The sequence below is a fragment of the Streptomyces sp. NPDC037100 genome, from assembly GCF_055606225.1.
This window is the reverse complement of record NZ_JBVJSX010000012.1, coordinates 57,672-112,619: the sequence shown is the minus strand read 5'-3', so window position 1 is coordinate 112,619 and position 54,948 is coordinate 57,672. Positions and strand designations below refer to the sequence as shown.

Here is a 54,948-nt window from a genome sequence, read left to right as displayed (position 1 = left end):
AAGCTGGACGAGCGGCTGGCCCGGGCGCGGGAGCGGGCCAAGGCGGGCGGCGAGCGCGTGAAGAACGCGGCCATGGCCACGTTCGAGGCCTCGCGCCCGGCGGTCGGCGCCATGGCCGTCGGTACGGCCCGCGCCGCCTACGAGGTCGCCCTCGACTACGCGAAGACGCGCGAGCAGTTCGGCCGGCCGATCATCGACAACCAGGGCGTCGCCTTCCAGCTCGCCGACATGCGGACGTCCATCGACGCGGCCCGGCTGCTGGTGTGGCGCGCGTCCTGGATGGCGATCAACGGCAAGCCGTTCACGGCGGCCGAGGGTTCGATGTCCAAGCTCTTCGCGAGCGAGACGGCCAAGAAGGTGACGGCCCAGGCGATCCAGATCCTCGGTGGCAACGGCTACACCCGGGAGTACCCCGTGGAGCGGATGCACCGGGACGCGGCCATCTACACCATCTTCGAGGGCACGAGCGAGATCCAGCGGCTGGTCATCGCCCGGACCCTCGCCGGTGTGCCCATCCGCTAGCGGTGCCGCAGCGGCGTCAGCTGCTCGATGTCGTAGCGCGCCCGTAGCTCCTCGATCGCCGCCTGGTCCGGCGGGCCCCCGCCGCCGAGGATGTCCAGCAGTTCCTCGAAGTACCGCTCGTGGTCGGGCGGCGGGCTCGCCTGGAAGAACACCTTCGCCGGTGTGTCGGTCGGGTTGGCGAACGCGTGCGGGCATCCGGGGGGCACGGCGATCAGCGTCCCGGGTGTCGCCCGCACCACCCGGTTTCCCGAAGCGGACTCCCACGTCCGCCAGTTGTCGGGGGTGCGAATCCGCGGCTCGAAGGCGAGGACGTCCAGCTCGCCCTCGAGCACGTAGAACAACTCCTCGCTGCGGGTGTGCACGTGGGCGCCGACGTCGAAGCCCGGTGGTACGACCACCTCGAAGGTGGAGGCCATGCGGGAGTGTGTGCCGGTCACCTTGAAGGTGACGCGCTGGGCGGGGGTCTCCATGATCCGGCCGTGGCCGGGTGGGACGAGCAGCCCTTCCGTCGCCGTCATCGCCGGATCACCAGGTCACGGGCAGGGCCTCGGGCCCGCGCAGTCGCGTGCCCGTCCTGAAGGGCGGCTCGTCGGCGGGAACGGAGAGCCGAAGGCCCGGTACGCCGTCGAGGAGCGCGTCGACCAGGAGCTCCGACACCATCCGGGCCGGCAGGCCGCCGGGCCAGTGATGCGGGCCGCAGCCGAAGGAGACATGCGGGTCCGTGCCGCGGCCGAGGTCGCCGGTCTTGGGGTCGGGGAAGACATCCGCGTCGCGGTGGGGGAGCCGGCGCAGCAGTGCGTCGACGGCCCGGGGACGGATGTCCGGTTCGGTGCGCAGCCGTGCGGCGAGGCCGGGCCGGGTCAGCAGGACGCAGAACAACCGGACACTCAGGTCGGTGACCGCCTCGCCCCTGATCTGGAGGAGGACCGCGAGACCGACCGCCTCGTCCAGGGGCACCTCCTTCCGGCCCACGGCGGCCCCGAGCAGGGAGGTGACGTCCTCGCCGGTGCTGCCCTCGCGCAGGCCGATGAGATCGCAGAAGCAGGCGCCCATCTCCCTGCGGGCCTTCTCGCCGGCCTCGGCGCCGTGCGAGGAGGACAGGATCAGCCGGGTCCAGGCGTGCATGCCCTGCCGGTCGGCGGGCGGGATGCCCATCAGCTCGCAGATCACCGCGCTGGGGAAGGGGCTGAGCACGGCCTCGGTCAGATCGGCGGGCGGGCCGTCCTGCAGCAACTCGTCGACCAGCTCCGCCAGCATGCGCCGGCACCGTTCGCGCACTCGCTCCACCCCCTGCGCCGTGAACGCGGCGGCGACGGCGTGTCGCGACCGGGTACGGGCCGACGGGTCCGGGAGACGGGCGGCGTCGCCGCCCGGGTCGAAGCCGGCGCCGGCCGGGCCGGGTGCGGGCCGGTCCAGAACCGGGGTCAGGTCCCCGGTGATCGTCTCTTCGCTCATGTCACCTCGTCCCGTCCGCGCTGTGCCAGCGGCCCAGGGACATCTCGGCGGTGATGCCGGGCCCGAATCCGGCGAGCAGCCCGGGCGCCCGGTGCTCGGCGCCACCCTCCTCGAACAGCCGGCGCAGCGCGTCCAGGACGACGGCGCTGGCGATGTTGCCGTACTCGGTGAGCGTGGCCCGGCTGAACCGGAAGGCGTGCGGGTCGACGTGCAGGAAGGTGCTGAGGTCGTCGAGGATGCGGGGGCCGCCCGCGTGGACGATGTAGAAGTCCAGGTCGGAGGCGTCCCAGCCGTGATCAGCGGCCAGGTCCTTCAGCACGGGGGCGAGCGGTTCCATCGTCGCCGGTACCCGCTTGTCCAGCAGGAAATGGAAGCCGGTCGCCTTCACGTCGTACGTGATCCAGTCCTCGGTCTTGGGGATCAGATACGAGCCGTTGCGCTCCAGCCGGACGCCCTCGCCGCCCCGGCCGCGGACCGCGGCGGCGGCGATGCCGTCACCGAACAGGCCGTTCGACAGCAGCGAGCCGACCCCGATGTCGGTGGGCTGGTAGCACAGCGAGCAGAACTCGCACGCCACGATCAGCGCGTTGGCCTCCGGGTAGGCCGTGCAGAAGTCGTGAGCCCGGTTGATGGCCGCGCCGCCGCCCGCACAGCCGAGCTGGGCTATCGGCAGCTGCCGGGCCGTCGGCTCGAAGCCCATCTCGTTGATCAGCCAGGCCGTGAGCGAGGGCATCATGAATCCCGTGCACGAGACGTAGACGATCAGGTCCACTTCCGTGGTGAGCAGCTCGGCGTCGTCGAGCGCCCGCTGGACGACCGCGGGCACCCGGGCCTTCGCCTCGGCCTCGTAGAGCTTGTTGCGGTCCTCGAACCCGGGGTGCTTCAGCGTCTCCTCGACGGGCTGCACGATGTGCCGGGTGCGCACCCCGGTGTTCTCGATCAGCCGGAGGGCCAGCGGCAGTTGAGGGTGCCCGGCGTGGCGCTCACGCGCCAGCTCGAGGGTCTCCTCCATCGTGATCACGTGCTCTGGTACGGACACCGAGGGTCTGCACAAAGTCGCCATGAGCCGCGCCTGCTTTCGCCGCCCGGAAGGCCCTGAGCCCCCCGGTCAGAAGTGGGTCACCTCAAGGGGTGGTCCACTCACGATCACCCGCCGGTACGCCGACTTCGCGCGGAGCTACTCCGTATCGGGGACGCCGTGTTCCCCACCCGGTCGAGTCGGGTGCCGTGAAAGCGCGGGGAACCGCACGAGCACCCCCACGCACCCGCACCACTCAGGTCGCGGTCCCACTGCTGTGCGCGATACAGGCCACATCGATCCGGTCGGCCAGCTTCGCCAGCTCGATGGCCAACTCGGCGACCGTGTCCTCGTCCAGCCCCGACTCCCCGCCTTCCACGAGCCGCACCCACCGACCCCCCACCGTCCGCAAGAGCTTGCTGACATCCGCGGCAGCCACCTGCAAGGTCCCGCGGTCGTCGACGATCAGAGGCAGAGTCACTTCGCGGTTCACAGACGGGATCGTAGCCCCGCAACACTCACGCACCATGCCAAACAGTGGTGATGTTGCAGAACTCGCGGATTCCGTGCCCGGACAGCTCACGCCCGTACCCGGACCGCTTCACACCGCCGAACGGGAACGCCGGATGGGACGCCGTCATGCCGTTGAAGAACACCCCGCCGGCCTCCAGGTCGCGTACGAACCGGTCGACCTCACCCTCGTCCCGCGTCCATACGTTGGAACTCAATCCGAACGGCGAGTCGTTCGCGATCAGCACGGCCTCGTCGAGATCGGCCGCCCGGTACAGCGTGGCGACCGGCCCGAACGCCTCCTCCCGGTGAATCCGCATCTCGCGGGTGATACCGGCCAGGATCGTCGGCGTGTAGTACCAGCCCGGTCCGTCCGGCCGTTCGCCACCGCACAGCACCTGGGCCCCGCTGCGCACCGCGTCGTCGACCAGCTCTTCCAGATCGCGCAGTCCCTGCTCGCTGGAGAGCGGCCCCACCTGGGTGTCGTCGACCATCGGGTCGCCGACCTTCAGCGCCTTCATGCCCTCGGCGAACCGCTCGGCGAAGGCGTCGTAGACGTCCGTGTGCACGATGAACCGCTTCGCGGCGATGCACGACTGCCCGGTGTTCTGCACCCGCGCGGTCACCGCCACCTCGGCGGCCCGGTCGACGTCGGCGGAGGGCATGACGACGAACGGATCGCTGCCGCCCAGCTCCAGCACCGTCTTCTTGATCATTTCTCCGGCGGTGGAGGCGACCGCGCGACCCGCGGGCTCGCTGCCGGTGAGCGTCGCGGCCCTGACCCGCTCGTCGCGCAGGATCTCGTCCACCGCGGCGGACCCGATCAGCAGGGTCTGGAAGGTGCCCTCCGTGAAGCCCGCACGGTGGAAGAGGTCCTCCAGGTAGAGGGCGGTCTGCGGGACGTTCGACGCGTGCTTGAGCAGTCCCACGTTGCCCGCCATCAGCGCGGGCGCGGCGAACCGGACCACCTGCCACAGCGGGAAGTTCCACGGCATCACCGCCAGCACCGGGCCGAGCGGCCGGTAGCGCACCCGTACGCGTGAGGCGCCGGAGTCCTTCACGTCGGACTCGGCGGGTTCCTCGTCGGCGAGCAGTTCCTCGGCGTGGTCGGCGTACCAGCGCATCGCCTTGGCGCACTTCGCCGCCTCGGCGCGCGCCTGCTGGATCGGCTTGCCCATCTCGGTGGTCATCACGCGGGCGATGTCCTGCTGGTCCTCTTCGAGGAGGTCGGCGGCCCGGTGCAGCAGCCGGGCGCGCTCGTCGAAGGTCGTCGTCCGGTACGTGCGGAACGTGGCCTCCGCGAGCTGGAGCCGGCGCTCGATCTCCTGCTCGCCCATGGCCTCGTACGTCTTGAGCGTCTCGCCGTTCGCCGGGTTCACCGTTGCGATGGGCATGACCGACCTCCCTCGGAGCGGGCTGTGTCTCGACCTTCCCGCGCGGCGGAGGGGACCGCAACGCGGGAGTGTCTCCTCAGGGCGAGTGCTCCGCCAGCCGGTCGAGAAACGCCACCTGCGCCGTGACGATCACGGCGCGGGCCCGGTCGAGGCCGAACCAGGCCACCCGGTCCAGTTCGGGGAACTCCTGGAGCCGTCCGGACTTCGGCGGCCACTCCATCCGGAACGTGCCGGGCGTGATCGTCGCCGGGTCGAGGTCCGCCTCGACCGCCCAGGCCGTGACGATCTTGCCGCCTGTCTGCCGGACCTCGCCGAGGTCGAGGGCGTGCCCGTCGGGCGGGGGCAGCCCCAGTTCCTCCTGGAACTCGCGGCGGGCGGCCTCCCAGGCGGGTTCGTCCGGCTCGTACTCGCCCTTGATCACGGTCCATGCCCCCGCGTCCCGCCGGGCGAAGAACGGGCCGCCCATGTGGCCGAGCAGCACCTCGATGCCGTCCTCGGTGGGGTGGAAGAGCAGCAGGCCCGCACTGCGCTTCACGGCTTCACCTCCGGGTGCGCGGCGAGCAGCGTCTCGACCGTGTCGGCGTCCTCGGGGCGCTTGTCCTCCCGGTAGCGGGTCACGCGGGCGAAGCGGAGGGTGACACCGGCCGGGTAGCGGGTGGAGCGCTGCAGCCCGTCGTAGGCGATCTCGACGACGAGTTCGGGGCGGACCCTCACCACATGGTCGTCGGTCTCGACGGCGAGCTGTTGGAGGCGTTCGGTCTGCCAGGTGAGCATCGCGTCGGTCATGCCCTTGAAGGTCTTGCCGAGCATGGCGAGGCCGCCGTCGGCGGTGCGGGCGCCCAGGTGGAGGTTGGAGAGCTTGCCGGTGCGGCGGCCGTGCCCCCACTCGGCGGCCAGGACGACCAGGTCGAGGGTGTGGACGGGCTTGACCTTCAGCCAGGACGCGCCGCGTCGCCCCGCGCTGTAGGAGGCGTCGAGGGCCTTGGCCACGACGCCCTCGTGGCCGCGCTTCAGTGTCTCGGCGAGGAACTCCTCCGCCGCGGGCGTGTCGCCGGGCCCGGACACCAGTGTGCGCCGTACCCGCATCGGCTCGGGCACCAGCCGGGCCAGCTCGGCGTGCCGCTCGGTGAAGGGCAGGTCCAGCAGGTCATGGCCGTCGACGGACAGCGCGTCGAAGAAGACGGGGGAGACCGGAAGGGTGCGGGCGGCCGTCGCCACGTCCGTGCGGGAGCCGACGCGGCCGGCGGTCTCCTGGAACGAGCGGGGGCGCCCGTCCTCGTCGAAGGAGATCACCTCGCCGTCCAGGATGAACCGCTCGCCGCGCAACTCCAGCGCGGCGGCCGTCACTTCGGGCAGGCGGTCGGTGATGTCGTCCAGGGTGCGGGTGTAGAGCCGCACGGTGTCGCCGTCCCGGTGCACCTGGACGCGGATGCCGTCCAGCTTCTCCTCCACCGCGCAGGCGCCCAGCTTGTCGACCGCCTCGGCCACCGAGGAGGCGCTGTGCGCCAGCATGGGCAGCACCGGGCGGCCGACGGTGAGACGGAAGCGGTCGAGGGAGGCGGGCCCGTCCGCGAGCAGTGCCTCGGCCACCGCCTGGAGGGAACCCGCGAGCATCACGGCCCGCCGCACGTCCTCGGGCGGCGCCCCGGTCGCCTGCGCCAGCCCCTCCACCGCCACCGCGTCCAGGGCACCCTGCCGGACCTCGCCGGTGAGCAGCCCGAGCAGGAACCGCTGCTCGTCCTCGGTGGCCGCGCCCATCAACTCCCCGACCAGGCGGGTCCGTTCCGCCTGGGAGCCAGGGCCGGACACCTTGGCGAGTTCCGCCAGCCGGGCGTCCACCTCCCGCACGGTCAGGCACGGCTCGGGGGCCGGGGCGACCGGGCGGCTCAGTACCTTCCAGCCGACGCCGATCCGGCCCTGCGGCAACCGTCCCGCCAGGTAAGGGATGACGATCGGCACGTCCTCCGCCTCGGCGCCCCGGAAGAGCTCCGCGAGCAGGGCCGTCTTGCGGGACCGCGCCGAGGTGGCGGCGACCTCCTGGGACACTCGGGCCAGCCGGTGCAGCAGCATGCAGCAATGGTGCACCGGAGGCGGGGCCTCTACACCTGGGCGACGGCGTCGAGGTCGGTCAGGGGGCAGGTGCCCTGGATGGCGTGGCTGGGCCTCTAGGCCTGGGCGACGGCGTCGAGGTCGGTCAGGGGCAGGCTCCGGACGGCGTGGCGGGGCCTCTACGCCTGGGCGACGGCGTCGAGGTCGGTCAGGGGGCAGGCTCCGGGCGGGTGGCGGGGCCGTTACACCTGGGCCACCGCGTCCAAGTCGGTCATCAGCAGATCCCCGACGATCGCCGTCGCCGCCCGGTATCCGCCGCTCGCCGCGTGCACGACCTGCTCGGCGAAGCCGATCGCGTTGCCCGCGGCCCACACGCCCGGAACGGTCGTCAGTCCGGTCGGATCGACCACCGGATACGCGCCGAACGGCGTCTCGTGCAGCTCGGCGCCCAGCCGCTCCAACAGGCCGGTCTGCGGAACGGCCCGTGGGGCGAGGAACAGCACCGAGCGAGGATGCGTCGTGCCGTCCGCGAGCCGGACGCCGGTGAGCCGGTCGTCCTCGACCACCAGCTCCGTGACCTCCCCGGGCACCACCTCCACCCCGGCCGCGGCGAGCCGACGCAGATCGTCGTCGGACAGTTCGTCCTCGACGACGGTGTGCAGGAAGAACCGCACGTCCTTCGACCACTGGGACACCATCAGCGCCTGATGCACACTCGCCGGGCTCGACGCCAGCACCCCGAACGGCTGGTCGCGCACCTCCCAGCCATGACAGAACGGGCAGTGCAGCACGTCCCGGCCGAACCGCTCGGCGACCCCGGCGACGGCGGGCAGCTCGTCCTTCAGCCCGGTCGCGACGACCAGCCGCCGGGCTCGTACGGTCCGGCCGCCGGCCAGCACCACGGTGAAGTCCTCGCCCGGCGCCACGGTGAAGTTCTCGCCCGGCGCCACGGTGAAGCCCTCGTCCTGAGCTTCGGTGATGTCCTTGCCTTGCACCTCGGTGAGATCCTCGCCCCGCGTCACCTCCACCACCCGGTCCCGCACCAGCTCCACGCCGTAGCGCGCGATCTCCTCGCGGCCGATCGCCAGGAACTCGGCGGGCGGCATGCCGTCCCGCGTCAGATAACCCTGCATGTGCGCGGCGGGCGCGTTGCGCGGCTCGCCCGCGTCGACCACCAGCGTGCGGTGCCGGGCCCGCCCCAGCACCAGTGCGGCGGACAGGCCCGCCGCGCCCCCGCCGATGACCACCACTGCGTACTTCTCGGTCATGTGACCACCTCCGCTGCCGAGCGTCGCCCCAGCCCTGCGGGATTGACAAACGACTTTGCCGAACCTGCAATACGACCATGACGACGGACGAGGTACTCGCGGGCGTGGGCCCCCGGCTGCGGCAGATGCGCAAGGAACGGGACGTGACCCTGGCGGCGCTCTCCGAGGCCACGGGCATCTCCGTCAGCACCCTCTCGCGGCTGGAGTCCGGCCTGCGTAAACCCAGTCTGGAGCTGCTGCTGCCGATCGCGCGCGCCCACCAGGTGGCACTGGACGAGCTGGTCGGCGCCCCGCCGGCGGGCGACCCGCGTGTGCGGTCCAAGCCGATCGTGATGGGCGGCCGCACCCACTGGCCGCTCACCCGCCAGCCCGGTGGCCTGCAGGCCTACAAGGTCCTCGAACCGAAGCGCAGGCAGGAACCGGATCCCCGGACGCACGAGGGCTACGAGTGGCTGTACGTGCTGTCCGGGAAGCTGCGCCTGGTGCTGGGCGAGCACGACGTGGTGCTCACGGCGGGTGAGGCCGCCGAGTTCGACACCCGGGTGCCGCACTGGTTCGGGTCGACGGGGGAGGGGCCCGTGGAGTTCCTCAGCCTGTTCGGGCCGCAGGGTGAGCGGATGCATGTGCGGGCCCGGCCCAAGGGCGCGTGACCCACCGTGACCCACGGGTGAGACCTCTGCGCGGGACTTTCCCCGGAGACTGTTCCCTGATGGGCAAGCGACCGCTTAGTATGCGGACAGACCCCGGTCAGACGAAGCAGTCCCCCGTGGAGGCCCCGCATGCAGGCATGGCAAGTGCACGAGAACGGCGAGCCGGGCGAGGTGATGCGGCTCGAGGACGTCGAGCCCCCCACCCCCGGTGACGGCCAGGTCCTGCTGAAGGTGCGCGCGGCCAACATCAACTTCCCGGACGCCCTGCTGTGCCGCGGTCAGTACCAGGTCAGGCCACCGCTGCCGTTCACCCCGGGCGTCGAGATCTGTGGCGAGACCGAGGACGGCCGCCGCGTGATCGCCAACCCGGCGCTGCCCCACGGCGGCTTCGCCGAGTACGCCGTCGCGGACACCGCCGCACTCCTGCCCGCGCCCGACGCCCTCGACGACGCCGAGGCCGCGGCCCTGCACATCGGCTACCAGACCGGCTGGTTCGGTCTGCACCGCCGTGCCGGTCTGGAGGCCGGCGAGACCCTGCTCGTCCACGCTGCCGCCGGAGGGGTCGGCAGCGCGGCCGTGCAGCTCGGGAAGGCCGCCGGCGCCACCGTCATCGGTGTCGTCGGCGGCTCCGGGAAGGCGGCCGTCGCCCGCGAGCTGGGCTGTGACGTCGTGATCGACCGGCGCTCCGAGGACGTCGTCGCCGCCGTCAAGGAGGCCACCGGCGGCCGGGGCGCCGACGTGATCTACGACCCGGTCGGCGGCGAGGCCTACGCGCAGTCCGCCAAGGTCGTCGCCTTCGAGGGGCGGATCGTGGTCGTCGGGTTCGCGAGCGGCACGACCCCCAGCCCGGGTCTGAACCACGCCCTGGTGAAGAACTACTCGATCCTCGGCCTGCACTGGGGCCTGTACAACACCAAGAACCCCAAGCTGGTCCAGCACTGCCACGAACAGCTCACCGAGCTGGCCGCCCGGGGCGCGATCAAGCCGCTGGTGAGCGAACGCGTGCCGCTCGGCGGGGCGGCGGACGCCGTGCAGAAGGTGGCGGACGGTGTGACCACCGGCCGGATCGCGGTCGTCATGGAGGAGGCAGCATGACCGGCACCGAAGAACTACTCAGCCGCACCCGGGAGTTGCTGGCCGCCCACCCGCCCGCCACCACAGACCGGCTGGACTTCCTGCGGGCCCGGTTCGATGCCGGACTCGCCTGGGTCCACTACCCCGAGGGCCTCGGCGGACTCGGCGCGCCCCGCTCCCTGCAGGCCGTCGTGGACGCCGAGCTGACCGCGGCCGGGGCGCCCGACAACGACCCGCGGCGCATCGGTATCGGCCTCGGCATGGCCGCGCCCACGATCCTCCAGTACGGCACCGAGGAGCAGAAGCGGCGCTACCTCCGGCCGCTGTGGACGGGCGAGGAGGTCTGGTGCCAGCTGTTCAGCGAGCCGGGTGCCGGGTCGGACCTCGCCGCGCTGGGCACCCGGGCCGTGCGCGAGAGCGGGGGAGACTGGGTCGTCAACGGGCAGAAGGTCTGGACGTCCAGTGCCCATGTGGCCCGCTGGGCGATCCTCATCGCCCGTACCGACCCGGAGGTGCCCAAGCACCGGGGCATCACCTACTTCGTGTGCGACATGACCGACCCGGGCGTCGAGGTGCGGCCGCTGCGGCAGATCACCGGCGAGGCCGAGTTCAACGAGGTGTTCCTCACCGACGTCCGCATCCCGGACTCGCGGCGCCTCGGCGCGGTCGGCGACGGCTGGAAGGTCGCCCAGACCACGCTCAACAACGAGCGCGTGGCCATCGGCGGCATGCGGCTGCCCCGCGAGGGCGGCATGATCGGCCCGATCTCGAAGACCTGGCGCGAGCGGCCCGAACTGCGCACCCACGACCTGCACCAGCGGCTGCTGAAGCTGTGGGTGGAGGCCGAGGTCTCCCGCCTCACCGCCGAGCGGCTGCGCCAGCAGCTCGTCGCGGGCCAGCCCGGCCCCGAGGGCGCCGGCATGAAGCTGGCCTTCGCCCGCCTCAACCAGGAGATCAGCGGCCTGGAGGTGGAACTCCTCGGCGCGGAGGGCCTGTCGTACGACGACTGGACCATGCGGCGCCCGGAGCTGGTCGACTTCACCGGCCGCGACGCCGGCTACCGCTACCTGCGCTCCAAGGGCAACAGCATCGAGGGCGGGACCAGCGAGGTCCTGCTGAACATCGTCGCCGAGCGGGTTCTCGGCCTGCCCGCCGAGCCGCGCACCGACAAGGACGTCGCCTGGAAGGACCTGGCCCGGTGAAGAACGAGAGCAACCTGTTGTACTCGGAAGAGGAGGAGGCGCTGCGCGCCGCCGTCCGCGACCTGCTCACCGACCACTGCGACGCACCCGGCGTCATCGCCCGCACCGAGTCGGACACCCCGCACCACCTGGCCCTGTGGAAGGCCCTCACCGACGGCATGGGCCTGGCCGGCCTGCTGGTGCCCGAGGAACTCGACGGCCAGGGCGCCACGCACCGCGAAGCCGCCGTGGTGCTGGAGGAGCTGGGACGGGCCGTCGCGCCCGTGCCGTATCTGACGAGCGCGGTCGTCGCCACCGAGGCCCTGCTGGCCTGCGGCACCGACGACCTGCTCCGCGACCTCGCGACCGGGACGACGATCGGCGCCCTCGCTGTCGCCCTCAACGTCGCGCCGGGCGCCGCCTACAAGGTCGTCCGGCACGAGGACGGGCTGCTGCGCGGCGAACTGACCGGCATCGCGGACGCGGCCGTCGCGGACGTGCTGCTCGTGCCGGCCGACGACGGCGGTCTGTACGCGGTCGACGCCACCGCCGCGACGGTCACACCACGGACCTCTCTGGACCTGACCCGGCCGCTCGCGACCGTCACCCTCGACGGAGTGCCGGGCCGGCTGCTGGGCGACGCCGAACCCGCCGTGCGCCGCGCCCTGCGCGCCGGCGCCGGAATGCTCGCCTCCGAGCAGTTCGGCCTGGCCGAGTGGACGCTGACGGAGACCGTCCGCTACCTGAAGGAACGCAAGCAGTTCAACCGGCCCGTCGGGGGCTTCCAGGCGATCAAGCACCGGCTGGCCCAGCTGTGGCTGGAGGTCGTCAACTCCCGTGCGGCCGCCCGCAACGCCGCCGACGCCCTGGCGAACGGCGAGGACGTCGACGTGGCCGTCACCGTCGCCCAGGCCTACGCGGCACCCGTGGCCGTGCGTGCCGCCGAGGAGGCCCTGCAACTGCACGGCGGTATCGGCATGACGTGGGAGCACCCCGTGCACCTGTACCTCAAGCGCGCCAAGGCCGACTCGATCGCCTACGGCACGCCGGGCGCCCACCGGGAGGCCCTGGCCGCACTGGTCGACCTCCAGGCCCCCTGACGTCATTCTTTCCAACTCCGGGAATCCCCGGGGGAGAACCGGACAGGCCCGTCCCACCAGGGGCGGGCCTGCCCGTGCGCGCCGACCCGGTGAAGTGAACCCGTGGCGCAGTCCGGCCAACTCCGGTCACGGGCCTGCTCCTTGAGCTGTGCGGACCCCATACTCGCAGGGTCCCCGCACGGCATCTCCAGGGAGGCACAGCATGGCCTTCACCACCCGTCGCACGGCCCTCACCACCCTCGGCGCAGCCCTCGCAGGCTCGATCGCCCAGCCCGCCGCTCCCGCAGGCTCGATCGCCCTGCCCGCCGCCCCCGCACCGGCGGGCGAACGCCCGCACCGGCCCCGCCCGTTGTGGCGCGCCCACGCCCACAACGACTACGAGCACCCCCGCCCGCTGTTCGACGCCCTCGACCACCGCTTCGGCAGCATCGAGGCCGACATCCACCTCGTGGGTGACCAGCTTCTCGTCGCCCACGACCCGGAGGACCTCGACCCGTCCCGCACCCTCGAGTCCCTCTACCTCGACCCGCTCGCCGCCCGCATCCGGGCCCACCACGGCTCGGTGTACCGGGGACACCGCGGATCGCTGCAACTGCTCATCGACATCAAGACCGAGGGCGCCTCGACGTACCACGCACTCGACCGTCACCTCCGGCGCCACCGGCACCTGTTCACCACGTACGCCCACGGCCGTGTCCACCGCGGTCCGGTCACCGCCGTGGTCTCCGGCGACCGCGCGGCCCGCGCGCCCATGGAGGCCCAGACCGTCCGGCGCGCCTTCTACGACGGCCGCCTCGCCGACCTCGGCGGCCCGGCGCCCGCCTCCTTCCTCCCGCTGGTCAGCGACAACTGGACGCTGAACTTCACCTGGCAGGGCGTAGGTCCCTTCCCCGCCGCCGAGCGGCAGCGGCTGCGGGGCATCACCGAGGCCGCCCACAAGCGCGGGCAGCGGGTACGGTTCTGGGCCACCCCGGACCTGGCCGGGCCCGCCCGCGACGCGGTGTGGGGCGAACTGCTCGCCGCCGGCGTCGACCACCTCAACACCGACGACCTCGCCGGCCTGGAGGCCTTCCTCGACGCCCGGCGGGCGGCTTAGAGCGACAGCGGGACACCACACGTTCGGCGGACAGGTCAGCCGCCCCGACGAACCCTCCGCTACGCCACACTTGCGGCCGAACGCCGTGAACCGGACATGGCGGCGTGGCGGAGGAGTCGACGATGGCCATTTCCATCTCTGTGGTGCTGCTGCTCTTGATCCTTGCGGTGATCTTCCTGCGCAACGGTGGGCTGAAAATCTCCCATGCGCTGGTCTGTCTGCTGCTCGGCTTCTATCTCGCCAGCACCAGCATCGCCCCCACCATCCACAGCGGCATCACGGCGACGGCGGAGATCGTCAGCGGTCTGCGGCCCTGAGCTCAGCCCGAGAACACGCCGATGCCGTTCGGGACAAGGCGCTCGGCGCCGCCGCTGGGGTGGTTGCGCACGGAGACCGTGCCCGCGCCCGGCTTCCGCGCGACCAGCGTCGACGATCCGCCGCCGTCCAGGCTGAAGGCGTCGTGTGCGCCCAGGTTCCGCATGGTGGCGGCGACTTCGGCGATCGTCAGGCCGCTGCGGTAGGCGGCGGCGCCGTCCAGCGCGAGCAGCAGTACACGGCGCCCGTCGTCGGCGATCCCCACGGCCGTGCGGACGGCCGAGGTCGTGTCGTCGAGCCCCGGCAGCGGCTGCCCGCCCGAGAGCACCGGGTAGCCGCCGAGGGCGAGCCGGTACGCGGCGCCGTCCGTCGCCACGAGGCTGTGCTCGACCTCGACCGGTTCACCGGTGGAGAACTTGCGCAGCTGCTGGGCGCCCGCCTCCCGGCCGACCAGCACGGTGGTCCCCGCGGCGATCGGGCCGCTGCCCGGGGTGTCGGCGGCCGAGACGACCGTGCCGTCACGGACCGTCACCTCGTAGGTGTCCGTGCTGCACGGGGCGGCGCGGTCCGTGTCCGTGCCGCAGGTGGCGCGCACCCGGGACACGCTGCCCCACTCGGAGGTGAACGCACCGACCGACCCCACCGGCAGCGCGTACTGATTGAGACCGCCGAGCGGCAGCTGCGCCTCGGCCGTGCGGACCGAACCGGCCAGCGCCAGCCGGTCCAGCCGCGCCCGCCCGTCCGTGCCGACGCCGAAGACATCCTCGGTGGTCGTGCCGGGCGGCAGCTCCGGCCCGAAACGCTGCCCCTTCGGCACGGCCGCCTTGAGCGTCCGCCCGGCCGCTATCGCCGGACCCACACTCGCGCCGGTCGCCTCCACGCCCGGATGCTGCGTCTCGGTGATGTTGAAGAAGTCGCCGTTGACACCGGCGACCGCGCCCTGGGTGTCCGCCATCGCCGAAACCCGCGCGCGGGCGGCCACGGCCCCCGGGTACAGCAGATCGACCCGTACCTGTGGGTGGCCCAGGTCGACCCTCAGCACATGCGCGTGCGTCACCCCCTTCGCCGCCTGGATGTCGAACTCCTCGTACGTCACACCCGGCGCGACCCGTCCGCCCTTCTGGACGGCGCCGGCCGGAGCCGCTCCCGCCAGTCCGGCACCGACCAGTGCGCCGAAGGCCGTGAGAAACGCCAGTACCGCTCTGCCTGCTCCCCGTCGCCTGCGACGACCTGCCACCGTGCCCCCTGATGCCTCGTCAACTGTCGGGACCCTCAGAGGCAGTGCACCAGACGGCGCGGTCCGGCAGGATGGCCGAGCACGCACAACGCGGGAACGGCTGAAAAAACACACCCCTCTGGGTGCTTCAGCAGTCACCCGTTCCGGTGTCGAACGGCGTGACGTGCGCCGGCGTGTGGTCGATCGACAGCCCGGGCCGCCACAGGGTGAGGGCCTGCGCGCTGCACACGAACAGCTGCTCCGGCAGCCGGTCCAGGGCGAACCACCGCCACCGGCCCACGCTCTCCCCGGGCTGGTCCGACGGCTCGCCCCGCCAGGTGGTGACGCGTGCGGCAACGGTCATACGAACGACACCTCCCGCGTCGTCCAGCAGCGTCCCGAGCAAGCGGACGTCCTCGGGCCGCGCCGCGAGCCCCGTCTCCTCGCCGAGCTCGCGCACGACCGTCTCCTGCAACGACTCCCCGGGCTCCACCGTCCCGCCGGGCAGTTCCCACGTCCCGCGCCGGTGCCGGCCCAGAAGAAGCCCGCGCGGCCCGTACAGGACGGCACCCACGCCGAGCGCGGCGTGCGCGGGCGGCGGTTTGTCGACGCGTGGCCGGGAGGACACCCGGACGGGCCGGGTCACCCGGAACAGCCGGTAGGAGGCCCTGTTGCCCTCCTCCGGGGTGTCCAGGACGTCGATCCCCTCCACGCGCAGCCCGTACTCGGTCAGCAGCGCCGTCCAGAGCTCCGGGGTGAGCACCCACATGTGGACGGTGACTTCACCGCCGTCCGCGAGCCGCAGGGCCTCCGGCCGGGCGACGACCCGGTCCGACGGCCCGTCACCCCGGCTGTTGGTGTGCAGCACCGTGAAGCAGTACCTGCCACCCGGCTTGAGCGCTCCGGCGAGGGCGGGCAGCAGCCGGTGCGGATCGATGTACGGGACGGCGTTGATGGAGTAGACGACGTCATACGGCTCGGCCGTGAGCAGATGCTCCACCGCGTCGGCGAGGACCAGCCGCAGCCCGGGCAGTGAGCCGTAGCGGGCGCGGGCCCGCTCGTACTGCCCCGCCGAGGCGTCGACCGCGTCCACCAGCGCCCCGTGGGCCCTGACCAGATGGGCGGCGTGCCGGGCAGGGCCACAGCCGAAATCGAGCACCCGCCGGCCCGTCAGCTCCCCGAGAACCTCGCTCCCGGGTCCGCCGACCGTGAACCCCCAGTCGAACCGGGCCGCCTCGGGCAGCGCCGTGCCCCGTCGCAGATGGTGTGCTCCGTACGCGTCCCATGCCTCGGCGTTGACCGCCTCCGGCTCTCCCCCCAAGGCTCAGCCGCCCGCCACGGCGTCACGCGGCAGCACCGTGACCCGGTGGAAGTTGCACCCGGCGAGCCGCGCTCCGTTGTCCTCGGCCGGAGACGCCTGGTGAGCCTTGAGGGCGATGCTCACCAGACTCAGCAGCAGATCGACGTCCGCCTCGCAGTCGAGGTGGACCGTCACCCAGCCCGATCCGGGCAGCAGGTGGATCGCACTGGAACCGGCGAGGTCGTAGTGGAAGCGCTGTATGGCCCTGCGGGTGAGGTGAAGATCCACGTCCCGCGAGGAGTGGAAGTGGACGATCTCGTCACGGACGGAACGGAGCGCCCGTCCGGTACCGCAACTCGCCGGGCCCGCCTTGAGGTCGGGCCAGGCCTGCAGGCGCTCCATGGCGCGCTGGGCCAGAGTCATGGCCCCATCGTCGCCTGCTTACCGGTCCGCAACCAGAGGTTGAGCGATTTGTAACCGGGACGTGAGGTGGAGGGCCGGGGCAGCTGCCGCCATTTCGGGCGGACTTGACGCGCCTGGATGTCAGGCGGACTCGACGAGTCTGAGGTAGTGCTTCCAGTCCCAGTGCCGGCCCGGGTCGGTGTGGTCGCTGCCCGGAACCTCGTGATGGCCGATGATGTGCGCGCGATTCCTCGGGATGCCGTACCTCCGGCAGATCGCCGCGGTCAGCCGGGCCGAGCGCTCGTACATGACGTCGGTGAAGTATCCGGGCCGGTCCACCCATCCTTCGTGCTCGATGCCGATGCTGCGGGTGTTGTAGTCCCAGTTTCCCGCATGCCAGGCGATGTCGGACTCGCGCACGCACTGGGCGACCCGTCCGTCGGAAGAGCGCACCACGTAGTGCGCGGACACCTTCCTCCCGGGGTTGCGGAAGACGGACAGGGCGCCGGTGTAGGTCGTCTGCGCCACGTGGATGATCACGTAGCGCAGTGGATGGGCTCGTGGCCGGTGGGACGGCGTGTAGTTGCTGCGGCTCGCCGGTCGCCACGCCGCTCCTGGGTGATCGACGACCTGGGGGCGGGCGTCGGCCCGGGTGCCGGAGAGCAGGGTGGAGGGGAGGGCGGTGAGGGCGGCGCCCGCGAGGATGCCCCGCCTGCTGGGGAAGAGGGTGTTCTGTGGCATGGGTGTGTGCCTTCCGGGCTCGGCAGGAGGATGTCTCTTGCTCAACTGCGGAGCTGCGGCCGTTGCGGTCGCGGCCCGCGTGATCAAGTTACGGCGCCTGGCGGCCGGCCCGGGGAGAGCGGCACTGTTCGGTGGACGGGCCTCGTGTTGTGGACAACTCGCTCACCCTGTGGGGTGGTCAGGGCAGGAGGAGCCCTGCCTGCGACCGGTTTCGACGCGCCGTTTCAGCCCTGTCCGGCGAACGCCGCCGGGTCGTCCAGCACCGCCCGGATCACCGAATGGGCGGCCCCCAGCAGCGGCCCCTGAGGGCCCAGCCGCGACACGGACACGGGGCAGGCGGGACCTGCCGTCCGGCAGGCGAGTTCGTCCTGGAGCGAAGGCAGCAGCCAGGGCGCGAGCCCGGACAGTTCGCCGCCCAGGACCACACTCTCCGGGTCGAGCAGGTTGACCGCCCCGGTCAGGGCCACGCCCAGCGCCGTACCGGCGTCGCGCAGGGCGCGCCGTACATCCTCGTCGCCCTGCGCGGCGCGCCCCGCGAGCAGCCCGACCCTGTCCTCGTCGGGTTCCAGACCGGCCGCACGCAGCACGGCCTCCTCACCGGCGTACTGCTCCAGGCAGCCCCGCCCGCCGCAGGCGCACTCCGGCCCGTCCGGCCGGACCGGCACGTGCCCCAGCTCGCCCGCGAAACCGCGCGTTCCGCGCAGCAGCCCGCCGTCCACCACGACCGCCGCGCCGATACCGATCTCCGCCGAGACGTGCAGGAAGTCGCGGGGGGTGCCGTCACCCAGCCAGAGCTCGGCGAGGGCGCCGAAGTTGGCCTCGTTGTCCACGGTCAGCGGGATGCCCGCGGGCAGCAGCGGGCCGAGGTCCGTGTCGTGCCAGCCGAGGTTCGGGGCGCGCACGACGGTCCGGGCGTCGCGCGCCACCAGGCCCGGCACGGCCACGGCGAGTCCGGCCGGCCACAGGCCCTCGCCTTGCGCCTCGACGACGACCTGCCGGATCAGGTCGGTGAGCTCCGCGAGCACGGGCTGAGGGGAGCGGCCGCGGTTCGCTCCCTGTCGTATCGCCCGTGACCGGGTCGTGCCGCGCAGGTCGACGGCACAGACCGCGAGATGGTCGACGCCCACCTCCGCGCCGATGCCGGCCGGACCGTGTCCGCTGACGGCGAGCGCGGAACCGGGCCGTCCGACTCGGCCGGGCCGCTCGGGCCCCAGCTCTTCGAGGAGCCCCGAGCGGATGAGTTCGTCGACGAGGGTCGACACCGCCGCCCGGGTCAGGCCGATCCGCGAGGCGACGGCGGCCCGGGACAGCGGCCCCTCGGCGCGGACCGTGTGCAGGACTCGGGCGAGGTTGCGGCGGCGCATGCCCTGCTGGGTGTCGGGCAGTGCGCGTCCCGGTCCGGCGGAACGGGCCTCGTGCAGCGGTGCGGTCATGCCTGACGCCAGTCCTCAGTGGGTGTCCGTGGGCCGCTCCAGCAGCGGAGCCGCGTCGGAGAGTACCCCGGCGATCCTGGCCAGCGTCTCCTCGTCCCGTTCGACGGCGTCGAGCACCGGCCCGGCCGCCGTGTCCCAGCGGCGCGCGACCGCCGCCGGATCCTCCCCGGTCAGCAGCCCCGCCGCCTGCGCCGCGGCGCCGAGCGCGACCAGCTCCCTGGCCTCGGGCACCTGCACGGGACGCCCCGACAGCCGCCGCACGGTCTGCTGCCAGGCGGTGCCCCGGGCACCGCCGCCGATCAGCAGCAGCGGTTCCGAGGGGTTCGCGTCCTCGTCGAGGACCAGGTCGAGCGCCCCGAGCAGGGAGTGCACGGCACCGTCGTAGGCGGCCTGGAGCAGCTGCCCGCCGGTGGTGTCGTGGCGCAGGCCGTGCAGCAGGCCGGAGGCGTTCGGCAGGTTCGGGGTGCGTTCGCCGTCCAGGTAGGGCAGCAGCGTCACGGCCGTTCCGGGCTCGACGGCTTCGCGGTCCAGGCCCAGCAGCGCCGCGACGCGGTCGACGGCGAGTGTGCAGTTCAGGGTGCAGGCCAGTGGCAGCCAGTCGCCGCGGGCGTCGGCGAAACCCGCCACCGTGCCGCTGGGGTCGGCGGGCCGCCGCTGCGACACCGCGTACACCGTGCCCGAGGTGCCGAGGCTCATCACCGGCACACCCGGCCGCACTCCGAGGCCCAGCGCGGCGGCGGCGTTGTCGCCCGTGCCGGCCGCGACCAGGGTGCCTCGGGAGAACGGCAGGTCATGGCCGTCGCGCACGGTGCCCGCCACCTCGCCGGGCCGGACCACCCGGGGCAGCAGAGCGGGGTCGAGCCCCACGTGCGCCAGGATCTCCTCGTCGTAGCCTTCGGTCCCGGACGCCCACCAGCCCGTCCCTGAGACGTCGCCGCGGTCGGTCGTGCCCTGCCCGGTGAGCCGCTCGGTGAGGTAGTCGTGGGGGAGACGCACCGCCTTCGTGGCGCGCACCGCCTCCGGCTCGTGCTCGGCCAGCCAGGCCCACTTGGTGACCGTGAACGAGGCTGCGGGCACGCTTCCGGTGCGGTCCGCCCAGAACTTCGCGCCGCCCAGTTCCTCCGTCAGCCGGCGGGCCTGCGGAGCCGAGCGCACGTCGTTCCACAGCAGGGCGGGCCGCACCGGCTCGCCCCGTCCGTCCAGCGTGACGAGGCCGTGCTGCTGGCCGCCCACCGACACCGCGGCGGCCTCGTGCGCCGCCTCCCCGCACTGGCGCAGGGCCTCGCGCAGCGCGTCCCACCACTGGCGCGGATCGGTCTCGCGCCCGGCTCCGGAGGAGACCGTGTGCGGCGCATGGCCGCTCGCGACCACCCGACCGGTGGACGCGTCGACGACCAGCGCCTTGGTGGACTGGGTGGACGAGTCCACACCGACGACGAGCGGACCCTCGGCTGCTGACATCGGGCTTCTCCCTACTGCGCGCGGCACGTGTCTCCGTTCGGAGGCACCTTGTCTCTTCCCAGAGAGGTGCTCGCATACTAATTTGTAAATCGGCATGACGAAATAGCCTCAGCGAGCAAGGAGCCGCGGCATGAGCTTCCAGCCCACCCCCGAGGACAGGTTCACCTTCGGCCTGTGGACCGTCGGCTGGCAGGGACGGGATCCCTTCGGCGACGCCACGCGGCGCGCCCTCGACCCGGTCGAGACGGTGCAGCGCCTGGCCGAGCTGGGCGCCCACGGCGTCACCTTCCACGACGACGACCTGATCCCGTTCGGCTCGAGCGACACCGAGCGCGAGAACCACATCAAGCGCTTCCGGCAGGCGCTGGACGCCACGGGCATGAAGGTCCCGATGGCCACCACCAACCTCTTCACGCACCCCGTCTTCAAGGACGGCGCGTTCACCGCCAACGACCGCGACGTGCGCCGCTACGCCCTGCGCAAGACCATCCGCAACATCGACCTCGCCGTCGAACTCGGCGCCCAGGTGTACGTGGCCTGGGGCGGTCGTGAGGGTGCCGAGTCCGGTGCCGCCAAGGACGTCCGCGCGGCCCTGGACCGGATGAAGGAGGCCTTCGACCTGCTCGGCGAGTACGTCACCTCACAGGGCTACGACCTGCGCTTCGCGATCGAGCCCAAGCCGAACGAGCCGCGCGGCGACATCCTGCTGCCGACCGTCGGCCACGCCCTGGCGTTCATCGAGCGCCTGGAGCGCCCGGAGCTGTACGGCGTGAACCCCGAGGTCGGGCACGAGCAGATGGCCGGGCTGAACTTCCCGCACGGCATCGCGCAGGCACTGTGGGCGGGCAAGCTGTTCCACATCGACCTCAACGGCCAGTCCGGCATCAAGTACGACCAGGACCTGCGCTTCGGCGCCGGCGACCTGCGTGCCGCGTTCTGGCTGGTCGACCTGCTGGAGTCAGCCGGCTACACCGGCCCGCGCCACTTCGACTTCAAGCCGCCGCGGACCGAGGACCTCGACGGCGTGTGGGCCTCTGCGGCCGGCTGTATGCGCAACTACCTCATCCTCAAGGAGCGCGCCGCCGCTTTCCGTGCCGATCCTGAGGTACAGGAGGCGCTGCGCGCGGCCCGTCTGGACGAGCTGGCCCAGCCCACCGCCGCGGACGGCCTGCAGGCGCTGCTGGCCGACCGTTCCGCGTTCGAGGCGTTCGATGTGGAAGTGGCCGCCGCGCGCGGCATGGCGTTCGAGCACCTGGACCAGCTGGCGATGGATCACCTGCTGGGGGCGCGTGGCTGAGCCACGCGCGCGTGGGGCCCGTCGTCCGGTCACCGCGGCCGGCCGACGGGCCCTGTCGTGCCGCGGAATCGTCCGATCCACGCCATGAGTCCGTATCAGCTTCCGTACGCCCCTCCCCGCGCGAGCGGTGCGCGGCGACGCTGGACGGTATGGCCCTGCCGCCCGTACCACCCCACCCGCCCGGGCCTCCCCGGCGCCGGAATCCGCTGTTCATCCTGCTCGCCGTGCTCGTGGCCGTGGCAGCCGTGTCTCTCGTGGTGCTCATGGCCTCGGGCCGTGGCGACTCGTCGGACGGGGAGCCGCCCGGCGAGAGCACGACTCGCACACCCGCCCCGTCCTTCGGCATCCCCACCGAGCTGCCCACCAGCCTGCCGAGCCGGCTGCCGACCCGGTTGCCGTCGGGCTTCCCGACCCGGCTGCCGAGCGATCTGCCGAGCGGCTTCGAATCGCTCGTCCCGTCCCTGGACCCCGGCGAGCTTCTGCCATGACACCTGCTGCGCTGTGCCGCCTCGAAGGTCTTCAACCAGGCGAACCCGTTGCGGGTCGTACCCCCTAAGGGGAGTCTTCATCTCTCGGCGCGAGTTCCGCCGAAGTCGGGGCCGTCACCGAGGCCAGGGCCGTCGCCGGATCCTGGGCGGCGCCTCCCGCGGGCTGCCAGCGGCCGCTTTCCTTGCGGTAGGGCCACCAGCGGCCGTCCCGGGCGAGGCGGAGCTGGACCGGTGCCCCGACGACCGTCCACCGATTGCCCCGTGCCCGCAGTTCCGGCCGTTCGCCGGTGTCCCAGGCCGAGTCCAGGGCGGCACGCGCGCGTGCGAGCGTTTCGCCCTCCACGCGCCACTGCGCGTCGAGGACGGACAGCGCGGCCGTCCCGCCGTGACGCCAGGCGCGCACGGCCGTCGCCAGCCCTTCCCGTCCGCGCCCCGACCCGTCGGCGAGCCGGTCGGCGACATCCCGCCCGGGATCGCCCGCGGCCAGCCGTACCGCGTCCTGTGCCGGCGGCAACTCCGCGGGGAAGCCACCCCGAAGCGCCTCCTTGAGCAGGCCGTGGGCCCGTACGGCCGTCCGGGCGGCCAGGAACTCCAGCGCGACGGGGTCGAGGCCGGAGGCGGGCGGCGTCTCGGTGTCGAGGGACGGCGGCGCCCCCGGCTCGTCGGGCAGAGCGGGCAGCGACGGCAGCGGGGGCAGGATGTCACCGGCCGAGTACGCCTCGGCCGCGTCCACGCCCTCCGGCGCCGACGCCTGCGCGGCGGACGCACTGCTGCGCCTCTGGAGATCGTCCAGCACCGTGCCCTCAGTACGCCCCCGCATCAGCAGCAGTACGAACGGGTCCTGGTCCAGCAAGCGTGCCACCTGGTAGCAGAGTGCCGCCGTGTGCCCGCAGTGGTCCCAGGCCCCGCAGTCGCACTCCGGCTCCAGATCACCCAGGCCGGGCAGCAGTTCGACGCCCGCGTCCGCCGCGTCCTCGACCAGGTGCGGCGGCATCTCCCGGTCCAGCAGCGCCGCCACGTGACCGGCCCGCTCCGCCGCCATGTCCAGGAAGCGGTCCCACTGTTCGGGCGAGAGCTCCTCCAGCAGGACGTCGGCCCGGTGCGCCGTACGGTCGCGGTCGAGGACGACGGCCGTGAGCCGCCCCGGGCGCACCGACACCGCGCCCACCGCACCCGCGCGGGCGAGCCGACGGCCGGCCTTGAGCTGCGCCGAGTCCAACGCCGTGCCTTCGAGAGCCTGCAGCCAGGCCAGCCCCCACCAGGTCTGCGCGAAGCCCCGCCCGTGCGTGGGCGGCAGTGCCGCGAAGGTGCGTTCCGTGTCTGTCTCGCGCCGTGTCATCGCAGGCCTCCTCGCAGTTCGACCAGATCCGCCAGTTCCGCGTCGGTCAGTTCCGTGAGCGCCGCCTCACCGGCCCCCAGGACCGCGTCCGCCAGCTCCCGCTTGCGCAGCAGCAGGTCGGCGATGCGGTCCTCGATCGTTCCCTCCGCGATGATCCGGTGCACCTGCACGGGGCGGGTCTGGCCGATGCGGTACGCGCGGTCCGTGGCCTGTGCCTCGACGGCCGGGTTCCACCAGCGGTCGTAATGCACGACGTGCTCGGCCCGGGTGAGGTTCAGACCGGTGCCCGCCGCCTTCAACGAGAGCAGGAACACCGGGATCTCGCCGTCCTGGAAGCGCCGCACCATGGCCTCGCGCTCGGCGACGGGCGTCCCTCCGTGCAGGAACAGCGAGGGTGTGCCGCGGGCGGCAAGATGCCGTTCCAGGAGACGGGCCATCTGCACGTACTGGGTGAAGACCAGCACGCCCGCCTCCTCGGCGAGGATCGTGTCGAGCAGCTCGTCGAGCAGCTCCAGCTTCCCTGAGCGCCCGGCGATCACGGGGCGCTCCTCCTTGAGGTACTGCGCCGGATGGTTGCAGATCTGCTTGAGCCCGGTCAGCAGCTTCACGATCAGGCCCCGCCGCTCCATGCTGCCGGCGCCGGAGATCTCCGCGAGCGCCTCCCGCACCACCGCTTCGTACAGGGCCACCTGCTCCTGGGTGAGCGACACCGCGCGATCGGTCTCGGTCTTCGGCGGCAGCTCGGGCGCGATCCCCGGGTCCGACTTGCGGCGACGCAGCAGGAACGGCCGCACGAGCCGGGCCAGCCGGTCGGCTGCGGCCGGGTCCTGGCCGCCCTCCACGGCCTCCGCGTACCGTCGGCGGAAGGTGCCGAGCCGGCCCAGCAGCCCCGGAGTCGTCCAGTCGAGGATCGCCCACAGCTCCGACAGGTTGTTCTCCACCGGGGTGCCGGTGAGCGCCACGCGCGCGCGTGCGCCGATGGAACGCAGTTCGCGCGCGGTCGAGGAGTACGGGTTCTTCACGTGCTGGGCCTCGTCCGCAACGAGCATGCCCCACGGCACCCCGGCGAGCCGGGACGCGTCCAGGCGCATCGTGCCGTACGTGGTGAGCACGAACTCCCCGTCGGCCAAGTCGTCCAGACCGCGCCGAGTCCCGTGGAAGCGCCGCACCGGTGTGCCGGGCGCGAACCGTTCGATCTCCCGCTGCCAGTTGCCCATCAGAGACGTCGGGCAGACCACCAGGGTGGGCCCGGCGGACAGTGCGTCGCACTGGCGGTGCAGATGGAGGGCGATCAGCGTGATCGTCTTGCCGAGTCCCATGTCGTCGGCGAGACAGCAGCCCAAGCCGAGCGACGTCATACTCGCGAGCCAGTTCAGGCCCCGCCGCTGGTAGTCCCGCAGGGTGGCGGCGAGGGCGGCGGGCTGCTCCACGGGCTGCTGCCCCTCGGGGCTCGCGAGCCGCTCCCGCAGATCCGCCAGCCATCCGGTGGGCCGCACCTCGACCCGGCGGCCCTCCACCTCGGCCCAGCCCGTCAGGGCCGCTCCCAGGGCGTCCACCGGCGTCACCCGGCGGTCCTGCCGGGAGCGGGCCAGGCGCGCTTCCTGAGGGTCGACCAGGACCCACTGGTCACGCAGTCGCACCACCGGCCGCTTCGCCTCGGCCAGACGGTCCAGCTCCTCCCGGTCCAGCCGTCGGTCGCCCAGGGCGAAGGACCAGGTGAACGCGAGCAGTGCGTCGGCCGACAGGAACGACGGCATGGCCGCGAAGGACGTGCCGGACTCCGGCTCGCCGTCGTACGGCCCCACCTCCGCGCGCGTGCCGAGCTCACGGGAGAGTCCCTTCGGCCAGTGCACATCGACCCCGGCCGCGCTCAGCGCCCGGGCGCCCGTCCCGAGAAGCTCGGTGACGTCCTCGTCGGCGAGTTCGGCCGCGTCCGGCACGGTCGCCGACAGCAGGGGCGCAAGTGGGGCCCAGGCCCGGGCCGCACGGCGCAGGGCGAGCAGCGCGTCCATCCGGGCCCGCGGGCCGAAGGTCTCGCCCAGGGACCCGGCCCAGACGTCCGCGGCGTCCGCGACCAGCGCCGGATCACTGACGCTGTGCACCTGCAGCACGGCCCGGAACGTCACGCCCGCGCCGTCGTCCGCCGACTCGGTGAGTCCGTCCGCCTCGATCCGCAGCGACAACCGGACGCCCGCGTCGTGGCCCGCGGCGACATCGGCGGCCCAGGCGCGCTGCTCGGGCAACCGCAACGGATCCGGCGAGGCGTAGGCGGGGCCGCCCGTCACCAGTGGTGCGGCGGGGGAGCGGGGCAGGGTGTCGGTGACCGCGTCGAGGAAGGCGCGCAGGAGCTGCTCCGGGTCGGGCAGCCGCAGTGGCCGGGTGCCTTCGAGAGGCACGGCGTGCGCCTCGGGGGGCATCGCGGCGGCGAGACGGCGCACGGCCTCGATGTCCTGGGCGCGCAGCGGACCCGTGCGCCAGGCGTCGTGGTCGCCGGCGGACAGCCCCGGCAACAGCAGTCCACGGGCGACGAGGTGCAGGGCGTGCAGGGCCGCCGCGCCCCAGAAGACGGTGGACCGGTGCCCCTGCCCGCCGGCACGCGCGCGCGTGAGGACCGGCAAGGCCGTGCGAACGGGCACCAGGACGGCGGGCAGGCTCGTTTCCCCGACCCCACCGTCGTGAGGCACGGCGACCGTCAGGTCCGTGACGGACGCGGACGCCACCACGGGAAGGGGAGCGCCGTCAGGCCGCCAGAAGGCGACGCTGCCGGTGCGTGCGGGATCGCCGGGCAGGAACACGGCGCGGCAGAAGGCCAGTTCGGAATTGCCGGAGGAGGGTGCCGGGTGATTCTGACGCTTGGCTATGGCGTAGTCCTCAAATTTGACTAGTGGGCGCGGAGCCGCTGAGAGTACAGCACTTTCGGTGCGCATGGGTATGGCTGTGCTGTGAGCTGGGTCACTATGGAGGTCTCAGGGGTGCGTCGGGGCGCACCTCAGGGATGTCTCAGGGTCGCGGTCCGGAACCGCCGTGGACGCGGGTCCGTTTTCGAGACAGAGAGCGGCAGTGGCCGCGAAGGAGGCGACAGTCATGTCGAAGAACGCCAAGATCGCCGCGGGCGGTGTGGCGGTCGGGCTCATCCTGCTGATCTGGCTGCCCTGGTGGGCAGCGCTCCTGATCATCCTGGGAGTCCCGGCCGCCGCGTACCTCACCCTCGACCCATCGCAGCGGCGCAGGCTGCGCCGCGCCACCCGCAAGGAACTCGGCCGCTGAGCCGCCGGCTCCGTACGACCCGGCCGGGCACCGCAGGGGCCCGGCCGCACCGGCTCAGTTCGGCCGTACGGCCATCTTGTCCAGTGCCTCCAGGAGGCTCGGCAGTTCCGGCCCTCTGCCGACCGGCAGAACCTCACCGGGCTCCTCGTCGAGCAGTACGAACGCGATGTCGTCGGTCCTCGCGACCAGCGACCAGCCCGGACCGTCGGCCCGCAGGGTCCGGGCGTCACCCGGCGCGAAGGACGACCGGACCCGGCCCAGCGGCGGCGGCGAGTCGATGTAGGCGCGGGCCTCCGCGAGAACGCGCCGGATGCCGCTGTGGCCACCCTTCTGGGCGTTCGCCCCGCTCCCGTCCGGACCGTCGGCCGCCCCGCTCCCGTCCGCCGGTGCCTCAGCGGACTCCGGCGCCGGGAACTCCGCGTCGTCGACCTGCTCCCGCCATGTGGCCCACTGCAGCGCGATCTCGTCCGCGCCCAGACGCCGCTGGGCGGGGCCCCAGACGCCGGTGTCCGGCGGGGTGAGCGGGGGCCGGTCGTCGGCCTCCGGACCCGGATCGTGCGGCGCGGGCACCCCGGGGGCCGCGACGGCGACCGCGAGAGGCCAGCCGGGCAGGGCCGCGACGACCGTGCGCTCGTCGGGCGACAGCTCGTACTCCATGCCGCAGTCCCAGGACGCGATCGCGACGGCCACCAGCGAGACGTCGTCGATGGCCACCGTCCACCGGGCGCCCTCGCCGTCCTGGCCGAGCACCAGCCCGTACCCGTCGGCGAGCGGCGCGAGGCCGAGCGCCGCGCATGCCTCGGGATAGTCGTCGCCCAGCACACTCGGGAACTTCGCCGGCGTCAGCAGCACCGCCGTGAGCACATAGAGCGCATCGTCCGCGGCGGCGACGGCTTCCTCGTCCGTCCCGGCCATCCCAGCCTCCCCATCGGTTCGTCCACCGGCGCGCACCCTAATGCGCCCGCAAGCCCCTTGTCACGGCCTCGCAGGCGCACTCGGAGCTGCAGTTTTCCGGCGGACGGGGCGAATCGGCCGTCCGGGACCTGCAGATCATGCCGCCGGCAGCCCCAGCAACTCGCGGGCCACGGTCTCCGGCGGCCGGCCGCGCTCACGGGCCAGCGCGACCACGGCCCGGCAGGCCAGTTCGTTCACACCGAACGACAGCGCCTCCGGCGACACCCAGCCGGCCGCTTCGTCTGCCCGCTCCGGGTCGTTCTCCGCGGAGGCCGTGACGTAGGTCGCCGCCGCCTCGAAAAGATTGTGCGGACGCTTGTCCCCACCGGTTTTCGGCTCCGTGCGCAAGACATCGGCGACCCTTCCCCCGGCTCTGCGGAACCTGCCCCACATACTGACCACCTTCCCCTGCCGTGGCCGGTCGTTCATCTCCCGGTCACCAACGTAAAGTTGCAGAACCTGTGGCAGAAGGGGGACGGCACGGTGAAGCGCTTCTCACGGCTCGAACAGATCCGGCGGATGGACCCGTACGAGGAGGCCACGGAGATCTACCGGCTCAGCGTGGCGTACGAGTTCCCCTGGGACTTCACACGCGCCCTGGAGCTGGCCCTGTACCGCACGTACGCCGTCCCCGCCATCGGCAGGCTGCTCGCACGCACGGCTGAGCTCACGGACCGGACGCAGAAGCGCTACGACGACACCTCGCTGCTGCTGGACACCATCGTCGAGCACGGTTTCGGCAGTGAGCAGGGCAGGACCGCGGTCCGCCGCATCAACCAGATGCACCGCAGCTACGACATCAGCGACGACGACATGCGCTACGTGCTCTGCACCTTCGTCGTGATGCCCAAGCGGTGGATCGACGCCTACGGCTGGCGCAGGATGTCACGCCACGAGATCGTCGCCAGTGTGGTCCACTACCGCACCCTGGGCCGGCACATGGGAATCAAGGAGATCCCCGAGACCTACGAGGAGTTCGAGAGCTGCCTCGACGCGTACGAGGCCGCCCACTTCGCCTGGGACGAGGACGCCCGGCGCGTCTCGGACGCCACGCTCCGCCTGATGGCCTCCTGGTACCCCGGCCCCCTCGCGCCCCTGCTGCGCACCACGACCCTCGCGCTGCTCGACGACGCGCTGCTGCACGCCTTCCGCTACACCCCGCCGAGTGCCGCCACGCGCGCGTGGGTGCGGCGTGCCGTCCGGCTCCGGGGCCGCGCCGTTCGCCTGCTGCCGCCCCGGCGCACCCCGCACTTCGCCCGCCAGAACCGGGAGATCAAGGGCTACCCGTACGGCTACCGGCTCGCCGACCTGGGCACCCGCCCGGTCCCGGGCGTCCGGGGCTGCCCGGTGCGGCACGCTGCGCCGGATGCCCAGGCGGGGTGACGCGGGGCCGGACGCCCAGGGCACGGCGACGCGGTGGCTCAGTCCTCGCGTACGGCGAGCGCCAGGAAACGGGAATCCTCGTCGACGTACGACGTCAGGCGCCATCCCGCACCGGCCAGCAGCGGGCGGAGGTTGGGCTCGGCACGCAGATCGTCCGGGGTGAGCGGGCGGCCGTGGCGTGCCGCGAGAGCCGCCCTGCCGATCGGGTGGAACAGCGCCAGCACCCCACCGGGACGCACCACGCGTGCCAGCTCCCGCAGGTCCTCGGCCGGGCTCCCGAGGTGGGAGATGAGACCCGCCCCGAACACGGCGTCCAGCGACCGCGAGCGCAGGGGCAGCGCGGCGACGTCCGTGAGCAGCAACTGCCCGTCACGGTCCCGCCCGGCCCGCACGGCCTCGCGCAGCATGGCCGGCGTCAGATCGGCCCCGAGGACCACCCCCGAGGCCCCCACGGCGGCTCGCAGCGGCGGCAGGGCACGTCCGGTGCCGCACCCCGCGTCCAGCACCCGGTCGCCGGTACGCAGTCCGAGCTCGGCGATCGCGGCCGCGTAGGCAGGACCGTCGTCGGGGAAACGGCTGTCCCAGTCGGCGGCGCGGGCGGTGAAGAACTCCTGGACACGCGTCTGCTCGTCGCTCATGTACCGCATGATTCCTCACCGGCACGGATGACGCCTCAGTGCACACGTTCGAGCGCGACCCGATCGTTCCGGTACAGCCACGGGTCATATTCCAACACCTTTCGAAACGCGCCCCCTTCGTGCGCCTGTGCCGGGTCTAGCGTCCCGGGGCCATGGGACACCTGGACCACGCAGCCCTGGGGTGGCTGACCCCCGCACTGTCGTACGTGATGGCCTGCACAGGCGCCGCGCTCGGTCTGCGCTGCACCGTCCGCGCGCTCGCCACCACCGGGCGCTCGCGCCGCAACTGGCTCGTCACCGCCGCCTCGGCGATCGGCACCGGCATCTGGACCATGCATTTCGTGGCCATGCTCGGTTTCGGCGTCACCGGCACCGACATCCGCTACGACGTGCCGCTCACGCTGCTGAGCCTGCTCGTCGCCATGGTCGTCGTCTGCGCCGGCGTCTTCGCCGTCGGCTACAGCAAGGACCGCGGCCGCGCCCTGCTCGTCGGCGGGCTCACCACCGGCCTCGGCGTCGCGAGCATGCACTACCTGGGCATGGCGGCCGTCCGGCTGCACGGCGACGTGACCTACGACCCGCTCCTCGTCGCACTCTCCGTGTTGATCGCCGTCGTCGCCGCCACGGCGGCCCTGTGGGCGGCCCTCAACATCAAGTCGCCCGTGGCGGTCACCATCGCCTCCCTGATCATGGGCGCTGCCGTCAGCAGCATGCACTACACGGGGATGTTCGCGGTGGGCGTGCGCGTCACGCCCTCGGGGGAGGCCCTGCCCGGGGCCGCGGCGATGCAGTTCATCTTCCCCCTCGCCGTCGGCCTCGGCTCCTACCTCTTCCTGACGTCGGCCTTCGTCGCGCTGTCGCCGACGCAGGGGGAGCGTGCGGCGTCCGCCTCGGCTCAGCGCCCCGTTCAGAGCGCCGCCCCCTAGCCACGAGGCGGCCCGACACCCCAGACCGTCGCTGAGCGGCCCCGGGGCCAGGGCGCGCCTCGCGGCGAGCGCGCCCGGCGGACGAGGTGGGGCCGTCTCAACGGTCCGGGTGGCGGTGGCGTACCCGCCCGCATGGACAGCCCCCTTTCCGGCCCGGCCAGGCGCTCCGAGGTTCACGGGTGCCCCCTGCCAGGACGCCGGCCCTCAGCCCTCCGACCCACTCCCGAGCGAGGAGTCCATGCGCACACCCCGTAGGACCGCCACAGCCGGCGCCGAGACGCCGTCCCCTCCCGTGCGCGGACGCCGCGCGCACGCCGGGCCACCGGCCGACGAGAGCCCCGACACGCCCTCGGACGCCGCGCCGGACGAGGCGCCCGCGCGCGCGGTGGGCTGGCGCATACGCCCCCGCACCGTACGCGCCAAGATCGTCTGCCTGCTGATGGTGCCGGTCGTCTCCCTCCTGGCCTTGTGGGGGTACGCCACCGTCACCACCGCCCAGGACGTCTCCAGGCTGCGGCAGGTCCAGCGCGTCGACGCCATGGTCCGCGCCCCCGTCTCCGCCGCCGTCACCGCCCTCCAGGCCGAACGCGCCGCTGCCGTACGTCACGCCACCCACCCGTCCGCCGTCCGGACCGACGAACTGGACGAGCTCGCCCGGCGCACCGACCGGGCCGTCGCGAAACTACGGCTCGGACAGGGCGCCACCGTCGCCGACAGCGGGGAACTGCCCACCGGAGTCGCCCGGCGGCTGAAGACGTTCGTCTCCGGTGCCGAGCAACTGCGGCCACTGCGCACCGCGGTACGGGAGCGGCGCGCCGGCTGGGCCGAGACGTACGACCGCTACACCCGGACCATCTCGGCCGCTTTCGGCGTCGGAGGCGTCCTCACCGGCATCCGGGACGCCGACCTCGGATCCGACGCGCGTGTGCTGCTCGAACTGGCCCGCGCGGGCGAGGCCTTGGCCCGAGAGGACGCGCTGCTGGCGAGCGCCCGCCTGGACGGCACCCTGTCGGGAGAGCGACTGCGGCTCTTCACGGGCGCCGTCGAACTGCGCCGTACGCTCACCGAGTCGGCCGTCGCGGACCTGAGCGGCATCGAACGCTCCGCGTGGGAGGCCCTCGCCGACAGCAGCGCCTACGCCGGCCTGGGGGACGCCGAGGACGTCGTCCTCACCCGGGGGCCGGGCGCGAAGGCGGTCGAAGCGGCACCCGAGAACACCTGGAACACGGCACACGCACGCGTGCAGAACGGTATGCGCACCATCGAGGACGACGCGGCACGCGGGGTCGCCGAGCGGGCCGACCCGTTCACCCGAGGCCTGCTCACCCCGGCCGGCGCCGCCGTCCTGCTCGGCCTCGCCGCCGTCGCCGCCTCGCTCGTCATCTCCGTGCGCATCGGCCGCGGCCTCGTGGTGGAACTGGAAGGCCTGCGCAACAGCGCCCTCGAGATCGCCCGGCGCAAACTGCCCGACGCCATGCGCAGACTGCGCGCGGGCGAGGAGATCGACATCCGCGCCGAGGCCCCGCCGGAAGCGCCCGCGGAGGACGAGACGGGGCAGGTCGCCGAGGCCCTCACCACCGTGCACCGCGCAGCGCTGCGGGCCGCCGTGGAACGCGCCGAACTCGCCAGCGGAATCTCCGGCGTCTTCGTCAACCTCGCCCGCCGCAGCCAGATCCTCGTCCACCGGCAACTGGCCCTCCTCGACAGCATGGAACGCCGCTCCGACGATCCGAACGAGCTGAGCGACCTCTTCCGCCTCGACCACCTCACCACCCGCATGAGGCGCCACGCGGAGAGCCTGATCATTCTCTCCGGGGCCGCGCCGGGCCGGGCCTGGCGCATGCCGGTCTCCCTGACCAACGTGGTCCGCGCGGCCGTCTCCGAAGTGGAGGACTACGCGCGCGTGGAGGTACGGCAACTCCCCGAGGCGGCCGTCGTCGGGGCGGCCGTCGCCGACCTCACCCATCTGCTGGCCGAGATCATCGAGAACGCCGCCCAGTTCTCCCCGCCCCACACGCGGGTGCGCGTCACCGGCGAACCCGTCGGCAACGGCTACGTCGTCGAGGTCGAGGACCGCGGCCTCGGCATGGGCAAGGAGACCCTCGCCGAAGCCAACCGCCGCATCGCCCAGTCCGAGGCGCTCGACCTGTTCGACAGCGACCGGCTCGGCCTGTTCGTGGTCAGCAGGCTCGCCGCCCGGCACGACGTCAAGGTCCACCTGAGGACCTCCCCGTACGGCGGCACCACCGCGGTCGTCCTGCTGCCCACCGCTCTCCTCCATGCGGGCGCGGCAGCACGCTCCCCCGAAGCGGTGGAACCCGCGCGGCAGTCCGAGGAACGCGCCTACGCGCGCGTGCCCGACGACACACCGCACCAGGACGCCTTCCCCGCCCAGAGCGACCGGCGGGCCCTCGTGGCCCCCGTGCCGTCCGCCGCGGAGTCCGAGACCTCGCCTCACGCGGATCCCTCCCGTCGCGCGGAGGCTTCGCGACACGAGGAAAGCTCAGGTCACGCGGACGGCCTGCGTCACCTGGAGACCCCGAGCCAGACCCCACCCCCAGGAGTCGCCACCTTGCGACTGCACCGCCCACCGCAGCAGCCCGAAGACTCCGACGACCTCCCGCGCCGCGTACGTCAGGCCAGCCTCGCACCCCAGCTGCGCGACAAGCGCCCCGAGGAACAGCCGCCGGTGCCCGCCCCGCTGGATGACGAGCGAACACCCGAACTCGTACGGGACCGCATGGCCGCCTACCGCGACGGCTGGGCGCGCGGCGGCGGCAGGCAATCCGGCCGCGGTACCACTCCCGGCCCCACGGGCAGCGACAGCAGCGAAGGAGACCCCGCATGATCCAGGACCCGAGCACACAGTCCGCCCGGCGATCCGGCGAACTCGACTGGCTGCTGGACGATCTGGTGTTCCGCGTGAGCGACATCCGGCACGCCGTGGTGCTGTCCAACGACGGCCTCGCCGTGGGCGCCTCGTCCGGCCTGCGCCGCGAGGACGCCGAGCACCTCGCCGCGGTCGCCTCGGGCTTCCACAGCCTCGCCAAGGGCGCGGGACGGCATTTCGGCGCCGGAGGAGTCCGCCAGACCATGGTGGAGATGGACGAGGCCTTCCTGTTCGTGGCCGCCGCCGGCGACGGCTCCTGCCTCGCCCTCCTCACCGCCGTCACCGCCGACATCGGCCTCGTGGCCTACGAGATGGCCCGCCTGGTCAAACGCGTCGGCGAGCACCTCGGCACGGCGCCTCGCACGGCCGCGCGGCCACCCGCCGCCGGATGAACCGGGAGAACGGTCCGTGCAGATGACCGAGGACATGACGGGCACCCCGCGCGAGCAGGGCAGCCACTGGTACGACAACGAGGCCGGCCCGCTCGTCCGCCCCTACGCCATGACGGGCGGACGCACCCGGCCCGGCCCCACCGGCGTGCGGTTCGACCTGATCGCCCTGGTCACGCTGGACCCCGGGGCACCCGGAGTGGACGACGCCCCGCTCGGCCCGGAACACCGCAACCTCATCGACCTGTGCCGCCCGGAGACCCAGTCGGTAGCCGAACTCGCCGCAGGTGCGGACCTGCCCGTCGGTGTCGTCAGGGTCCTCCTCGGCGATCTCCTCGAACTCGGCTGCGTCACCGTCAGCCGTCCCGTTCCACCGGCGCAGCTGCCCGACGAACGCATCCTGCGTGAGGTGATCGAGGGCCTGAGAGCGCTGTAGCACCGACGCAGAGACGGAAACCGCAGCACCCACGCACTCCCGACACCCACGCACTCCCGACACCCGGCACACCAGAGAGAAGTGATCAATGGGCTCCGAGCACTCTGACGCCCCGGACGGCGAGAACGCCGCGCTGGCGTTGAAGATTCTGGTCGCCGGCGGATTCGGCGTGGGCAAGACCACCCTGGTGGGCGCCGTCAGCGAGATCCGGCCGCTGCGCACCGAGGAACTCCTCAGCGAAGCAGGGCAGTCGGTGGACGACACCGACGGCGTGGACCACAAGACCACCACGACCGTCGCCATGGACTTCGGCCGCATCACCATCCGGTCCGGCCTCTCCCTGTACCTGTTCGGCACGCCGGGCCAGGACCGCTTCTGGTTTCTGTGGGACGAATTGTCGCAAGGGGCCCTCGGTGCGGTGGTCCTCGCGGACACCCGCCGCCTGGAGGACTGCTTCCCCGCGGTCGACTACTTCGAGCACCGGCGCATCCCGTTCGTCGTGGCCGTCAACTGCTTCGCGGGCTCCCGGCGGCACGGCGCCCCGGATGTCTCGCGCGCACTCGATCTCGACAGGGGCACACCCGTGGTGCTGTGCGACGCCCGTGACCGCGACTCGGGGAAGGAGGTGCTGATCCGGCTCGTCGAGTACGCCGGGCGGATGCACACCGCCCGGCTGCTCGACTCGGTCGGCTGAGCAACGACGGGGGCCCGCGCGGTCAGTCCGCGACGTCCCGCTCAGCCAGCACCCGGTCGACGGTGACACGGACGAGGAGTTCACCGGGGACGCCGTTGCGCGCGCCGAACTCCTCGGCGCGCTCCTCACCCATGTACCGGGCGCCGATCCGGGTCGCCCAGTGCCGTATCTCGTCGAGGTCCTCCGAGACGCGGGCCCGGCCACGCAGCACCACGAAGGAGTACGGCGGCCGGTCGTCGTCCACGCACAGGGCGATCCGGCCGTCCCGGACGATGTTGCGCCCCTTCACGCTGTCCTTGCCGGTGTTGAACACCACCTCGTCGCCGTCCAGAAGGAACCAGATCGGAACCACGTGCGGGCTCCCGTCGGCCCGGACCGTGGAGAGCTTTGCGGTGCGGGTTCCGTGGGAAACGAACTCCCGCCATTGCGCGTCGGTCATCTTCTCTGCCATGGCTCCCATCCTCCTTGCCCCGACCGCGGTCGTGGGGAAGGCTGACAGGGAAATCCTCCGGCCAGGAGGAAAATCGCACGGGGAGAAAACGGGGAGAACGGAAGATGGCGCAGAACCAGGGACTCGACTGGCTGCTGGACGACTTGACCGGGCGCGTCCACGAAGTGCGGCACGCGCTGGTCCTGTCCAACGACGGCCTGGTGACCGGCGCGAGCACCGGACTGCGCCGCGAGGACGCCGAGCACCTCGCGGCCGTGTCGTCCGGGCTGCACAGCCTGGCCAAGGGATCCGGACGGCATTTCGGCGCGGGCAGCGTACGTCAGACGATGATCGAATTCGACGACGCGGTGCTGTTCGTCACCGCGGCCGGCACGGGCAGCTGTCTGTGCGTCCTCAGCGGCGCGGAGGCCGATATCGGCCAGATCGCCTACGAGATGACACTGCTGGTCAACCGGGTGGGCGAGCGTCTCGACGTCGATGCGCGCCAGCCCGAACCCAAACCGATCACGGATCTCTGACCTGCACGTTCTTCATCCCCCGTGGAGTTGTCCACAGGCTCGCCACGCGATCCGCCGAAGCGGCTACGGTTTTTTCACGGCCACCGCACACGGCCGTATCGCACACGGCCACCGCGTTTACGGCCGTACCGCACACGGCCACCGCGTACGGCCGTACCGCACACGGCGTGAGCCGCTGACTCCACGGGGGAGACCGACCATGGCACGTATCAGCACGACATCCGACCGCACCACCTTCGCCCCGAGCCGGGCCGCCCGTGAACTGGAACTCAAGCGGCGCGAGTTCGACCTCGCGGTGAACCTGGGGCTCGTCCGGACCGTTCCCGACGAAGGAGGCGGGGGCAGGCATGTGGCCCGGGCCGAGCTCGACCGGTTGCGCTTTGGGGAGGGCTTTCCGGACGCCCTGCGCGAACGCGTCGCGACCGCCGGCACCACGGAGGGCGCCGAGCTCATGGGGGTGGCGCCCACCAGGTTCACAAGCCTCGCGCGCTTTGGCCTGCTGGTCCCGGTGACGTTCTACCTGAACCGCTACCGGACCGTCGTCTGGCTGTATCTGGCCGAAGAACTGCGCCAGTTCGCGGCCGAGAGGAGCAACGCCCGGTTGCTGACCGCCCGCCGCACACCCGTGGAGATCCGGGAAGGGCTGAAGGCCGGAATGGACCGGCGGCCCCGCAACTGGCGGGGGCGCCACGTCGGGTTCCTGACGCGTCAGGCCGGTGACGACCCGTGGGCTCACGCGGCAGCGGTCGCCTCCCTGCTCGACCCGGCCGACGTGGCGGACATCGTCCGAGACCCCGGCGAGCGAGCACGTCTGGCCCGCCGCCGCCCGCGGCTCCCGGTGCACGGCACACCCGGTTCACCCACCGCCGAGCTGGCCGAGAGGCTGATGACGGCGAGCGAACCGGACGAGGTGGCCTGGTTCCGCGCGGACCTGAGCCACACGATGGAGACGGCCCGTCGGCACGACCTCGATACCAGCGCACATTCCCCGACACCGCCATCAGCATCAGAATCCCCCGCCTCATCCCCCGCCCCGGCGGCGGAGCGGCCCGCGCCCTCGGGCCGCACCCCTCCCCACGGCCTGCTGAGCTGGTTCCGTCGCAGAGGCCGGCGGCCGGCCGGGTGACCCGACGGTACGGCGTCACCGCCGGGCGGCCTGTCGGCCGATGACTTTCCGGATGCGAGGGGGTCACACCCTGAGGAGACTGTGTCCGGGAGGCGACCATGTTCGGTACGACGAAGGCGTTCAGCGGGTTCTCGGTGGACGACATCGATGCGGCCAAGGGGTTCTACGCCGACACGCTCGGGCTCCGGGTGTCGGAGGAGAACGGTCTGCTGATCCTGCACATCGCGGGTGACCGGGACACCCTGGTCTACCCCAAGCCGGACCACACGCCGGCGACGTTCACCATCCTCAATTTCCCGGTCGACGACATCGAGGCCGCGGTCGACGAGCTGGGCAGGAGAGGGGTGCGCTTCGAGCGTTACGACCACCTCAAGACCGACGACAAGGGCATCTTCCGCGGCGGCGGCCCGCTGATCGCCTGGTTCACCGACCCGGCGGGGAACGTGCTGTCCGTCCTGCAGGAAACCTGACGCGCCGGTCGTGCCCGAGCTTCCCGACGTCGAAGGCTTCCGGCAGGTGCTCGAGTCCTGCGCGAAGGGACGTGTGATCCGCCGGGTCGACGTGCGGGACCCGGGCGTCCTGCACGGGGTCGACGCCCGGAGGCTGCGGGACGCGCTCGAAGGGCGGCGGTTCGGTACGCCGGAGCGGCGCGGCAAGTGGCTGCTCGCCCGTACCGGCGGTCCCACCCTCGTCCTGCATTTCGGCATGACCGGGCGGCTGGTCTGCGGGCGTGTCGATGATCCCGTCGAGACGCATGACCGCGTCCTGTTCACCTTGGGCGGCGGCCGCCAGCTGCGCTTCCGGGACCAGCGCAAACTGCAGGGGCTGTGGCTGGCCCACGACGAGTCCGACGTCGCCCGGCTGCTTCGGAGACAGGGGCCTGACGCGCTGACCGTGGACCGTGCGGAGTTCGAGGAGGTGCTCTCGTCACGCCGGGGGCATCTCAAGACGGCTCTCACCGATCAGTCCGTGCTCGCCGGACTCGGCAATCTGCTCGCCGACGAGATCCTGTGGCGGGCCCGGCTGCGCCCCGACCACGGGGCGCGTGATCTCACCCCGGAGGACCGGCGTCGCCTGTACAGCGAGATGCGCCGCACCCTGCGCTCGTCCGTCACCGCCGGCTGCGTACCGCCGCGTGCCTCCTGGCTCACCGGCCACCGGGACGACCGTGACCCGAGGTGCCCTCGGTGCGGCGCCGGGCTGCGCCGGACCCGTATGGCGGGCCGGGGCACGGTGTGGTGCCCCCGGTGCCAGCCGGACGGGTGATGCGGCGAAAGCCGGGCCGACAGCACGGGCCACCGCGGTCCCGACGCCCCCGACCCGCGGCGCCGGGCTCCGACTCCTCCGGCCCCGCCGTCTCAGGGTCCCCTGCCCCGACCGCACGGCCCCCGGCCCCCCACGGCCTCCGGGTCCACCGCCCCGGCCGATCTGCCCCCGACCGCACGGCCCCCGGCCCCCCACGGCCTCCGGGTCCACCGCCCCGGCCGATCTGCCCCCGACCGCACGGCCTCCGACCCCACGGCCTCCGGGTCCACCGCCCCGGCAGATCTGCCCCCGACCGCACGGCCTCCGACCCCACGGCCTCCGGGTCCACCGCCCCGGCAGATCTGCCCCCGACCGCACGGCCTCCGACCGCACGGCCTCCGACCGCACGGCCTCCGGGTCCGCCGCCCCGGCCGATCTGCCCCCGGCCGATCTGCCTCCGGCCTCCTTGCCTCCGGCCCCGCCGGTGACGATCGCCCCCTGCTCGGCGCGGCGTCCCGTCGTGGACCTGGCGGTCAGGGCGCCGCAGCGGTCTCGCGCTCGTCGTCGGGGGCCACCAGCGACTGTGTGAACGGAATGCGCGCCAGCGCGAGCACTCCCGCGGCGATCAATGCGACGCCGATCAGCTGGGGCAGCAGCCACCACCCGGAGCGGACGGTCTCCTCGTACAGGGTGATGCCGAGGGCGAGGCTCACCAGGGCGTCGCCGAGGGTGAGGGCGGGCTGCGAGGCGACCAGCGGGCCGGCCTGCATGGCGTTCTCCAGCAGGAACAGCGCGCACACGCCGGTGGCGGCGAAGGCGTACGTCTGCCAGGCGGTGAGGAACCCCACGAGGCCCTGCTCGTCGAGGATGTGCATGGCGGCCTTCATCAGGGCCGCGGTCACCGCGTAGCTGATCGCCGTCGCGGCACCCAGGCAGGCCGCGCGGGCCCGGCCCTCGGGCCGCCGGAGGGCCGCGACGGCGAGGGCTACGACCGCCCCCGCGCACACGGCGAGCGCGGGAATCCAGCGGTCCAGCGCCACATGGGTGCGGTTGCCGGCGGGGGAGGCGGCGGCGAGGGCGACCGCCAGTCCGGCCACCACCACCGTGACGGCCAGCCAGCCCCTCCCCGGCAGGTGCCGGTGCATCAGCACAGAGGCGACGATGAGGGTGAGCGGCAGCTCCAGCACGAACAGCGGCTGCACGATCGTCAGCGGGCCGGTGGCCAGCGCCAGCGCCTGGCAGACGGCGGCGCCGATCACCGCGAGGATGCCGGCCAGCCACACTGGCCGGCGCAGCAGATCGACGATCAGCCCGGCCCGCAGTCCCTGGGAGGCGGGCACGGTGAGCGCCGCCTTGCGTTGCAGCACGGTCGCGACCGCGTTGCTGAAGGCGGCGCAGATCGCGAACACGACGGGGAGCACGGTGTGCAGCGTGGTCACCTCCCGGATCGTGCGGGCGTGTGACGTCGGCGGTGCCTGCTCCTGCCATGGTCGCCGGATCCGCTCGGGGGCGCGATCGGAACCCCGGCGCGGGCGGGGTTCCGACCGGAGAAGGGCCGGGTCAGCCCAGCTTCCGGAAGAGCCCCTCCTGCACCACGGACACGACCAGCCGGCCCTCACGGTCGTAGATCCGCCCCCGGGCCAGACCGCGGCCCCCGACCGCGATCGGCGACTCCTGGTCGTAGAGGAGCCAGTCGTCCGCGCGGAACGGACGGTGGAACCACATCGCGTGGTCCAGCGACGCCATGTCGAAGCCGCGCGGGCCCCACAGCGGCTCGACCGGGATGCGGACGGCGTCCAGGAGGGTCATGTCGCTGGCGTAGGTGAGGGCGCAGGTGTGCACGAGCGGGTCGTCGCCGAGCGGCCCGACCGCGCGCATCCACACGGCGCTGCGCGGCTCGGCGTCCTCGACCTCCTCGGCGGTCCAGCGCAGCCGGTCCACGTAACGGATGTCGAAGGGCTGACGCCGGGCCATCCGCTCCAGCTGCTCGGGCAGCGCGCCCAGGTGCTCCCGGATCTCGTCGGTGACGTTGGGCAGGGACTCCGGGTCCGGCACCTTGCGGGCCGGCGGCAGTTGGTGCTCGAAGCTGCCCTCCTCCGGCTTGTGGAAGGAGGCGGTGAGGTTGAAGATCGTGCGGCCCTGCTGGACGGCCGTGACGCGGCGGGTGGTGAACGACCGCCCGTCGCGAACGTGCTCGACCTGATAGACGATCGGCACGCCCGGCCGGCCAGGGCGCAGGAAGTACGCGTGCAGCGAGTGCACGGGACGGTCGCCCTCGGTGGTGCGGCCGGCTGCGACCAGGGCCTGCCCGGCCACCTGACCGCCGAAGACCCGCTGCAGGGACTCCTGCGGACTGCGGCCGCGGAAGATGTTGACCTCGATCTGCTCAAGGTCGAGCAGATCGACGAGCCTCTCGGCAGGGTTGGTCGTCATGGGTGGGATTCTCCTGTGTTCGCTGCTGCCCGGCCCGTCACAGCTGGCCGACGTCGGTGACGCGGACGACCGCGCGGCCCTCCGCGTCCGAGGCCGTGAGGTCGACCTCCGCGCTGATGCCCCAGTCGTGGTCGCCGTTCGGGTCGTGGAAGATCTGCCGGACCCGCCACAGGGCGTTCTCCGGCTCCTCCTCGATGAGCAGCAGCTTGGGACCGCGGGCGTCGGGGCCGGTGCCGAGATCCTCGTACTCGTCCCAGTACTTGTCCATCGCCTCGCCCCACGCGTCGGCGTCCCAGCCGGACTCCCCGTCCATGTCGCCCAGTTCGCCGACCTGGTCGAGGGCGGCAAGTTCCACGCGGCGGAACATGGCGTTGCGGACCAGGACGCGGAAGGCGCGCGCGTTGGCGGTGACCGGCTTGACCTCGTCGGCCTTCTCCTGGGCCTCCTCGGCCGTCATCTCCGCCGGGTTGGCCAGCTGTTCCCACTCGTCCAGCAGGCTGGAGTCGACCTGGCGCACCATCTCGCCGAGCCAGGCGATCAGGTCCTGGAGGTCCTCGGACTTGAGGTCGTCGGGGACGGTGTGGTCAAGGGCCTTGAAGGCGCTGGCGAGGTAGCGCAGCACGATGCCCTCGGTACGGGCCAGCTCGTAGTGGGACACCAACTCGGTGAAGGACAGGGCCCGTTCGTACATGTCGCGGATGACGGACTTCGGCGACAGCGGATGGTCACCGACCCAGGGGTGGCTCTTGCGGTACGTGTCGTACGCGTGGAAGAGCAGCTCCTCCAGGGGCTTCGGGTACGTGATGTCCTGGAGACGCTCCATGCGCTCCTCGTACTCGACGCCGTCCGCCTTCATCTGGGCCACGGCCTCGCCGCGCGCCTTGTTCTGCTGGGCGGCGAGGATCTGCCGCGGGTCGTCGAGCGTGGACTCCACGACGGACACCATGTCGAGCGCGTACGAAGGCGACTCGGGGTCGAGCAGCTCGAAGGCGGCGAGGGCGAAGGTGGACAGCGGCTGGTTGAGGGCGAAGTCCTGCTGGAGATCGACCGTGAGACGGACGATACGGCCCTCGGCGTCCGGCTGGTCGAGCTTCTCGACGATGCCGCCGTCCAGCAGGGAGCGGTAGATCGCGATGGCCCTGCGGATGTGCCGCAACTGCTGCTTGCGCGGCTCGTGGTTGTCCTCCAGCAGCCGTCGCATCGCCTCGAAGGCGTTGCCGGGGCGGGCGATCACCGACAGCAGCATCGTGTGCGTCACGCGGAAGCGGGACGTCAGCGGCTCCGGCTCGGAGCCGATGAGCTTTTCGAAGGTCTGCTCCGACCAGGCGACGAACCCCTCGGGGGCCTTCTTGCGGACGACCTTGCGGCGCTTCTTGGGGTCGTCGCCCGCCTTGGCGAGGGCCTTCTCGTTCTCGACGACGTGCTCGGGCGCCTGCGCGACGACGAAGCCCTCCGTGTCGTACCCGGCCCGCCCGGCACGGCCGGCGATCTGGTGGAACTCCCGGGCCCGCAGGGTGCGTACGCGGGTGCCGTCGTACTTGGTGAGGGCCGTGAACAGCACCGTGCGGATGGGGACGTTGACGCCGACGCCGAGCGTGTCGGTGCCGCAGATGACCTTCAGCAGACCGGCCTGGGCGAGCTTCTCCACCAGACGGCGGTACTTGGGCAGCATGCCGGCGTGGTGCACGCCGATGCCGTGCCGGACGTAACGGGAGAGGTTGCGGCCGAACTTGGTGGTGAAGCGGAAGTTGCCGATCAGCTCGGCGATCTGCTCCTTCTCCTCCTTCGAGCACATGTTGATGCTCATCAGCGCCTGCGCCCGCTCCACGGCCTGCGCCTGTGTGAAGTGCACGATGTAGACGGGGGCCTGCCGGGCGGACAGCAGATCGGTGAGTGTCTCGGTGAGCGGCGTGTAGCGGTACTCGTAGGACAGCGGCACGGGCCGGGTCGCCGAGCGGACCACGGCGGTCGGGCGGTTCGTGCGGCGGGTGAGGTCCTTCTCGAAGAAGGAGACGTCGCCGAGCGTCGCCGACATGAGCACGAACTGCGCCTGCGGCAGCTCCAGGATCGGGATCTGCCAGGCCCAGCCGCGGTCGCCCTCGGCGTAGAAGTGGAACTCGTCCATCACGACCTGGCCGACATCGGCGTCCTTGCCGTCGCGCAGCGCGATCGACGCCAGTACCTCGGCGGTGCAGCAGATGACGGGGGCGTCGGCGTTGACCGACGCGTCGCCGGTCAGCATGCCGACGTTCTCGGTGCCGAAGATCTTGCACAGCTCGAAGAACTTCTCCGACACCAGGGCCTTGATCGGGGCGGTGTAGAAGGTGACCTCGTCACGGGCGAGGGCCGCGAAGTGCGCACCCGCCGCGATCATGCTCTTGCCGGAGCCGGTGGGCGTCGACACGATCACGTTCGCACCGGAGACCACCTCGATCAGCGCCTCCTCCTGGTGGGGGTAGAGCGTGAGACCCCGCTCGCCGGCCCACGACTCGAAGGCTTCGTACAGGGCATCGGGGTCGGGGGTCCGCGGCAGCTGATCGATGAGGGTCACGCCCCCCATCTTGCCCGGCCCGATGCCCGATGCGGGAATCGGCTGCAGGACCGAAGATCACGAACGCTACGCTGGGGCGCCGGCGGGACGTCAGCGCGCCCGGTCAACTGGACAGCGGCACATGAGGAATGAGGCGGGCAGCGGCCATGATGGGACCAGCACACTCACTGTCGGGAGCCGCCGCCTGGCTCGGCGTCGGTGCGGCTGCCGCGGCGGCCGGGCAGCCGATGCCCTGGCCGGTCCTCCTTGTCGGCGCCTTGATCTGCGCCGGAGCCGCCCTCGCCCCGGATCTCGACCACAAGGCGGCCACGATCTCCCGGTCCTTCGGGCCGCTGTCGCGCTGGCTGTGCGAGATCGTCGACAAGCTGTCGTACGCCGTCTACAAGGCGACCAAGAAGCAGGGCGACCCGCGCCGCTCCGGCGGGCACCGCACGCTGACGCACACCTGGCTGTGGGCGGTGCTGATCGGCGCGGGCACCTCGGCGGTGGCGATCACCAGCGACCGCTGGGGCGTGCTGGCGATCCTCTTCGTGCACATGGTCCTGGCCATCGAGGGCCTGCTGTGGCGGGCGACGCGCGGCTCCAGCAGCGAGGTACTGGTGTGGTTGCTGGCCGCGACCACCGCGTGGATCCTCGCGGGGGTCCTGGACAAGCCGGGCAACGGCGCGGACTGGCTGTTCACGGCGCCGGGGCAGGAGTACCTGTGGCTGGGGCTGCCGGTGGTGCTGGGCGCGATCGTGCACGACATCGGGGACGCGCTGACCGTGTCCGGCTGCCCGATCCTGTGGCCCATCCCGGTCGGGCGCAAGCGCTGGTACCCGATCGGGCCCCCGAAGGCCATGCGCTTCCGGGCCGGAAGCTGGGTCGAGCTCAAGGTGGTGATGCCCGTGTTCATGCTGCTCGGCGGAGTGGGGTGTGCGGCGGCGCTCAACTTCATCTGAACGCGGCCCCGACAGTTCATCTGAACGCGGCCCCGAGACGTGCCTCAGCCGCCGCCGTAGCGCCGCTCGAACGCGGCGACCCGGCCCTCCGAGTCCACCGTGCGGGCCTTGCCCGTGGAGAAGGGGTGGCTCTCCGAGGAGATCTCCACGTCCACGACCGGGTAGGTCTCGCCGTCGTCCCACTCGATGGTCTGGTCGCTGGTCGCGGTGGACCGGGTGAGGAACGCGTACCCGGCGGCGCGGTCGCGGAAGACGACGGGGTGGTAGTCGGGGTGCTTGTCCTGCTGCATGGATGCTCCCTCGAACGACTCGGGCCGGCTCGGCCGGTTCCGCGATCAGCCGGACTGGGTGTCCTCGTCGACGATGTGCACGGCGGCCTCCTCGGCCGACGCGGCGGCGCCGTCGATGCCCACGTCCATGGCGACCAGCGCCTCCTCCTCGTCCTCGTGGGCGCCCTCGTCGGGGGCCACGAGCCGGCCGGAGCGCTCGGCGCCGACCTCGTTGTCCAGGAGTTCCCCGTCGGTGCCCGCGCAGTCCCCGAGGCCGTCGCCGTCCGGGGCGGCGGCGTCCGGCAGCTCCTCGGAGAGCCGCTGGTCCAGCGTCTCGCCCCGCTGCCGCTCGGCCGCCGTCACACCGAGGTGCTCGACGGCCCAGGGCCGCTCGGGAGGGGACCAGCCCCGGTCGAGGGGGTCGTCGACGCCGTCGTACTCCAGGGTGTCCTCGGCGTCGAGCAGCCCCGTGTCCTCCCTCTGCTCGTCCTGGTCCGGCTGGTAGACGTCGTCTCCCCAGCCGTCGGAGCTGTTCACGGGTACCTCCAGGGGGTGGGACGGGCCCGTTCTCACGGGACCCGTGCCGGGCCGCCGCCGCACGAGCACTGACGCCGCCCGAACCACTGGTTCCCGGGCGTTCCCCGAGCCGGTGCCTGATTCCAGCCTTCCACTCAGGTTCGGGACTGCGCAACGCCAAGGACGCGGCCGCCCGCGCGCGCCGCCCGGCGCGACGAGGTGCTCACCCGTGCCACGACCTCCACAGCGCCGCATACGCCCCGTCCGCCGCGACCAGCTCCTCGTGGCTGCCCAGCTCGCTGATCCGGCCGCTCTCGACGACGGCGATGACGTCCGCGTCGTGGGCCGTGTGCAGCCGGTGGGCGATGGCGACGACGGTGCGGCCGTCGAGGACCCGGGCCAGGGAGCGTTCCAGGTTGCGGGCGGCGCGCGGGTCGAGCAGGGAGGTCGCCTCGTCCAGGACCAGTGTGTGCGGGTCGGCCAGCACCAGGCGGGCCAGCGCGATCTGCTGGGCCTGGGCCGGGGTGAGCGCCAGACCGCCCGAGCCGACCTCGGTGTCCAGGCCGTCCTCCAGCGCCCGGGCCCAGCCGTCGGCGTCGACCGCGCCCAGCGCCGCCCACAGCTCGGCGTCGACCGCGCCGGTCCGCGCGAGCCGCAGGTTGTCGCGCAGTGAGCCCACGAAGACATGGTGCTCCTGGTTGACCAGGGCCACGTGGGAGCGGACGTGCTCGGCGGGCATCCGGGACAGTTCGGTGCCGCCCAGGGTGATCCGGCCCTCCCGGGGCGCGTAGATCCCGGCGAGCAGCCGGCCCAGCGTGGACTTGCCCGCGCCCGAGGGGCCGACCAGGGCCAGCCGGGTGCCGGGGGCGACCTCCAGGGACACCTTGCGCAGGACGTCCACGCCTTCCAGGTAGCCGAAGTGCACCCGGTCGGCGTGCACATGGCGTCCCTCGGGGGCCACCGACGGATCCCCGGCGTCCGGCTCGATGTCCCGGACCCCGACGAGCCGGGCCAGCGACACCTGGGCCACCTGCAGCTCGTCGTACCAGCGCAGGATCATGCCCACCGGGTCGACCAGCATCTGGGCGATCAGCGCGCCGGTGGTCAGCTGGCCGACGTCGATCCACCCGTGGAGGGCGAACACACCGCCGATCATCAGGACCGACGCGAGCACGGTCACGTGGGTGATGTTGATGACCGGGAAGAGCACCGACCGCAGCCAGAGCGTGTACCGCTCCCAGGCCGTCCACTCCCGGATCCGGCGCTCCGAGAGTGCGACACGGCGGTCGCCGAGGCGGTGGGCCTCGACGGTGCGCCCGGCGTCGACGGTCTCGGCGAGCGCGGCGGCCACGGCGGCGTACCCGGCGGCCTCGGAACGGTAGGCCGAGGGGGCCCGCCGGAAGTACCAGCGGCAGCCGACGATCAGCAGCGGCAGGGCCAGCAGCACGGCGAGCGCCAGCGGCGGCGCCGTGATCACCAGCCCGCCCATCAGCAGGACCACCCACACCACGCCGATCGACAGCTGCGGTACGGCCTCGCGCATGGCGTTGCCCAGGCGGTCGATGTCCGTCGTGATGCGCGACAGCAGGTCGCCGGTCCCGGCCCGCTCCAGTACCCCGGGCGGCAGTCCGACCGACCGGACGAGGAAGTCCTCGCGCAGGTCGGCCAGCATCCGCTCGCCCAGCATCGCGCCGCGCAGCCGCACCTGCCGGACGAACACGGCCTGGACGGCCAGCGCGGCCACGAAGAGCCCGGCCGTGAGCTCCAGGCGCAGGTCCCGCGCCCCGTCGGACACCCGCTCCACCAGTCCGCCCAGCAGCCAGGGACCGGCCATGGAGGCGATCACGGCCGCCGTGTTGACGGCGACCAGCAACAGGAACGCCCGCCGGTGCCGGCGCAGCAGTTCGGCCACGTAGGCGCGGACGGTCTCGGGGGCGCCGACCGGCAGCGTGTTCGCCGTCGTCGGGGCCGCCGGGTCGTACGCCGGTGGCGCGACGCCGATCATGCCTTCTCCTCGATCTCTTCCAGTTCCTGCAGTACGTCCGTCAGGGCGACGGAGCCGTTCAGGTCGGCCTCCTCGTCCGTCTCGCGGGTGACCACCGCCCGGTAGCGGGGCTCGGTACGCACCAGCTCACGGTGGGCGCCGACCGCCACGGCCTCCCCGTCGTGCAGGAACACCACCCGGTCGGCGCGGTCCAGCAGCAGCGGCGAGGAGGTGAACACCACGGTCGTGCGCCCCGCGCGCAACTCCCGCACGCCCTGCGCGATCCGGGCCTCGGTGTGCGAGTCGACAGCCGAGGTCGGCTCGTCCAGGACGAGCGCCTCCGGGTCCGTGACCAGCGACCGGGCGAGCGCGAGCCGCTGGCGCTGGCCGCCGGACAGAGACCGGCCGCGTTCGGTGATCCGGGCGTCCATCGGGTCGGCCGCGTCCAGCGAGCCCTGCACGAGGGCCGCCAGCACGTCGTCGCACTGCGCGGCAGCCAGCGCATCCCGCGGTGCCACCGCACCCGACGCGGGTACGTCGAGCAGCTCGCGCAGTGTGCCGGACAGCAGCACCGGGTCCTTGTCCTGGACGAGGACGGCCGTACGGGCGCTGTCCAGCGGGAGTTCGTCGAGCGGCACCCCGCCCAGCAGCACCGAGGAGCCCTCCTGGGACGGGTGTCCGCCCAGCCGTTCCGCCAGCAGACCCGCGGCGTCCGGGTCGCCGCACACCACGGCCGTGAGCCGGCCGGCGGGCGCGAGCAGCCCGGTCTGCGGGTCGTACAGGTCGCCCGAGGGGGACTCGGCCGCGCGTGATCCGGCCGTGTCCGTGGGCCGCTGGAGCGACAGCACTCCCGCGGCCCGTTTGGCGGAGGGCCGGGAGAAGGAGTACGCCATGGCGATCTCCTCGAAGTGCCGCAGCGGATAGGTCAGGACCATGACCGAGCTGTAGACGGTGACCAGTTCGCCGACGGTGATCCGGCCCTCGCGCGCCAGCCCCACGCCGTACCAGACGACGGCGATGAGCAACAGCCCGGGCAGCAGGACCTGGATCGCGGAGATCAGGGCCCACATCCGGGCGCTGCGCACGGCAGCGTGGCGAACCTCCTGGGAGGCGCTGCGGTAGCGGTCGAGGAACAGCTCCTCGCCGCCGATGCCGCGCAGCACCCGCAGACCGGCGACGGTGTCCGAGGCCAGTTCGGTGGCGCGCCCGGCCTTCTCGCGCTGGGTGTCGGCGCGCCGGGTGGCGCGGGGCAGCAGCGGCAGCACGGCGAGCGCCAGCGCGGGCAGCCCGACGGCGACGACCACGCCGAGCGCCGGCTGGTAGACGAGCAGGCCGATACAGACCAGGACGATGGTGACCACGGCCGCGGTGAAGCGGGACAGGGCCTCGACGAACCAGCCGATCTTCTCGACGTCACCCGTCGACACCGCCACCACTTCACCGGCCGCGACCCGCCGGGTCAGCGCCGAGCCCAGATGGGCGGCCTTGCGGGCGAGCAGTTGCTGGACGCGCGCGGCCGCGGTGATCCAGTTGGTGATCGCGGTGCGGTGCAGGAAGGTGTCACCGACCGCGTTGCCGACGCAGGCCAGGGCCAGCAGGCCACCCGCCAGGGCGAGCCGGGTACCGGAGCGGTCGACGACGGCCTGCACGGCGACGCCGACACAGAACGGCAGGGCGGCGACCGAGGCGAAGTGCAGCAGCCCCCAGCTCAGCGACTTGAGCTGACCGCCCAGCTGATTCCGGAAGAGCCACCACAGGAATCGAGGGCCCGAACGCGCGTCCGGGACGCCCGGGTCGGGGTACGGAAGGTCTTGAATCTGCATGACGTCCCAGTGGCTCGTGTCAGGGGGTGGAGTCCGGCCGAAGGCAGCAAACCGTGTCAGGTTCGCGTCGCGACGCGGCCGGAGGCAAACGGTTTTCCGTCCGCCGTACGGAACCGGCCGCTCTCCGGGCGCGACCGGCCGTCCGCCGTGCGCAACCGGCCGAAAATCGTGCGGAACCGACCATCCCCCGGGTGCAATCGGCCGACGACCCAGCGGAACCGGCCGTCCCTCGGGCGCAATCGGCCGTTCTCCGGGCGGACGGCCGACAGTCGGGTGTGCAATCGGCCGGCGACAAACCGGCATCTGTGGCGCACCGACTGTCCGGGCCTCAGTCCGCCCTCGTCCGGAACGCGGTGCGACCATGGGGCGATGCACAGTGGTGGCGTACGACGAGCGGTGGCCGCGACGGCGGTCCTCGCCTCTCTCCTGACGGCTCTGTCCGCCTGCGGCGGCACGGAAGGCAGTGGTGGGGGGACAGGAGCCGCACACCGAGCGGCCCGCACCCACGCGGCCACGGCCGCCCCGACGCGAATCCCCGGTGTAGGCGACCGGCTCCATCGGCGGATCCCGTCCGGCTCCCGTCAGGTCGTCGCGGTCTACGGCGACGGGAAGGATTCCGCCGACTCCACGGTCGTGCTCTACACCAAGCGCGGCTCCGTCTGGCAGCGGGAGCGCGGTTGGGCCGGGCACAACGGCAAGAAGGGCTGGACCACCGACCACCACGAGGACGACGACCGCAGCCCCGTGGGCGTGTTCACCCTCAGCGACGCGGGCGGCGTGCTGCCGGACCCCGGATCCGAGCTCCCGTACACCCGCTCCGCCGCCTTCGCCGCCCCGCGCTGGTGGGCCAAGTCGCACTGGCACGACTTCGACTACGTCATCGCCATCGACTACAACCGCGTCAAGGGCACCCCGCCGAACGATCAGACCCGCCCCGAGGGCGAGAAGAAGGGCGGCGGGATCTGGCTGCACATGGACCACGGCAGCGGCACGTCGGCCTGCGTCAGCGTGCCCGAGCGGGCGATGAGGTACCTGCTGCGCACGCTCGACCCGCGACAGCGTCCCGTGGTGGTGATGGGGGACAGGGCGGACTTGGCGGCCTAGATGTGCTGTCCCGGGACGTTGGTGACACGCGTGCTGGGTGCTTGAACAGGTGAGGGCCTTCTGGGTTCGGTGTGGATTGCGACATCTACACCCGACCGCAGGAGGCCCTCGTGTCCCACCGTAATGCCCCGCTGACCCCGACGGGGCGACTGCGTCTGGCCCGGTGCGTCGTGGACGACCGCTGGCCGCTGCGACGCGCCGCGGAACGGTTCCAGGTCAGTCACACCACCGCCGCACGTTGGGCGGGCCGTTACCGGCTACATGGCGAGGCCGGGATGCAGGACCGCTCCAGCCGTCCGCACCGCCAGCCGCACCGGACACCGGCCCGGGTGGAGGAACACGTCATGCGGCTGCGGAGAGAGCACCGCATCGGCCCACTGCGGCTGGCCGCCCGCACCAACATTGCCGCGTCCACCGCCCACCGCATCCTGCGCCGATATGGCCTGCCCGTTCTGGCCAGTCTCGACCGGGCCACCGGCGAACCCGTCCGCCGCTACGAACGGGCCCGCCCCGGCGAACTGGTCCACATCGACGTCAAGAAACTCGGCCGCATCCCCGACGGCGGCGGCCACAAGGTGCTGGGCCGTGCAGCCGGCAGCCCGCACAAGGACCGCCGCAACGGCGCCGGATACACCTACCTGCACACCGCCCTGGACGACCACTCCCGCCTGGCCTACACCGAAGACCTGCCCGACGAGACCGCCCCGACCTGCGCAGCCTTCCTCTCCCGCGCCACCGCCTGGTTCGCCGCCCATGGCGTCACCGTCGAACGCGTGCTGACCGACAACGCCTGGGCCTACACCAAGAACACCTGGCGCCAGACCTGCCACGACCTGGGCATCGGCCCTCGCTGGACACACCCGTGGCGGCCCCAGACGAACGGCAAGGTCGAGCGTTTCCACCGCACCCTGCTCGACGAGTGGGCCTACATCCGGCCCTACACCTCAGACGCCGAACAGCAGGCAGCGTTTCCCGACTGGCTGGACTGGTACAACTACCACCGACCCCACACCGGCATCGGCGGCCACAGGCCAGCCAGTCGCGTCACCAACCTGTCCGATCAGCACACCTGGAGCGTGTCTCTTTGGCCTGCTCGTCGGAGAGCATCAGCATCGGTCACGCGCTGAGTCCGCGGCCCTGATCGGCCGAAGGCTGAGCTTGCCGGTGATCGAGAACAAGACAGCCATCACGAACGTGCACTCAGGCCTTTATCGCCCAGTCAGTCAAGGGCCTCTCCGTATTAGGCAAGTGTCGCGTCAAGGCGGTCACGAATAGAGGGCGCCTGGACGATAGGCCGCATCCAAGTCCCCCACACAGATGCATCCCGCAGCCTGTCGACTACCGTCCGTATTGAATCTAGTGCGCCTAGTGACCGTCTTTCTATGGTCAAAGCAACGCCAACACCGCATCCATGGAGGATTCGTGGCACGCTTGCGCACTCGTCTGGCCCTGCTCGGCGCGGCCGCAGCCCTCGCCGCCGGCGCTCTTGTCCCCGCGCAGTTCGCCGGGGCCCAACCCGCCGCCGCGGCCGAGAAGAAGCAGTGGGTCGCCCTGGGTGACTCCTACACCGCCGGGGTCATCCGGGCCGCAGGCAACATCTTCGAAGTCCCGCGCGACGGCTGCGACCGCACCGACCGCTCCTACCCCCAGGTCATCGACCGCGACCTCGCCGGTCTCTTCGAGCTGACCAACGTCAGCTGCGGCGCCGCCACCATCGAGAACGTCACCGACACACCCCAGCACCCGATCGGCCGTCACCTGCCGCCCCTCTCCGAAGACCCGGACTACCCCTTCCCCCCGGTGCCCCCTCAGCCCGAGGCGGTGGGCCCCGACACCGACGTCATCACCGTCGGCGTCGGTGGAAACTCCCTCGGCTTCGCCGACCTCCTCACCACGTGCACGCAGCTGGGCGGCGAAAGCAGCGGCAAGGGCACCCCGTGCAAGGACGCCCTGGCCGCCGGCATCCCGGACCGGCTGAAGAACGTGCGCCAGGAATACGACCGGATGCTCGAGGTGCTCCACGAGCGCGCCCCGCACGCGAAGATCCTGGCCGTCGGCTACCCCACGGTCATCCCCAAGGACACCTCCAGCTGCGGCTTCGGCGACCTGACGCAGTTCGGCACGATCACTCAGGGCGACCTGGACTGGCTGCGCGACGACGTCCTGGAACCCCTCAACAAGGCCGTCAACAACTCCACCGGCACCCAGGAAGCCGCCAGCTTCGTCGACCTCTACACCCCCTCCCGCAACCACAGCGTCTGCGACGACTCCAAGTGGGTCGAAGGCTTCGTCACCCTCCCCGACCAGCTTTCCTTCGTACACCCCAACGCCCTCGGCCACCGCAACGCCGCAGACCACGTCGAAGAAGCGATGCTGAACGCCATCCTCTGAACCCCCGCCCCGGCACCCCGCTTACGCCCCCCCACTGAACTGGCCTCCGGCACCAGCCGGAGGCCAGTTCCGCGTTCCTGAAACCCAAAGTCAGGTATGAGAGACAGTCCCTAGGGGGCTGTCGTTCGGATCAGGCCACAGGAAACTCACGTGCCGCACCGGGCCTCATTGCGCGGGTGGCCGACTCCCCGTAGAACACCGCCCATGAAGAGACGGATCGTCATGTCCATGCTCGCCGGAGCGACCCTCCTGGCGGGCACCCTTCTCGGCACCGCTCCCGCAGGGGCGGCGGACGCCCCGGCCCGGGCGGCCGGCGCCCCCGCCGAGTTCGGCACCGACTGGCACGACCCGGTCACGGCCGCGCCGCCCGTCGCGAAGCCCGCCGGAAAGTCATGCGAAGTCACCCTCGCCCAGGCGCAGTTCCGGGACTTCACCCCGTACCGCGGCACCTACACCCCGCCCGCCGGCTGCGGCCACCGTTGGAGCAAGGTGGTGCTGCGGCTCGACGGCGAGGTCAAGGGGCGCCAGTACGACCGGCTCGGCTATCTCCACGTCGGCGGCGTCGAGATCTTCCGGACGTCGACCCCGCAGCCCTCACCCGACGGCATCGAGTGGTCCGTGGAGAGTGACGTCACGCGTTACAGCGACACCTTCCGCACGAGCCGGGACGTCGAGATGCTCATCGGGAACGTCGTCGACGACACCTACACGGGCGTCCTCGAGGTCAAGGTCACCCTGACGTTCTACCAGGGCCGCCCCGATCCGAAGAGCCCCGACCGGGTCCTCACCCTCGACGGCGGCTCGGCCCTCACCACCCCGCGCAACAGCGAGCGCATCCTCGCCGAGGTGTACGCCACCGGGTCCGGCGGCGGCTGCGAGGAGTACTGGTATCTGACGGTGCCCGAACCGGCGCCCTACTCCTGCAAGGCAGGCCAAGGCCCTTACCGGGAGGTGCAGATCAGCGTCGACGGCCGGCTCGCCGGCATCGCCACGCCCTTCCCGACCGTGTGGACCGGAGGCTGGTCCAACCCATTTCTCTGGTACGTCATCCCGGGCCCGCGTGCCTTCGACATCAAGCCGATCACCTACGACCTCACCCCCTTCGCCGGGATCCTCAACGACGGCCGCCCGCACCGCGTCGAGGTCTCGGTGGCCGGTGTGCCCGAGGGGCAGAGCGGCTGGAGCACGCCCGTGAACGTCCTCGTCTGGCAGGACGAGCAGCGCGAGCGGGTCACCGGGAAACTCACCGCGCACAGGGCCGAAGACCTCACCGACTCGTCTGTGTACACGCCGGGTTCCGAGCACCGGGTGGACGCCGAGGGCGCCCACCGGCTGACCGTCGGCGGCTACGTCGACACATCGCACGGTCGGGTCAGAACCACCGTCGACCGCTCGCTGACCGGTACCTCCACGCACCGCTGGACCGACGGCGAGACGCGTGACGCTCTCGAAGCCATCTGGACCGACGACGAGTGGGTGACCGTCGGCGCACGCACCACGCGCACCCACCGCAGCTACACGATGGACGGCATGACCACCCTCGGCGCGGGCGACCGCCTGCGCACGGTACTGAAGCTCGGCGACCGCGCCACGGTCGTCGGGACGAACGGCGGGCGGCGCACCGTGTGGTCACGGCTCGACAACTCGTACGCGGGCGACGCGACCTATACGGCGAATGTGCCGCGCGACCAACGCCACGCCATCGGCACCACGAGCGAGCGCTACCGGCTGTACGGCTCGGGCGGCTGCCACGACCACACCCTGACCGCCGTGCAGGGGGTGCTCACGGAAGACCGAAACCGTTGCTGAGGTGAGATCCGAGGCGCGTGTGAGGTTGTCACTCACGACGTTTTACCTGGCTGAAACGTCGCGGTCTTGTGCGCGATCAAGACAGCCTTCAGGGTGTCGGAAGCGGAATTAGCCTTCCGCATCACAGAAGTCCCCTCCGGCTTCCAGTGTCCCGTCCCCCCAAGGAGGCTTCGTGCCGCCGTCCGTACCGTCCCTCCCGCGACGCGTCGCCCGCACCTTGCGCACCTCGCTGTTCGCACAGGTTTCCTGCGCGCTCGTCCTCGGAATCGTCGTCGGAAAGCTGTGGCCGGACACGGCCACGGCTCTTCAGCCGCTCGGCGACGGTTTCACCCGGCTCATCAAGACGGTGATCTCGCCGCTGGTGTTCTGTGTGGTCGTCGTCGGCATCGCCAAGGCCGGTGACCTGAAGGCCTTCGGCCGGATCGGGGTGAAGGCCCTCATCTGGTTCGAGATCGCCTCCACGGCCGCCCTGGTCATCGGTCTCGTCGCCGCCAATGTCGTCGGCCCGGGCAGGGGCATGAACGTCGACCCCTCCTCGCTGGACACCGCGGCGGTCAACGAGACGACGGGCGGGGGTCATCTGCCCACGACGACCGAGTTCGTGCTGAACGCGCTGCCTCAGAGTTTCCTCGGCGCCTTCGCCGAGAACGAACTGCTCCAAGTCCTCATCCTGGCCTGCCTGGTGGGCGCCGCCCTGCTGCATCTCGGGCACACCAGGGTGCCGAAGATCCTGCCCGCGATCGAGCAGGCCCAGGAGATCGTCTTCGCGGTCGTCGGCTTCATCATGCGGCTGGCCCCGCTCGCGGTGTTCGGCGCGATGGCCCACCTGGTCGGCAACTACGGCCTGGGCGTGATGAGGACGTACGCCAAGCTCATCGTGCTCTGCTACGTGGCCGCGGCG

General features: G+C 72.2%; 52 protein-coding genes and 1 pseudogene (2 of these 53 running past the window's edge). 26 read left to right on the top strand and 27 right to left on the bottom strand.

Annotated elements, in window-relative coordinates; translation table 11 throughout:
- Nucleotides 1-522: the 3' end of an acyl-CoA dehydrogenase family protein gene (locus tag ACZ7EG_RS32395; protein WP_362243449.1), read on the top strand. 705 nt of this gene lie to the left of the window's left edge; 522 of the gene's 1,227 nt are visible here — the last part of the coding sequence; its start codon lies off the left edge, out of view; it ends in the stop codon at nt 520-522.
- On the opposite strand, the gene ACZ7EG_RS32390 is transcribed toward ACZ7EG_RS32395, so the two are convergent.
- The 8 genes and pseudogenes from ACZ7EG_RS32390 to ACZ7EG_RS32355 all read right to left on the bottom strand — a co-directional run bounded on the left by ACZ7EG_RS32390 (nt 519) and on the right by ACZ7EG_RS32355 (nt 8,216).
- Nucleotides 519-1,040, bottom strand: a complete 522-nt coding sequence (locus ACZ7EG_RS32390) for a cupin domain-containing protein (protein WP_471086760.1) — start codon at nt 1,038-1,040, stop codon at nt 519-521. The genes ACZ7EG_RS32395 and ACZ7EG_RS32390 overlap by 4 nt on opposite strands.
- Before the next feature lie 7 nt (nt 1,041-1,047).
- Nucleotides 1,048-1,977, bottom strand: a complete 930-nt coding sequence (locus ACZ7EG_RS32385) for a cytochrome P450 family protein (protein WP_471086757.1) — start codon at nt 1,975-1,977, stop codon at nt 1,048-1,050.
- Nucleotide 1,978: 1 nt separating this feature from the next.
- Nucleotides 1,979-3,046 (bottom strand): annotated as a pseudogene (locus ACZ7EG_RS32380) (type III polyketide synthase); the annotation flags it as partial.
- 205 nt (nt 3,047-3,251) lie between these two features.
- On the bottom strand, nt 3,252-3,488 hold the full coding sequence (locus tag ACZ7EG_RS32375; protein WP_033307522.1) for a DUF6213 family protein: 237 nt from the start codon (nt 3,486-3,488) through the stop codon (nt 3,252-3,254).
- Nucleotides 3,489-3,513: 25 nt separating this feature from the next.
- Nucleotides 3,514-4,899: an NADP-dependent succinic semialdehyde dehydrogenase gene (locus ACZ7EG_RS32370; protein WP_471086754.1), complete on the bottom strand. Its 1,386-nt coding sequence runs from the start codon at nt 4,897-4,899 to the stop codon at nt 3,514-3,516.
- Between the two features lie 76 nt (nt 4,900-4,975).
- The gene (locus ACZ7EG_RS32365; RefSeq protein WP_471086751.1) at nt 4,976-5,434 is read right to left on the bottom strand and encodes an NUDIX hydrolase; all 459 of its coding nucleotides are present in this window, start codon (nt 5,432-5,434) and stop codon (nt 4,976-4,978) included.
- Nucleotides 5,431-6,969, bottom strand: coding sequence for an ATP-dependent DNA ligase (locus tag ACZ7EG_RS32360; protein ID WP_471086748.1), 1,539 nt, complete (start codon nt 6,967-6,969; stop codon nt 5,431-5,433). The genes ACZ7EG_RS32365 and ACZ7EG_RS32360 overlap by 4 nt, the downstream gene beginning before the upstream one ends.
- A gap of 221 nt (nt 6,970-7,190) precedes the next feature.
- Nucleotides 7,191-8,216, bottom strand: a complete 1,026-nt coding sequence (locus tag ACZ7EG_RS32355) for an NAD(P)/FAD-dependent oxidoreductase (protein ID WP_471086745.1) — start codon at nt 8,214-8,216, stop codon at nt 7,191-7,193.
- A gap of 77 nt (nt 8,217-8,293) precedes the next feature.
- Between ACZ7EG_RS32355 and ACZ7EG_RS32350 the strand changes: the two genes are divergently transcribed.
- From ACZ7EG_RS32350 to ACZ7EG_RS32325, 6 genes are all read left to right on the top strand, one after another.
- Nucleotides 8,294-8,866, top strand: a complete 573-nt coding sequence (locus ACZ7EG_RS32350; RefSeq protein WP_471086742.1) for a helix-turn-helix domain-containing protein — start codon at nt 8,294-8,296, stop codon at nt 8,864-8,866.
- Between the two features lie 129 nt (nt 8,867-8,995).
- Nucleotides 8,996-9,961: an NADPH:quinone oxidoreductase family protein gene (locus tag ACZ7EG_RS32345; RefSeq protein WP_471086739.1), complete on the top strand. Its 966-nt coding sequence runs from the start codon at nt 8,996-8,998 to the stop codon at nt 9,959-9,961.
- On the top strand, nt 9,958-11,142 hold the full coding sequence (locus tag ACZ7EG_RS32340) for an acyl-CoA dehydrogenase family protein (protein ID WP_471086736.1): 1,185 nt from the start codon (nt 9,958-9,960) through the stop codon (nt 11,140-11,142). Before ACZ7EG_RS32345 ends, ACZ7EG_RS32340 begins: the two co-directional genes overlap by 4 nt.
- Entirely contained in the window at nt 11,139-12,221 is a 1,083-nt protein-coding gene (locus tag ACZ7EG_RS32335; protein WP_471086733.1) for an acyl-CoA dehydrogenase family protein, read from the top strand. Before ACZ7EG_RS32340 ends, ACZ7EG_RS32335 begins: the two co-directional genes overlap by 4 nt.
- Before the next feature lie 202 nt (nt 12,222-12,423).
- The gene (locus ACZ7EG_RS32330; protein ID WP_471086730.1) at nt 12,424-13,317 is read left to right on the top strand and encodes a phosphatidylinositol-specific phospholipase C/glycerophosphodiester phosphodiesterase family protein; all 894 of its coding nucleotides are present in this window, start codon (nt 12,424-12,426) and stop codon (nt 13,315-13,317) included.
- A 122-nt stretch (nt 13,318-13,439) separates the two neighbouring features.
- Nucleotides 13,440-13,634, top strand: a complete 195-nt coding sequence (locus tag ACZ7EG_RS32325; protein WP_471086727.1) for a hypothetical protein — start codon at nt 13,440-13,442, stop codon at nt 13,632-13,634.
- Between the two features lie 2 nt (nt 13,635-13,636).
- On the opposite strand, the gene ACZ7EG_RS32320 is transcribed toward ACZ7EG_RS32325, so the two are convergent.
- The 6 genes from ACZ7EG_RS32320 to xylB form a co-directional block, all read right to left on the bottom strand.
- Nucleotides 13,637-14,869, bottom strand: a complete 1,233-nt coding sequence (locus ACZ7EG_RS32320; RefSeq protein ID WP_471086724.1) for a phosphodiester glycosidase family protein — start codon at nt 14,867-14,869, stop codon at nt 13,637-13,639.
- 127 nt (nt 14,870-14,996) lie between these two features.
- The gene (locus tag ACZ7EG_RS32315) at nt 14,997-16,169 is read right to left on the bottom strand and encodes a bifunctional class I SAM-dependent methyltransferase/NUDIX hydrolase (protein ID WP_471086721.1); all 1,173 of its coding nucleotides are present in this window, start codon (nt 16,167-16,169) and stop codon (nt 14,997-14,999) included.
- A 3-nt stretch (nt 16,170-16,172) separates the two neighbouring features.
- The gene (locus tag ACZ7EG_RS32310) at nt 16,173-16,571 is read right to left on the bottom strand and encodes a luciferase domain-containing protein (protein ID WP_471086718.1); all 399 of its coding nucleotides are present in this window, start codon (nt 16,569-16,571) and stop codon (nt 16,173-16,175) included.
- Between the two features lie 120 nt (nt 16,572-16,691).
- Nucleotides 16,692-17,291: an N-acetylmuramoyl-L-alanine amidase gene (locus tag ACZ7EG_RS32305; protein ID WP_471086715.1), complete on the bottom strand. Its 600-nt coding sequence runs from the start codon at nt 17,289-17,291 to the stop codon at nt 16,692-16,694.
- A 224-nt stretch (nt 17,292-17,515) separates the two neighbouring features.
- On the bottom strand, nt 17,516-18,724 hold the full coding sequence (locus tag ACZ7EG_RS32300) for an ROK family protein (protein WP_471086712.1): 1,209 nt from the start codon (nt 18,722-18,724) through the stop codon (nt 17,516-17,518).
- 15 nt (nt 18,725-18,739) lie between these two features.
- Nucleotides 18,740-20,185, bottom strand: a complete 1,446-nt coding sequence (xylB, locus tag ACZ7EG_RS32295) for a xylulokinase (protein WP_471086710.1) — start codon at nt 20,183-20,185, stop codon at nt 18,740-18,742.
- 130 nt (nt 20,186-20,315) lie between these two features.
- On the opposite strand from xylB, the gene xylA reads away from it, so the two are divergent.
- A complete protein-coding gene (gene xylA / locus ACZ7EG_RS32290; RefSeq protein ID WP_471086707.1) occupies nt 20,316-21,482 on the top strand; it encodes a xylose isomerase in 1,167 nt (388 codons plus the stop codon).
- Nucleotides 21,483-21,631: 149 nt separating this feature from the next.
- Nucleotides 21,632-21,970: a hypothetical protein gene (locus ACZ7EG_RS32285; RefSeq protein ID WP_471086704.1), complete on the top strand. Its 339-nt coding sequence runs from the start codon at nt 21,632-21,634 to the stop codon at nt 21,968-21,970.
- A 64-nt stretch (nt 21,971-22,034) separates the two neighbouring features.
- On the opposite strand, the gene ACZ7EG_RS32280 is transcribed toward ACZ7EG_RS32285, so the two are convergent.
- Entirely contained in the window at nt 22,035-23,309 is a 1,275-nt protein-coding gene (locus ACZ7EG_RS32280; protein ID WP_471086701.1) for an SWIM zinc finger family protein, read from the bottom strand.
- Complete coding sequence (locus ACZ7EG_RS32275) at nt 23,306-26,236, bottom strand: DEAD/DEAH box helicase (protein ID WP_471086698.1); 2,931 nt, start codon at nt 26,234-26,236, stop codon at nt 23,306-23,308. Before ACZ7EG_RS32275 ends, ACZ7EG_RS32280 begins: the two co-directional genes overlap by 4 nt.
- 157 nt (nt 26,237-26,393) lie before the next feature.
- Here ACZ7EG_RS32275 and ACZ7EG_RS32270 point away from each other — a divergent pair, with 157 nt between their 5' ends.
- Complete coding sequence (locus ACZ7EG_RS32270; protein ID WP_114250647.1) at nt 26,394-26,576, top strand: hypothetical protein; 183 nt, start codon at nt 26,394-26,396, stop codon at nt 26,574-26,576.
- A gap of 54 nt (nt 26,577-26,630) precedes the next feature.
- On the opposite strand, the gene ACZ7EG_RS32265 is transcribed toward ACZ7EG_RS32270, so the two are convergent.
- Together ACZ7EG_RS32265 and ACZ7EG_RS32260 are read right to left on the bottom strand one after the other, a co-directional pair.
- Nucleotides 26,631-27,491, bottom strand: a complete 861-nt coding sequence (locus tag ACZ7EG_RS32265) for a hypothetical protein (protein WP_471086695.1) — start codon at nt 27,489-27,491, stop codon at nt 26,631-26,633.
- A gap of 135 nt (nt 27,492-27,626) precedes the next feature.
- Nucleotides 27,627-27,923, bottom strand: coding sequence for a hypothetical protein (locus ACZ7EG_RS32260; protein ID WP_471086692.1), 297 nt, complete (start codon nt 27,921-27,923; stop codon nt 27,627-27,629).
- A gap of 90 nt (nt 27,924-28,013) precedes the next feature.
- Here ACZ7EG_RS32260 and ACZ7EG_RS32255 point away from each other — a divergent pair, with 90 nt between their 5' ends.
- Nucleotides 28,014-28,913, top strand: coding sequence for an oxygenase MpaB family protein (locus ACZ7EG_RS32255; protein ID WP_471087168.1), 900 nt, complete (start codon nt 28,014-28,016; stop codon nt 28,911-28,913).
- Between the two features lie 38 nt (nt 28,914-28,951).
- Here the strand turns inward: ACZ7EG_RS32255 and ACZ7EG_RS32250 are convergent, their stop codons facing one another.
- A complete protein-coding gene (locus ACZ7EG_RS32250) occupies nt 28,952-29,551 on the bottom strand; it encodes a class I SAM-dependent methyltransferase (protein ID WP_471086689.1) in 600 nt (199 codons plus the stop codon).
- A 152-nt stretch (nt 29,552-29,703) separates the two neighbouring features.
- Between ACZ7EG_RS32250 and ACZ7EG_RS32245 the strand changes: the two genes are divergently transcribed.
- The 5 genes from ACZ7EG_RS32245 to ACZ7EG_RS32225 all read left to right on the top strand — a co-directional run bounded on the left by ACZ7EG_RS32245 (nt 29,704) and on the right by ACZ7EG_RS32225 (nt 34,886).
- Nucleotides 29,704-30,477 carry an MHYT domain-containing protein gene (locus ACZ7EG_RS32245; RefSeq protein WP_471086686.1) on the top strand — a complete coding sequence of 258 codons (774 nt, stop codon included), beginning with the start codon at nt 29,704-29,706 and terminating at the stop codon, nt 30,475-30,477.
- A 238-nt stretch (nt 30,478-30,715) separates the two neighbouring features.
- Nucleotides 30,716-33,325 (top strand): sensor histidine kinase, encoded by a 2,610-nt coding sequence (locus ACZ7EG_RS32240; protein WP_471086683.1) that lies wholly within the window; start codon nt 30,716-30,718, stop codon nt 33,323-33,325.
- Entirely contained in the window at nt 33,322-33,759 is a 438-nt protein-coding gene (locus ACZ7EG_RS32235; RefSeq protein WP_471086680.1) for a roadblock/LC7 domain-containing protein, read from the top strand. Before ACZ7EG_RS32240 ends, ACZ7EG_RS32235 begins: the two co-directional genes overlap by 4 nt.
- Before the next feature lie 22 nt (nt 33,760-33,781).
- A complete protein-coding gene (locus ACZ7EG_RS32230; RefSeq protein WP_471087165.1) occupies nt 33,782-34,192 on the top strand; it encodes a DUF742 domain-containing protein in 411 nt (136 codons plus the stop codon).
- A gap of 88 nt (nt 34,193-34,280) precedes the next feature.
- Entirely contained in the window at nt 34,281-34,886 is a 606-nt protein-coding gene (locus ACZ7EG_RS32225) for a GTP-binding protein (RefSeq protein WP_471086677.1), read from the top strand.
- 22 nt (nt 34,887-34,908) lie between these two features.
- Here the strand turns inward: ACZ7EG_RS32225 and ACZ7EG_RS32220 are convergent, their stop codons facing one another.
- Complete coding sequence (locus ACZ7EG_RS32220; RefSeq protein WP_471086674.1) at nt 34,909-35,337, bottom strand: PPOX class F420-dependent oxidoreductase; 429 nt, start codon at nt 35,335-35,337, stop codon at nt 34,909-34,911.
- 104 nt (nt 35,338-35,441) lie between these two features.
- On the opposite strand from ACZ7EG_RS32220, the gene ACZ7EG_RS32215 reads away from it, so the two are divergent.
- The 4 genes from ACZ7EG_RS32215 to ACZ7EG_RS32200 all read left to right on the top strand — a co-directional run bounded on the left by ACZ7EG_RS32215 (nt 35,442) and on the right by ACZ7EG_RS32200 (nt 38,247).
- Nucleotides 35,442-35,855, top strand: coding sequence for a roadblock/LC7 domain-containing protein (locus tag ACZ7EG_RS32215; RefSeq protein WP_471086671.1), 414 nt, complete (start codon nt 35,442-35,444; stop codon nt 35,853-35,855).
- Nucleotides 35,856-36,054: 199 nt separating this feature from the next.
- The gene (locus ACZ7EG_RS32210; protein ID WP_471086668.1) at nt 36,055-36,981 is read left to right on the top strand and encodes a DUF6397 family protein; all 927 of its coding nucleotides are present in this window, start codon (nt 36,055-36,057) and stop codon (nt 36,979-36,981) included.
- A 98-nt stretch (nt 36,982-37,079) separates the two neighbouring features.
- Entirely contained in the window at nt 37,080-37,451 is a 372-nt protein-coding gene (locus ACZ7EG_RS32205) for a VOC family protein (protein ID WP_471086665.1), read from the top strand.
- Nucleotides 37,452-37,461: 10 nt separating this feature from the next.
- On the top strand, nt 37,462-38,247 hold the full coding sequence (locus ACZ7EG_RS32200) for an Fpg/Nei family DNA glycosylase (protein ID WP_471086662.1): 786 nt from the start codon (nt 37,462-37,464) through the stop codon (nt 38,245-38,247).
- Nucleotides 38,248-38,759: 512 nt separating this feature from the next.
- Here ACZ7EG_RS32200 and ACZ7EG_RS32195 read toward each other — a convergent pair.
- From ACZ7EG_RS32195 to ACZ7EG_RS32185, 3 genes are all read right to left on the bottom strand, one after another.
- The gene (locus ACZ7EG_RS32195) at nt 38,760-39,656 is read right to left on the bottom strand and encodes a DMT family transporter (RefSeq protein WP_471087162.1); all 897 of its coding nucleotides are present in this window, start codon (nt 39,654-39,656) and stop codon (nt 38,760-38,762) included.
- A gap of 130 nt (nt 39,657-39,786) precedes the next feature.
- Nucleotides 39,787-40,659: an acyl-CoA thioesterase gene (locus tag ACZ7EG_RS32190; protein WP_358562170.1), complete on the bottom strand. Its 873-nt coding sequence runs from the start codon at nt 40,657-40,659 to the stop codon at nt 39,787-39,789.
- A 37-nt stretch (nt 40,660-40,696) separates the two neighbouring features.
- The gene (locus tag ACZ7EG_RS32185) at nt 40,697-43,210 is read right to left on the bottom strand and encodes a DEAD/DEAH box helicase (RefSeq protein ID WP_471086658.1); all 2,514 of its coding nucleotides are present in this window, start codon (nt 43,208-43,210) and stop codon (nt 40,697-40,699) included.
- 146 nt (nt 43,211-43,356) lie between these two features.
- On the opposite strand from ACZ7EG_RS32185, the gene ACZ7EG_RS32180 reads away from it, so the two are divergent.
- On the top strand, nt 43,357-44,151 hold the full coding sequence (locus ACZ7EG_RS32180; RefSeq protein ID WP_471086655.1) for a metal-dependent hydrolase: 795 nt from the start codon (nt 43,357-43,359) through the stop codon (nt 44,149-44,151).
- 44 nt (nt 44,152-44,195) lie between these two features.
- On the opposite strand, the gene ACZ7EG_RS32175 is transcribed toward ACZ7EG_RS32180, so the two are convergent.
- The 4 genes from ACZ7EG_RS32175 to ACZ7EG_RS32160 all read right to left on the bottom strand — a co-directional run bounded on the left by ACZ7EG_RS32175 (nt 44,196) and on the right by ACZ7EG_RS32160 (nt 48,743).
- Nucleotides 44,196-44,441, bottom strand: a complete 246-nt coding sequence (locus ACZ7EG_RS32175; RefSeq protein WP_471086652.1) for a type B 50S ribosomal protein L31 — start codon at nt 44,439-44,441, stop codon at nt 44,196-44,198.
- Between the two features lie 45 nt (nt 44,442-44,486).
- The gene (locus tag ACZ7EG_RS32170; protein ID WP_471086649.1) at nt 44,487-44,957 is read right to left on the bottom strand and encodes a DUF5709 domain-containing protein; all 471 of its coding nucleotides are present in this window, start codon (nt 44,955-44,957) and stop codon (nt 44,487-44,489) included.
- Between the two features lie 202 nt (nt 44,958-45,159).
- Nucleotides 45,160-46,941, bottom strand: a complete 1,782-nt coding sequence (locus tag ACZ7EG_RS32165) for an ABC transporter ATP-binding protein (protein WP_471086646.1) — start codon at nt 46,939-46,941, stop codon at nt 45,160-45,162.
- On the bottom strand, nt 46,938-48,743 hold the full coding sequence (locus ACZ7EG_RS32160; RefSeq protein WP_471086643.1) for an ABC transporter ATP-binding protein: 1,806 nt from the start codon (nt 48,741-48,743) through the stop codon (nt 46,938-46,940). The genes ACZ7EG_RS32165 and ACZ7EG_RS32160 overlap by 4 nt, the downstream gene beginning before the upstream one ends.
- A gap of 369 nt (nt 48,744-49,112) precedes the next feature.
- On the opposite strand from ACZ7EG_RS32160, the gene ACZ7EG_RS32155 reads away from it, so the two are divergent.
- The 5 genes from ACZ7EG_RS32155 to ACZ7EG_RS32135 all read left to right on the top strand — a co-directional run.
- Nucleotides 49,113-49,847: a hypothetical protein gene (locus tag ACZ7EG_RS32155; RefSeq protein ID WP_471086640.1), complete on the top strand. Its 735-nt coding sequence runs from the start codon at nt 49,113-49,115 to the stop codon at nt 49,845-49,847.
- A gap of 110 nt (nt 49,848-49,957) precedes the next feature.
- Nucleotides 49,958-50,974, top strand: coding sequence for an IS481 family transposase (locus ACZ7EG_RS32150; RefSeq protein WP_471086637.1), 1,017 nt, complete (start codon nt 49,958-49,960; stop codon nt 50,972-50,974).
- Nucleotides 50,975-51,269: 295 nt separating this feature from the next.
- The gene (locus ACZ7EG_RS32145) at nt 51,270-52,238 is read left to right on the top strand and encodes an SGNH/GDSL hydrolase family protein (protein ID WP_471086634.1); all 969 of its coding nucleotides are present in this window, start codon (nt 51,270-51,272) and stop codon (nt 52,236-52,238) included.
- A 204-nt stretch (nt 52,239-52,442) separates the two neighbouring features.
- Nucleotides 52,443-54,047 carry a peptide-N4-asparagine amidase gene (locus ACZ7EG_RS32140; RefSeq protein WP_471086631.1) on the top strand — a complete coding sequence of 535 codons (1,605 nt, stop codon included), beginning with the start codon at nt 52,443-52,445 and terminating at the stop codon, nt 54,045-54,047.
- 172 nt (nt 54,048-54,219) lie between these two features.
- Nucleotides 54,220-54,948: the 5' end (the start) of a cation:dicarboxylate symporter family transporter gene (locus ACZ7EG_RS32135; RefSeq protein ID WP_471086628.1), read on the top strand. It continues 780 nt past the right edge of the window; 729 of the gene's 1,509 nt are visible here — the first part of the coding sequence; its start codon is at nt 54,220-54,222; its stop codon lies off the right edge, out of view.

What these genes read in the sequence shown, in the direction of transcription:
- ACZ7EG_RS32390 (WP_471086760.1), bottom strand. Translation starts at nt 1,040, where the DNA reads ATGACGGCGACGGAAGGGCTGCTCGTCCCACCCGGCCACGGCCGGATC.
- ACZ7EG_RS32385 (WP_471086757.1), bottom strand. Translation starts at nt 1,977, where the DNA reads ATGAGCGAAGAGACGATCACCGGGGACCTGACCCCGGTTCTGGACCGG.
- ACZ7EG_RS32370 (WP_471086754.1), bottom strand. Translation starts at nt 4,899, where the DNA reads ATGCCCATCGCAACGGTGAACCCGGCGAACGGCGAGACGCTCAAGACG.
- ACZ7EG_RS32360 (WP_471086748.1), bottom strand. Translation starts at nt 6,969, where the DNA reads ATGCTGCTGCACCGGCTGGCCCGAGTGTCCCAGGAGGTCGCCGCCACC.
- ACZ7EG_RS32355 (WP_471086745.1), bottom strand. Translation starts at nt 8,216, where the DNA reads ATGACCGAGAAGTACGCAGTGGTGGTCATCGGCGGGGGCGCGGCGGGC.
- ACZ7EG_RS32350 (WP_471086742.1), top strand. Translation starts at nt 8,294, where the DNA reads ATGACGACGGACGAGGTACTCGCGGGCGTGGGCCCCCGGCTGCGGCAG.
- ACZ7EG_RS32345 (WP_471086739.1), top strand. Translation starts at nt 8,996, where the DNA reads ATGCAGGCATGGCAAGTGCACGAGAACGGCGAGCCGGGCGAGGTGATG.
- ACZ7EG_RS32340 (WP_471086736.1), top strand. Translation starts at nt 9,958, where the DNA reads ATGACCGGCACCGAAGAACTACTCAGCCGCACCCGGGAGTTGCTGGCC.
- ACZ7EG_RS32330 (WP_471086730.1), top strand. Translation starts at nt 12,424, where the DNA reads ATGGCCTTCACCACCCGTCGCACGGCCCTCACCACCCTCGGCGCAGCC.
- ACZ7EG_RS32325 (WP_471086727.1), top strand. Translation starts at nt 13,440, where the DNA reads ATGGCCATTTCCATCTCTGTGGTGCTGCTGCTCTTGATCCTTGCGGTG.
- ACZ7EG_RS32310 (WP_471086718.1), bottom strand. Translation starts at nt 16,571, where the DNA reads ATGACTCTGGCCCAGCGCGCCATGGAGCGCCTGCAGGCCTGGCCCGAC.
- ACZ7EG_RS32305 (WP_471086715.1), bottom strand. Translation starts at nt 17,291, where the DNA reads ATGCCACAGAACACCCTCTTCCCCAGCAGGCGGGGCATCCTCGCGGGC.
- ACZ7EG_RS32300 (WP_471086712.1), bottom strand. Translation starts at nt 18,724, where the DNA reads ATGACCGCACCGCTGCACGAGGCCCGTTCCGCCGGACCGGGACGCGCA.
- xylB (WP_471086710.1), bottom strand. Translation starts at nt 20,185, where the DNA reads ATGTCAGCAGCCGAGGGTCCGCTCGTCGTCGGTGTGGACTCGTCCACC.
- xylA (WP_471086707.1), top strand. Translation starts at nt 20,316, where the DNA reads ATGAGCTTCCAGCCCACCCCCGAGGACAGGTTCACCTTCGGCCTGTGG.
- ACZ7EG_RS32285 (WP_471086704.1), top strand. Translation starts at nt 21,632, where the DNA reads ATGGCCCTGCCGCCCGTACCACCCCACCCGCCCGGGCCTCCCCGGCGC.
- ACZ7EG_RS32280 (WP_471086701.1), bottom strand. Translation starts at nt 23,309, where the DNA reads ATGACACGGCGCGAGACAGACACGGAACGCACCTTCGCGGCACTGCCG.
- ACZ7EG_RS32275 (WP_471086698.1), bottom strand. Translation starts at nt 26,236, where the DNA reads ATGCGCACCGAAAGTGCTGTACTCTCAGCGGCTCCGCGCCCACTAGTC.
- ACZ7EG_RS32270 (WP_114250647.1), top strand. Translation starts at nt 26,394, where the DNA reads ATGTCGAAGAACGCCAAGATCGCCGCGGGCGGTGTGGCGGTCGGGCTC.
- ACZ7EG_RS32265 (WP_471086695.1), bottom strand. Translation starts at nt 27,491, where the DNA reads ATGGCCGGGACGGACGAGGAAGCCGTCGCCGCCGCGGACGATGCGCTC.
- ACZ7EG_RS32260 (WP_471086692.1), bottom strand. Translation starts at nt 27,923, where the DNA reads ATGTGGGGCAGGTTCCGCAGAGCCGGGGGAAGGGTCGCCGATGTCTTG.
- ACZ7EG_RS32250 (WP_471086689.1), bottom strand. Translation starts at nt 29,551, where the DNA reads ATGAGCGACGAGCAGACGCGTGTCCAGGAGTTCTTCACCGCCCGCGCC.
- ACZ7EG_RS32245 (WP_471086686.1), top strand. Translation starts at nt 29,704, where the DNA reads ATGGGACACCTGGACCACGCAGCCCTGGGGTGGCTGACCCCCGCACTG.
- ACZ7EG_RS32240 (WP_471086683.1), top strand. Translation starts at nt 30,716, where the DNA reads ATGCGCACACCCCGTAGGACCGCCACAGCCGGCGCCGAGACGCCGTCC.
- ACZ7EG_RS32235 (WP_471086680.1), top strand. Translation starts at nt 33,322, where the DNA reads ATGATCCAGGACCCGAGCACACAGTCCGCCCGGCGATCCGGCGAACTC.
- ACZ7EG_RS32230 (WP_471087165.1), top strand. Translation starts at nt 33,782, where the DNA reads ATGACCGAGGACATGACGGGCACCCCGCGCGAGCAGGGCAGCCACTGG.
- ACZ7EG_RS32225 (WP_471086677.1), top strand. Translation starts at nt 34,281, where the DNA reads ATGGGCTCCGAGCACTCTGACGCCCCGGACGGCGAGAACGCCGCGCTG.
- ACZ7EG_RS32220 (WP_471086674.1), bottom strand. Translation starts at nt 35,337, where the DNA reads ATGGCAGAGAAGATGACCGACGCGCAATGGCGGGAGTTCGTTTCCCAC.
- ACZ7EG_RS32215 (WP_471086671.1), top strand. Translation starts at nt 35,442, where the DNA reads ATGGCGCAGAACCAGGGACTCGACTGGCTGCTGGACGACTTGACCGGG.
- ACZ7EG_RS32210 (WP_471086668.1), top strand. Translation starts at nt 36,055, where the DNA reads ATGGCACGTATCAGCACGACATCCGACCGCACCACCTTCGCCCCGAGC.
- ACZ7EG_RS32205 (WP_471086665.1), top strand. Translation starts at nt 37,080, where the DNA reads ATGTTCGGTACGACGAAGGCGTTCAGCGGGTTCTCGGTGGACGACATC.
- ACZ7EG_RS32190 (WP_358562170.1), bottom strand. Translation starts at nt 40,659, where the DNA reads ATGACGACCAACCCTGCCGAGAGGCTCGTCGATCTGCTCGACCTTGAG.
- ACZ7EG_RS32180 (WP_471086655.1), top strand. Translation starts at nt 43,357, where the DNA reads ATGATGGGACCAGCACACTCACTGTCGGGAGCCGCCGCCTGGCTCGGC.
- ACZ7EG_RS32175 (WP_471086652.1), bottom strand. Translation starts at nt 44,441, where the DNA reads ATGCAGCAGGACAAGCACCCCGACTACCACCCCGTCGTCTTCCGCGAC.
- ACZ7EG_RS32165 (WP_471086646.1), bottom strand. Translation starts at nt 46,941, where the DNA reads ATGATCGGCGTCGCGCCACCGGCGTACGACCCGGCGGCCCCGACGACG.
- ACZ7EG_RS32160 (WP_471086643.1), bottom strand. Translation starts at nt 48,743, where the DNA reads ATGCAGATTCAAGACCTTCCGTACCCCGACCCGGGCGTCCCGGACGCG.
- ACZ7EG_RS32155 (WP_471086640.1), top strand. Translation starts at nt 49,113, where the DNA reads ATGCACAGTGGTGGCGTACGACGAGCGGTGGCCGCGACGGCGGTCCTC.
- ACZ7EG_RS32140 (WP_471086631.1), top strand. Translation starts at nt 52,443, where the DNA reads ATGAAGAGACGGATCGTCATGTCCATGCTCGCCGGAGCGACCCTCCTG.